Genomic DNA, 57,671 nt, shown 5'->3' on the forward strand with positions numbered 1-57,671 from the left:
AAGCCCTTGAGGTCCTGTATCACCTTTAGGTCCCTTTGGTCCAGGCTCACCCTGAAGCCCTTGAGGTCCTGTGTCACCTTTAGGTCCCTTTGGTCCAGGCTCACCCTGAAGCCCTTGAGGTCCTGTGTCACCTTTAGGTCCCTTTGGTCCAGGCTCACCCTGAAGCCCTTGAGGTCCTGTGTCACCTTTAGGTCCTTTTGGTCCAGGCTCACCCTGAAGCCCTTGAGGTCCTGTATCACCTTTAGGTCCCTTTGGTCCAGGTTTACCAGGGAGCCCTTGAGGTCCTGTATCTCCCTTAGGTCCTTTTGGTCCAGGTTTACCAGGGAGTCCTTTTGGTCCAGGTTTACCAGGGAGTCCTTGAGGTCCTGTGTCGCCTTTAGGCCCTTTTGGTCCAGGCTCACCTGGAAGCCCTTGAGGCCCCGTATCACCTTTAGGACCTTGGGATGGTCCAGGCTTCCCTTGAGGTCCTGTATCACCTTTAGGTCCCTGAGGTCCAGGCTCCCCCTGAAGCCCTTGAGGCCCTGTATCACCTTTAGGTCCCTGAGGTCCGGGCTCCCCCTGAAGTCCTTGAGGCCCTGTATCACCTTTAGGTCCCTGAGGTCCGGGCTCCCCCTGAAGTCCTTGAGGCCCTGTATCACCTTTAGGTCCCTGAGGTCCAGGTTCCCCCTGAAGTCCTTGAGGCCCTATATCACCTTTAGGTCCCTGAGGTCCGGGCTCCCCCTGAAGTCCTTGAGGCCCTGTATCACCTTTAGGTCCCTGAGGTCCAGGTTCCCCCTGAAGCCCTTGAGGTCCCGTATCACCTTTAGGTCCTTGAGGCCCTGCATCTCCCTTAGGTCCCTGGGGTCCAAGTTCACCAGGGAGTCCTTGGGGTCCGGGCTCCCCCTGAAGTCCTTGAGGCCCTGTATCACCCTTAGGTCCTTGAGGTCCGGGTTCCCCCTGAAGCGTTTGAGACTCTGTATCTCCCACAGGCCCATAAGATTTAGCTTTCTCTGAAAGTACTTGTGCTTCAGTATCTTCCTTAGCCTCCTGTTTTCTTTGTTCCGCATTTAATTGCTGAAGTTTCTGTTTCAAACTGACCTTATCTTCCATAGTTGGATCCTGTGCTATGTTCGGCTTTTGATTCGTTAATTCATCAAAAGCTTCTTGATAATCTTCCTGTATCTTGTGAGATTCAAGTTTTCTGGAAGAATTCAATTTCTCTTTGAATCCTAATTCTTCAGTAAAAGGAAGTGAACGTGGATTTGATTTTTTCCCCCTTTTGGGTAAGGGTTTCCTCATGATTGATTCCCTTTTCTGACTACTATCCTCTGTTTCCATTTGTGAATCTGTTAACGCCCTATTAGCCTTATTTATGTTATCAAATTTGTCCCTTTTTTGTTGACGATACTTTCTTGAACGGTATCTTGACATCATATCTTCCCCCTTTATTCTCACTATAAGAAAACATATTTTCCTAGATAGGTTATTTGACTAAAAAATATGTTAATCTTTATAAATTTAAAATTTATATGGTAATGCTAGTATAATCAATGAAGGGAAAGTTTGTGCAGCGTCGTGGGCTCCATTTTTACTAAATTAATTTTTTATTCTTTCCTGGCAAAGTTCAGATAAAAAATATCGAATAAATCTCGTAGGTGTAATGCCTTCGTTTTTTGTGCTACAATAAAGTGAAACTTTATTCGACTGTTGCCACTATTAAGTAGTAATGGTGCAGATAGTCAAGAGGTTAATACACATAAAATTAAGTTTCTATTAAAGAACTTATTCATGAATGTTATGTTATCAAGTCTTAGGAACATAGAAGGAGGCTGGTGTATATGGGTACAATAGTACGAACACAAGACCTGCTAGACAATTTTAATCTTACCCTTGTTGCAGGGGAGGATGGAGTACATAGAGAAATAATAACAAGTGATATATCAAGACCAGGGATAGAAATGACTGGTTATTTTAAATATTATCCCAAAGAGCGCTTGCAACTGATTGGTAAAACAGAAATGACATATTTCTTGGATTTAACAGATGAACAAAAAAGAGATCGTGCAGAAAAATTATGTACTGACGTAACCCCAGGGATTGTTATTTCAAGGGGAATGGAGGTTCCAAAGGAATTAATTGATTCTGCTAATAAAGCTGGAGTCCCTATACTTTTATCACCAAGGAAGACTACACGAGTAACGAGCAGGCTAACAAATTACTTAGAAGCAAAATTTGCTCCTTTTACAGCAATCCATGGTGTTTTGGTAGATATTTATGGTGTTGGTGTGTTAATAACGGGGTCAAGTGGTGTTGGTAAAAGTGAGACAGCTTTGGAATTAGTGAAACGAGGTCATCGTCTTGTTGCAGATGACAGTGTTGAAATTAGACAAGAGGATTATGATACACTCATAGGAAGCTCCCCACCGTTAATTGAACATCTGCTTGAAATTCGTGGACTCGGAATTATTAATGTTATGACATTATTTGGTGCGGGTGCTGTTCGTAGCTTTAAGAAGATTGCGATGGTTGTCAACTTGGAGATTTGGGATGAGAAGAAGCAATATGATCGCCTTGGATTGGATGAAGATCAAATGAAGATTATGGATGTTTCTTTGCCAAAGGCAACGATCCCTGTACGACCAGGTAGAAACCTTGCCGTAATTATTGAAGTGGCAGCTATGAATTTCCGTTTGAAGCGAATGGGTGTAAATGCTGCAGAAGAATTTTCAGAGCGATTAAGCAATATGATTGAAAATGAAAAAGATATACTAGAATAAGAGAGGTTTAATAAAATGTTACTTACTGCACCATTAGACAGGGTCTTTTTGGAAATTGGCCCACTTACCATTTACTGGTATGGAGTTATAATCGCAACAGGTGCTGCAATTGGTCTTTGGCTAGCTACAAAAGAAGCAGATCGATTGGGCTTGAAAAAGGATCTTCTAATTGATTTTATTGTTTTTGCGGTACCAATAGCTATACTCTGTGCAAGAATCTATTATGTTACCTTTGAGTGGGAACGATATGCTAGTGGTCCATTTTGGAAAGTTTTTGCTGTTTGGGAAGGCGGAATTGCGATTCACGGAGCAGTGATTGGTGGTATCCTTACAGCTATTGTATTTTCCAAAGTGAGAAATATTTCTTTTTGGCAACTAGCGGATATTGTAGCACCGAGTCTTATTTTAGCTCAGGCGATTGGGCGTTGGGGAAACTTTATGAACCAAGAGGCACATGGTGGGCCACTTTCGAGTGATTCCATTGTTTTTGATATTGTTCCAACATTTATTATGAATCAAATGACAATCGATGGGATCACCTATCATCCAACATTTTTATACGAATCTTTATGGAATATATTAATTTTTGTACTACTTATCGTAATGGTTAGATTTAACCCATTGCGTGGGGAAGTCTTTTTAACCTATGCAATCGGATACTCCATAGGACGTTATTTTATTGAAGGAATGAGAACGGATAGTTTATATGTGTTTGGAGATTTTCTACGTACTGCACAATTGGTATCCGTGCTATCGATTATTGTGGCAGTTATTCTCATTATCTACCGCCGTAAAACAACTTCCATAAGATATAATGATGTCCCCGAACAAAAAGGGAAAAAAGGGAACAAGAAAAAATCAACGAATAAAAAGAAGAAAAAATAGACAATCATTATTTCTGATAAACAGGGAGGATTTCTTGATATAGGAATATATCATGGAGGAGAATATAGATATGACTGGGATTTTGCAACGTGGCTTTAAACAAGGTTTATCCACTACTTGGACACTAGGGAAAGTTATATTTCCAATCACACTAATTGTAACCATTTTACAATTCACACCCGTGATGCCATGGGTGATTCGTTTATTAGAGCCCTTCATGGCCTTGTTAGGACTTTCAGGGGAAGCGGCAGTGCCATTGGTTTTAGGGAATGCTTTAAATTTGTATGCTGGGATTGCGGCAATTATATCTTTTGATTTTACTGTAAAAGAAGTTTTTATAATGGCTGTAATGCTTTCATTTTCCCATAACTTATTCATTGAATCCGCGGTTGCTTCTAAAGTTGGAGTGAAATGGTGGATTATTGTCGGAGTTCGTGTTGGATTAGCATTATTTTCGGCTGTTTTGATAAACCTATTATGGAATGGGGGAAATCAAGCCGCAAATTATGGTTTTATTTCGGCTGAGGAAACGGTACCATCTGGATGGTTTGAAATCGCCTTTCACGGTGTCGAAACAGCCGTAATTGCGATTCTTCAATTGGCATTAATTGTTATTCCGTTGATGGTTATTATGCAAATATTGAGAGAAAAAGGATGGTTGGATTCCTTTTCCAATATGCTTGCTCCATTCATGAAATTTTTAGGTATGGATAAGAACACTTCTATGACCATGGTAGCTGGATTAACGATTGGTCTTGCTTTTGGTGCAGGGCTCATGATTCAAGCTGTTAAAGAAGATGGTGTATCAAGGAAAGATATGTATTTGGCATTAATTTTCCTTGTGTCCTGTCATGCGGTTGTAGAGGATACACTAATCTTCATTCCACTTGGGATTCCAGTATGGCCTTTATTACTCATCCGTCTAACCACAGCTATCGTCTTAACGGTGGTCATTGCTTTCATCATGAATAAAGTAACATTAAAGAGAAAGGAAAAAACAACAAATGAGCATACGTACAATACTGTTTGATTTAGATGGAACATTAATTGATACCAATGAACTTATTATCGCATCTTTTACCCATACATTAAATAACCACTACAATCTGGATTATACTAGGGAACAGATTATTGAATTTAATGGTCCTCCATTGATTGATACATTTAAAAATATTGATCCAGATCGTGTGGATGAAATGATTGAAGTCTATCGAAAACATAACTTAAGTGAGCACGATAATTATGTGAAAGTATTTCCAAATGTTAAGGAAACGTTGGATATTCTTAAAGAACGTGGGTTTAAGATAGGAATTGTAACAACAAAAATGACGGAAAGTGTTAATCGAGGGTTGAAGGTAACGGGACTTCAAGATTATTTTGATACAATAGTGACTCTTGACGATGTAGCACATCCAAAGCCAAATCCTGAACCAGTGATTAAAGCAATGAAGGACCTTGATGCTGTTGCTAATTCTACGCTAATGGTAGGGGATAATTCCCATGATATTGAATCAGGACAATGCGCTGGTGTGAAAACAGCTGGTGTTGCCTGGTCATTTAAAGGAAAAGAACGGTTACTAAGATTAAATCCAACTTATATGCTTGATGATATGCGTGATTTATTGCAAATCGTAGGAGTGTAAAAAAATGCGGAGAACCAAGCGATATCCTGTTAGAAATGGAAATTCCCTATGGCAGATTTATCAAACGGTACCATTTTGGAAGGTGTTTAAAAATACAATCATTATCTTAATTGCTAGGTACACCCCTTTTATGGGGATGAAAAATTGGCTGTATCGAATATTTTTAAAGATGAAAATTGGAGAAAAGACAGCCTTTGCTTTTATGGTTGTACCAGACATTATGTATCCAGAAAAAATATCGGTTGGACGAAATAGTATTATTGGTTATAACACAACGATATTAGCGCATGAATATTTAATTGAGGAGTATCGACTTGGTGAGGTTGTTATTGGGGATGAGGTGATGATTGGAGCCAATACCACCATTCTTCCTGGAGTTGAAATTGGGAATCGAGCAACAGTCTCAGCGGGAACACTCGTACATAAGGATGTACCACCAGGGGCACTAGTAGGTGGAAATCCAATGCAAATTATTTATACTAAAGAGGAAATGGATCAACGGCAAAATTCCATTCTTAAATAGTATGAAGTTGACTGCAAATAACTGTAGAAGGGTTGTTTGCAGTTTTTTTGGGTGGAACGTTAAATGGATAAGTATTTGGACAGACGAAAAAGAAAAATAACAATGATTTCACTTTGAAATGGCCTGTTAATAGAGAGCTTGTATAAATAAGGAATTTACGGTAGTTATATAATTAAAATAAAAAATATGATATACTCTTTTCGTATGTACGAAAAATAGGAGGATATACATGCCACAGGTAAAAAACAAAATAAAAAGCAAAGGAAATAATATAATTCCTTACATTCCTGATGGTGATTTTTATTTCACAAAAGGTGTTGAGGCTTTTCGTAAGCGAAAATTTGATATTGCCTTGAAGTGGATGAAAAAAGCAATCGAACAAAAGCCCAGTGATCCTTTATACCAATGTCAGATGTCCGTTATATATACTGAGATTGGTGCTTATCATGCTGCCAATCAATTATTAACTAATGTTATGAATGAAAGTGAGTATATAGATTGTTACTATTTAATTGCAAATAACTATGCACATTTAGGTTTATTAAATGATGCAAAAAAATATGCGACTTCCTATCTTGAAAAAGAACCTGATGGCGACTTTAGTAAAGATGCTGAGCAGCTATTAGAGCTCTTAGAAATAGACGATGACGATATAGAAGACTTTGACCTTGAAGATGAGGATGAATTGCTGATTTATCAGGAAACGGCATTTTATCACATGGAAAAGCTAGAATGGGAAAAAGCTCTACCAATTATTGAAGAAATGATGACCATGTTTCCGGAATATCAACATCCTAAACACGATTATAATCAGGCATTATTCTTTTCAGGTAATCGGGATGAGGCGGTTCAAAAGGAACTTGAGCTATTAAAGGAAAATTCCAATTCACTATATAGCCTTACCAATTTATCTGTATTCTATTATGAACTAGGGAGTAAGAACCAAAGTGAAAGGTATATACAGGCTTTAGAAAATGTATATCCTATTCACGAACAGCAAAAGCTAAGGCTAGCTGTTACATTGGCAAGAACAGCTCATTACGAAGAAGCCTATCATCGTTTCCGTTCCATTTCGAAGGGAAAGGTAAAGAATCATTCTTCGTATTATCGCTGGTATAGTATATCTGCATTTCATTTAGGTGAGCCCGCAAAAGCTTTAAAATTTTGGAAAGAAGGCTGTAATCTTCATCCTCATTTAGCAAATGAATTGGGACCATGGAATGCTTGAACTTAAGTGCCGGATGGTAAAGCTTTTCATACAATAATTAAAAGGGCTTATTTGAGCAGAATAATAGACGAACAACGTCCATTCTTATAAGCTAGAGATGATATAAATAAATAGGAACTAAAAGGGGCGAATAAAATGTCCGAAGAACGTATTTATGACGTAATTATTGCTGGTGCTGGTCCTGCTGGAATGACCGCAGCAGTTTATACATCTCGTGCAAATTTAGATACGCTAATGCTTGAACGGGGAATCCCTGGTGGGCAAATGGCAAATACGGAAGATGTAGAAAACTATCCCGGCTATGATCATATATTAGGACCAGATCTATCCAATAAGATGTTTGATCACTCTAAAAAGTTCGGAGCAGAATATGCCTATGGTGATATTCAAGCTGTTGAAGACCATGGGGACCATAAAGTCATTAAAGCAGGAAATAAAGAGTATAAGACAAGGGCAATTATTGTTGCAACAGGCGCCGAGTATAAAAAACTAGGTATTGAAGGCGAAGATGAGCTTGGTGGCAGAGGTGTCTCCTATTGTGCCGTTTGTGACGGTGCTTTCTTCAAAGAGAGGGAACTTGTAGTTGTTGGTGGTGGTGACTCTGCAGTAGAAGAGGGAGTATACCTTACTCGTTTTGCAAAGAAAGTAACCATCATTCACCGAAGAGATGAGTTAAGAGCGCAAAAAATTCTTCAACAACGTGCATTTGATAACGAAAAAATTGCATTTATTTGGGATACGGTTGTGAAAAAGATAAACAGTGAAAATAATAAAGTGGGTAGTGTCACTTTAGAAAATACAAAAACCGGGGAAACATCCGAATTCCCAACAGATGGTGTGTTCATTTATATAGGAATGGTACCATTAAGTGAGCCATTTACGTCCTTGGGTATAACAAATGAGGAAGGGTATATCCCAACAAATGAAAATATGGAAACCAGGATACCTGGAATCTATGCAGCTGGAGATATTCGAGACAAACAACTTCGACAAATTGTGACAGCAACTGGTGACGGTAGTATTGCCGCGGAATCAGCTATAAAATATGTCGAAGAATTGGCAGAAAAAGAAAAAGCAACGAATTCTTAATAAAAGTGTGTGTGATTTATAAAGAAAAAGTCTTATTCTTAATGAAGTCTTAACTCTGTTGTAATACGCACGCAATAAAAAAAGGGTATACTATAAATAACTAATTAACCCCCCTTTTAATAAATAGATTAGTTCTTGGCACAGGTGATAATCACTTGTGTCTTTTTTTTTGACCAAAAATGTCATATATTACATATAGATGAACCACATGAATCTACAGTTTTTGACAATCGATGAAGGTTGGGAGAATATTGTCTTTATTGAAAGTATAATATATTCCCTTGTATCTTTATATAAATTGGAAATAACTTAATGGCCCCCTTCCATGGAAGTTTATTATTATTCATAGTATAATAAAATAAGAAATCATTTTCGAATCTAATCTGAAATCAATTTTAAATGATGATAAAATTTATCCTTCCGATATAGAGGTATGTTAAAGGGGAGAGATTTGTTGAGTAACGAAAATAAAGAAACAAAGTTAGTTATAATTACTGGCATGTCAGGTGCTGGAAAAACGGTTGCTGTCCAAAGCTTTGAAGATCTTGGGTACTACTGTGTCGATAATTTACCCCCTACATTGCTACCAAAATTTTTAGAATTAATGAAGGACTCCACGAATACAATACAGAAAGTCGCACTTGTTATGGACCTTAGAGGTCGAGAATTTTTTGATTCTTTATTTGATGCTCTTGATACATTAGGGAAAGAAGAATGGTTGGATGAGCATATTCTATTCCTAGATGCTAAGGATGAGAAGCTAGTAAGTAGATATAAAGAAACGAGACGTTCCCATCCCCTTGATCATGGTGGATTACCTCTAAAAGGAATTAGACAGGAGCGGGAAATTCTAGATATATTAAGAGGCAGAGCCCAGCGTATTATTGATACAACGAACTTAAAACCAAGAGAATTGCGTGAAAAAATTGTGAAAATGTATTCAGAAGAGAATCAAGAAATTTTCTCCGTACATATGGTTTCTTTTGGGTTTAAATATGGAATTCCTATTGATGCTGATACGGTCTTTGATGTTAGGTTCTTGCCAAATCCACATTATGTTGGGCAGCTTCAGCCATTAACTGGATTAAATCAGGATGTCTCTTCCTATGTTTTTAAATGGTCAGAAACCCAGATGTTTATTCAAAAAGTATTAGATTTATTGCGGTTTATGCTACCACAGTATAAGAAAGAAGGAAAATCTCAATTTGTAATTGGAATTGGTTGTACAGGTGGACAGCATCGATCTGTAGCTTTAGCGGAGTATTTCGCTAAGGAGTTATCCTCCAATTATATTACTCATGTGAGTCATCGTGACATTGATAAAAGAAAGGGACGGTAGAAATGAAGAAAGAAAAACAGCCAAAAGTGGTTGTGATAGGTGGGGGTACTGGTATGCCTGTACTCTTAAGAGGTCTAAAGAATTTACCCATTGATTTAACGGCCCTTGTTACGGTGGCCGATGATGGTGGTAGTACGGGAAGAATACGTAATGAAATGTCGATTCCGGCACCTGGTGATATACGAAATGTAATTGCAGCATTATCTGATGCAGAACCTATGCTATTAGAGCTTTTTCAGCATCGATTTTCAGTTGGTAATGGATTATCTGGTCATTCACTAGGTAATTTACTTTTAGCGGCAATGACCTCTATAACTGGAGATTTTTACGATGGGATTAAAGAAATTTCTCGCGTACTAAATGTAAAAGGTAGTATATATCCGATTTCTAATCAAAATATGTCTCTTCATGCAAAGTATAAGGACGGTACCTATGTTTCTGGGGAATCCAATATTCCACGTGCAAACAAACAGATAGAACGTGTGTTCTTAAAGCCACAACCTATCCAGCCGCTCCCTAATGCTGTTCGAGCTATAGAAAATGCCGATTTAGTTATTATTTCTCCAGGCAGCTTATTTACAAGCATCATGCCCAATTTAATTATTCCGGAAATTGATATTGCTTTAAGAGAAACACAAGGAAAAGTTGTCTATATTTGTAATGTGATGACACAGGCTGGTGAAACAACTGGATTTACAGCTTCTGATCATGTTCTTGCCATACAAAATCATATTGGTAATGGCTGTGTAGATGCAGTTGTTGTTCACAATGAACCTATTGAGAAGTCTATTCAAGCAATTTATGCAGAGGAGAATGCTGAACCTGTCGTATATGATATTGAAAAATTAGTGGATATGGGACTAGAAATTATCGAGGGCGATATTATCAATCATTCTAGTGCTACGGTTAGACATGATAAAGATAAAATTGCTAAATTAATGTATTCCATTATAAAGAAATAAATATAACGGTTAGTAAGGAAGAAAGGAGGGAATAGGATGTCCTTTGCTTCAGAAATAAAAAAGGAATTAACTGCAGTGGAAGTGGACGAATGTTGTAAAATGGCTGAATTGGCAGCCTTAATTAGAATGAATGGAGCGATTTCGGTTAACCGAATGAAATACTCCTTAGACATTCAAACTGAAAATGCAGCGATAGCGAGAAGAATATATACATTAATTAAATCTAAATATGATCTTCCTCTGGAAATATTAGTAAGAAAAAAAATGAAATTAAAGAAAAACAATGTATATATTGTCCGATTAAAAGAAAACGTTCGTGAAATACTTTCTGAATTAGGCATTCTAAAAGATGCTTTTACGGTCGTACGAACTATTTCTGATAAATATCTATCCAAGCCTTGTTGTAAACGGGCTTATTTACGTGGAGCATTTTTAGCAGGTGGCTCTATTAATAATCCTGAAACATCCTCCTATCATTTAGAAATTTATAACCTTCATAGTGAACATAATGAAGCATTACTTGAATTACTAAATTCTTTTGGTCTGCACGCCCGGACGCTTGAAAGAAAAAAAGGATTTATTGTGTATATGAAAGAAGCTGAGAAAATTACGGAGTTTTTAAATATTATTGGTGCCCATAATGCATTATTTAAATTTGAAGACGTTCGTATTGTACGAGATATGCGCAATTCAGTAAATCGATTAGTGAATTGTGAAACAGCCAATCTGAATAAAACGATAGGAGCAGCATTTCGTCAGATTGAAAATATAAAACTTATAGAAAACACAGTTGGCTTGGATAAACTTCCAGAAAAACTTCAAGAGGTGGCCAGATTAAGAGTTCAGCACCAAGATGTTTCATTAAAAGAACTTGGAGAACTTATAACCAGCGGAAAAATTTCTAAATCAGGTGTTAATCATCGCTTGAAGAAAATTGATGAGTTTGCTGAAAAAATTAAACAAGGCGAATCTATCCTGTAAAATTTTGGATAAATTAATTACTTATTATTCTTTATTCGTGATATAATTATTATAATTTACTAGAATGGGAGTTTGTAAGTTAATCCTTCAGGTCTTTATGAGGCTGGAATAACCAAAGTGTTTAACTCAAAAGACGAATAATGAACTACTTAGAGAAGTACATATTTGTGTGCGTTTTTTATGCATCAATCATGTTCGTGTTTTGCTATGAAAATACTTTATGCCCCCAGCCTCCAAAAACATATTTATTTTATTATAATAGTGTTGATGATAAACTGTTATAAAGCTAAAAAAATAGAATGGTTTTATCATTGTTGTACAAACATGTTAGCGTTTTCAAGTAGGGAGGATGAAAGAGATTGATTGAGAAATCTGTAAAAGTAGAGTTAGAATCAGGTTTACAAGCAAGGCCTGCAGCGCAATTTGTCCAAGAGGCAAATCGCTACTCATCTCATTTATTTTTGGAAAAGGATGGAAAAAAGGTAAATGCCAAGAGTATTATGGGATTGATGAGCTTGGCAATAGCAAGTGGGGAAGATGTCGTGTTGATTGCAGATGGTCCTGATGAAGAGGATGCGATTAATCATTTATCAGATTTTGTAAAGCTAAAGTAATCAAGAAAAAATCCCTTTCACTAATTGTTTAGGAAAGGGATTTTTGTCTGTTTTTTATTGTTGTTCTTTACGCTCTAGAATTTTGTCAATCAAGCCATATTCAACGGACTGATCAGCAGTCATAAAGTTGTCACGTTCTGTATCACGTTCAATTACTTCTAGTGGTTGACCAGTTTTTTCGGATAGAATAGTGTTCATTCGTTTCTTAATATCGATAATTCGTTTAGCATGAATTTCAATATCAGTTGCTTGACCTTGTGCACCACCAAGTGGTTGGTGAATCATAATTTCACTGTTAGGTAATGCGAAACGTTTACCTTTTTCCCCAGCTGCTAGTAGGAACGATCCCATAGAAGCTGCCATACCGATACAAATTGTTGAGACGTCTGGCTTAATAAAATTCATTGTATCATAAATGGCCATTCCAGCTGTGATAGATCCACCTGGTGAATTAATATATAGTGAAATATCTTTCTCCGGATCTTCAGCTTCTAAGAAAAGCAACTGAGCAACAATTGAGTTTGCTACATTGTCATCAATTCCACTACCTAGTAAAATAATACGGTCTTTTAATAAACGTGAATAAATGTCATACGCACGCTCGCCACGATTTGTTTGTTCAATGACTGTTGGTACTAAATTCATATAAAAATCCTCCTTCAATTACAATACTAATATCACCTTGTTGTTGCTAATTCCATCATATCTGAAAGGTCAATGAAGGTCAAACAAAAACGTTCGACAAATGGCTGCAAACAATCTACTTTTCATCATTCCCAATTATTAGGTGATTAAACATCTTAGTATATGGTAATATACGTTTTTTATTCAAAAAGTGGAATGTTTCAAGAGGATTACATGAGATTTAAACTTTCTACTTGTAACTACTTAGAATCCGCGTTATACTATATAAGTATTGATTTTAGAATATATTATGCGCCCATAGCTCAGCTGGATAGAGCACTGGTTTCCGGTACCAGGTTTGTCGGGGGTTCGAATCCCTCTGGGCGCGTCCAACAAAATTAATTAGAGCAAGGGTTAGAAATTATTTTCTTCCCTTGCTATTTTTTTGTTTTTAGTCCTATTCAAACAACTTTAGCCTTTACTCCCTTTTTCAGTGCGGGATAAAAGAACTCCGTTCGTTTATTTCATTCAACAAAAGGATACAATGAAAGAAAATAACGGAATAGAGGTGTTCGGCTTATGGATATGGTAGATAAGGATATTAACAGATTGCAAAAGAAGGATGTAAGTCGTAATTTATGGTCAGGCATTCTTTTTGGTATTGGTCTTGCTGCTTTCATAGATGAAGTGATTTTTCATCAGCTTCTGGGATGGCATTATTTTTATGATCAATCAACAACCCGAATCGGTATTCTATCTGACGGGCTGTTTCATGCTTTCAGTTGGTTTTCTACTGTCGGATCACTGTTCATTGTTGCTGATCTTAGGCGCAGGAGTGTATGGTGGGCAACAAGATGGATTGGTGGGGTTTTGATTGGTTTGGGTGGATTCAATCTCTACGACGGTATTATTCAGCACAAAATGATGCGGATACATCAAATACGGAATGATACCGATAACTTGCTGATGTATGACATCGTATGGAATTTGGCCGCATTTATAATCTTAACTGCTGGAATCATTGTTTTGTTTCAGACACGAAAAAGGATAAGCTAATATGCAAAATGATCATCTAATCGTATTGGTTGAATGGGTACTTGCCTTCCCATTTCTTGCAGTTTTGTTTATTTATATCAGAGCTTTGTTCATGTCCAGCAAAAAAGGTAGGTATTGGCCTGTGTTCCGTTCGCTTTTTTGGTTTACCGGTGTATTTCTTTGCCTTATTTCTGTTGCAGGTCCAATGGTACATCTGGCACATGAAGACTTTCGGATACATATGATAGGGCATCTCTTTCTTGGTATGCTTGGTCCGTTATTGATGGCGCTTGGTGCTCCCATGAAACTGCTGCTGCGATCTCTTTCTATCCAACAGGCAAAAAGAATTACTCGGATTTTGCGCAGCCGACTACTTGGATTTCTAAGTAATCCTATTGTTACGGCAACCTTTAATATAGGTGGTCTGTGGATTCTTTATACAACTGATTTATTTAGAATGATGCATGAGAGCGCACCTCTGTATATCCTAGTCCATCTTCATATATTCCTATCGGGATATCTGTTTACCGTATCGCTGATTTATGTTGAACCGATTCCGCACAGAACCAGCTACCTATACCGCAGTATTATATTGGTGTTAGCGCTCGCCACTCACGGCATTCTATCGAAATATATTTATGCTCGACCACCGGAAGGCGTTCCCGCGGATAAAGCAGAAGCGGGTGGAATGCTGATGTATTATGGCGGTGATGCCATAGAACTGATGATTATAATTATACTTTGTTATCATTGGTACCGTGCCACATCCCCTAAGGAAAGGTTAAATGACAAAGGGTTTCCTATATCAGAATAGTAATTTCACCCCGGACTAATGCGTACATTTTCAATTTTGCAGTTCATTGAGGGCATAAAAACAACAGAGCTGCTCTATATCGATATTCGCTCAACTAGTAAAATAAAAAATGAGAATTTCTATAAAACTCTCTTATTAAAGTTTTGAAAACGAATTTCCTCATCCGGTTGCTATCTCCGAATAGGTAAGCGTCAAAAAAGTCCCACCAGCTTTAGTAGGTGGGACTTTTTGACGCTTTTGTTTTTGTCTGATTCGGATAAAACCCATACCTTTTCGAGTTAATAATAAATCAAAATATCCGAAAATTATTGACAAAATAATGGTAAGCGTTTACCATACAGATAGAAGTTAAATATGTTAACTGTTAATTGTTAACATATTTAACTTATCAGACAATTTCATTTGGAAGGGGGCCTGTTACTGGTGATGGGCATAAAGAAAAGTCATGTAAGTGATCAGGTTCTCGCGTATTTACGTAAGAAAATTATGCTGCAAGAGCTAAAAGAAGGTGATCATCTAAAGGAAACGGAATTGTCAAAGGAACTTAATGTTAGCCGAGGTCCTGTACGTGAGGCAATTGCGAAATTAGAGACGGAAGGTTTAGTTGATACACCGTCCAATGGTAGGACTGTTGTTGTTCATTTTTCTACTAGAGATATTAAAAATTTATATGATAGTAGAATTTTGTTAGAAAAGCAGGCACTAAACCAAATTGAATCAAGTGTATTAGAAGAAAGAAAAGACCAGTTATTTGCTTATGTTAAGCAAATGCAGAATTCCTTCAATAAAGGTGTTAGGGATATTCATACAGATTTAGCTTTTCACGGTTTACTTGTAGAAATGGCGAATAATAAAACATTAGTTCAATTATGGAATTCATTACAAGGAATCATACACACATTAATTGATGTTACTTCAGAATATGTGCAAATGCGCCAACAGGAAATAATCAATCAGCATAGTAAGATTCTCAATGCATTGGTTAATAGAGATGTTGAGAACGCCCAAGAATTATTAAGGCAGCATCTAGAAGAAGCCTCTAACTATTATACGAGTGCAGTTGAGAGTATAAATAAAGGAGGAGAAATATAACATGGTACAAGAGAAAGTGAAATGTGCAATTATTGGTTCAGGGAATATTGGAACAGACTTAATGTATAAGCTTTTTAGAAGTGACCAACTTGAGCCGTCAGTTATGATTGGAATTGATCCGAAATCAAAGGGATTAGCTAAAGCAAGAGAATTGGGATTACTTACTATCGATAATGGAATTGATGGATTTTTAGATCATGCAGATAAAGCGGAAATCGTGTTTGAAGCTACTTCTGCAAAAGCTCACGCGGCCAATGCACCTATTTTAAAGGAACTTGGAAAAAAAGCGATAGATTTAACTCCAGCAGCTGTTGGGCCGTTTATGGTACCTTCTGTAAGCCTAGATATGCATAACGTCGAAGAATTAGATAATGTAAATATGGTAACTTGTGGTGGCCAAGCAACTGTACCAATTGTTAAAGCTATTTCTGACGTTGTTCATGTTGAGTATGCAGAGATTGTAGCATCTATTTCAAGTAAGAGTGCTGGACCTGGTACAAGACAAAATATTGATGAATTTACGGAAACAACGGCAAAAGCATTAAAAGATGTAGGTGGTGCAGATGATTCAAAAGCTATCATTATCCTAAATCCTGCAGAACCTCCTATTTTAATGAGAAATACAATCTATGCAAAAATAGCTGAATCTTCAGCCGAAATAAATGAAGAAATTTTGGAAAGCTTAAATAAGATGCAAGCTGTTGTTCAAAGTTACGTGAAAGGATATCGCTTCAAGACTGACCCGGTAATTAAGGATAACGTTGTAACAGTAGCAGTCGAAGTGGAAGGTAATGGCGACTTCTTACCAAAATACTCTGGTAATCTGGATATTATCACATCTGCAGCTGTTAAAACCGGAGAAGTTATTGCGGATTCATTAGTTACGAAAGGGGTATCACAATGAGTGAGAAAAAAATTGTAATCAATGATGTAACGTTACGTGATGGAATGCATGCTATATCTCACCAATATTCTGTAGACCAAATTGCCGAATTAACTCAAGTATTAGACGAGGCTGGTGTGGATATTATTGAAGCTACACATGGGGATGGCTTAGGAGGAAGTTCCCTTCAATACGGTATGGCAAAAGAATCCGAGAAGGATATTATTACAACTGCTGTAAAGAATGCCAAACAAGCAAAAGTTGGTGTGTTGCTACTTCCTGGTATAGGTACAATTCAACATTTAAATAATGCTAGGGAATGGGGAGCATCTGTTGCACGTGTTGCAACACATTGTACGGAAGCAGATGTCTCCGAACAACATATTAAAGCTGCGGTAGATCTTGGAATGGACACTGTTGGATTTTTGATGATGTCTCATCGTGTTGAGCCTGAACAACTTTTAGAAGAAGCGAAAAAAATGGAGTCTTATGGTGCGGGAACTATCTATGTTGTTGACTCTGCCGGTGCATTAACTATGGATCAGGTAAAAAGTAGAGTAGCGTTATTTAAAGAAAATTTAAATACGAAGGTTGGGTTCCATGCACATAATAACCTGTCCTTAGGTATAGCTAATTCAATTGTTGCTATTGAAGAAGGTGCAGATAGAATTGATGCGAGCTTAGCTGGAATGGGAGCAGGAGCAGGCAATGCATCCTTAGAACAGCTAGTTGCTGTAATGAATAAGTTAGATATGTCTCATTCTGTAGATTTATATAAAGCGATGGATGCTGCAGAGAATATCATGAAGCCAATGATGAAACGTCCTGTACAGATTGACTCTTTAAGTTTAACACTAGGATATACTGGGGTTTATTCCAGCTTCCTTATGTTTGCTGAAAGAGCAGGTAAGGAATATGATGTGGACCCACGCGATATTCTAACTAGACTAGCAGAAATGGGAGCAGTTGGTGGTCAGGAAGATTGGATTATTGGGGTGGCACAGGAATTAGCGAAAGAAAAAGAAGCAGTATCTGTAAAATAAAAAGGTCATGAAGGAATACGCCTAAAACAAAACAAGGAATCTTATAGATTCCTTGTTTTTTTGATTAAAGTATAATAGTAGGATATTTATACTAGTTTGGATAAATCATTAATTATTTTATAAGCTGATTCATCCACATTTAGATCATCTGTATTAACCTTTAAATGATGATCTTGATAAATTGGTTGTCGTTCAATAAAAAGATCATGTATTTCGTTTATGGATTTCCCTTGTAAGTTAGGTCTTGTTCGAGTAAGATAGACAATCCTTTCTTTCCAGATATCCCAGGAAATATCTAGGAAAACAACAATTGATCTAGATAGGCATACATCTTTAACTTCTTTTTGAAGAAAAGCACCTCCGCCTATAGATATTACCAGATGTTTTTCTTTTGTATAATATTCAATCATTTCTCTTTCTTTTGCACGGAATGTTTTTTCACCATAGATTTTAAAAATCTCAGTTGTTGGCATATTAAATTCCTTTTCTATGACACTATCAATATCAATAAACTTACGGTTTAGCTTTTTTGCAAGTTCACGACCAATCGTAGTCTTTCCTACGCCCATGAAACCAATTAAAACAATACTTTTTTCATCCATACTAACAAGCCTCTCTATTTTATAGTATTAAGTGTAGTATAATCGAAATTTTAATTTTTGTAAAAACAGATAGAAAAAAATAACTTTAATCCGTATGGAAATAAAATATAGAAAGTATTGACTATTCCGTCATTCGAGAATAACATGAATGTAAACGTATACTCAATCACATGAACTAGGCGAAACGTTGTAGTTGAAAACGTATTAAATCATAAGAGGTGATGTTCATGAAATTAGCGAACTATATTTTTAAGGGAAAACCAGGGAGGAGTCGTATTGGATTCATACATAATGATAGGATAGTAGATATTCAAGAATCCTATCAGCGTTATTTAGTCAACAGTGGTGAGAATAATCTGGCCAATGATGTAGAATATATTCTTCCTTCCAATCCAGAGGTATTCTTTTCCAGAGGATTAAATATTTTGGATGAAGTAGAGAAAGCCTATAATTATGCTCAAGAGGGAGAAGTAGATTCCTATAGCTTGGATGAAGTAAGGTTGGAAACACCTAATCCTAATCCATCGAAAATTATATGTGTTGGGAAAAATTATGAAGAACATGTTGCAGAAGTGGATAGTGACTTACCGGATCATCCGGTACTCTTTGCTAAGTTTAATAATGCTTTAATTGGTCCGGAAGATGACATTGAAAAACCAAAGGACACGAAACAATATGATTATGAAGTGGAATTAGGTATTGTAATAGGAAAAGAAGCAACAAAAGTGAGTCGAGTAAATGCTTATGAGTATATATCAGGATATACCATTGGTAATGATATCTCAGCCCGTGATTTGCAATTTAGAACACAGGAATGGCTTCAAGGAAAAACATTGGATAATAGTACCCCGGTTGGTCCATGGGTCGTTACTAAGGATGAAATAGGGGATCCAACTAATTTATCCATCCGTGCGTTAGTCAATGGTGAAGAGCGGCAATCATCTAACACGAAATTTATGATTTTTGATATTCCATATTTGATGGAGTACATAACGAACCTTATTACATTAAAGCCGGGTGATATCATTCTAACAGGTACACCAGAAGGCGTTGGTTTAGGTATGAATCCACCAGGGTTTATTAATGATGGAGATATGGTGACTTTGGAAATTGAAAATATTGGTAAAATGGAGAATAGAGTTATAGAAAAATAAAAATATGTCGTACCAATGACTTAAAAGGATTAGGATGATTTCCTAATCCTTTTTTTCCATGAGAAGGTTTGTTTTGACGAATAATCAGAAAAAGTAACAATACCTATATTATAAAGATAAGCGATGATATTTAATATAAATGCTGGTATTCTTTTTGGGAAACATCTCTTTATATAAAATTTATCATACGCTTTTTTTAAATCCTCCCATTGTTTACACCCATTGGATTGTTTAAATCTCGCTACATCAATTAATTTAATGTTTCCATTTTTGGTTAAGATAATATTTCGAATGTGGACATCGGAAGGGGTTAATCCAACTTTTCTTGCTTTGGCAAGAGCGTTGTCAGTTTCTTTAATATATAATGGTTTAATCTCTATCCCTTTTGTTAGGCATTCAAATAAAGTATAGCCATCGATGTAATCAATAACTAGATAGTTTTGTCCATAATCATGTAAAGTAGGATAATAAATTATCCCTTTCAGCTTTTTATAAATATTAGCTTCTTCTACTGCGACCTTTTCATAGGCAGGGAAGAAGATTTTTATAGCTTTATTCGTTCCTTGAATTTTAAACACTACAGCACTTCTTCCTGTCCCAATATGCTTGAGTGAGGAATCCTGATGTAGGATAGAAATACGATTTCTCTTAACTTTTAGTTTTACACTGTTTGCTAAATCTTGGTATTGGTTCAAAAGGGATCTCCCTTCCTTACTGGTTTAAAATGTAAAGTGAATATTTAATTACTAGGGACTTACTTTATCCCTACTCAAAAGTTTTCAGTAGCATATGCCTTCATTAGAGGAGTATTAATAGTCGTTAATTTAGTTGTAAAAAGGTTGCTTATATCATTTTATTATATAAACCCGATTTGTATGAACTAATTTGTTTTGATGTAAACTTTTGCGATGATTTGAATTACTGGTATTTATTGAAAGGTGAGAAAGTATCAACCTTTATGGTTATTCCATTCGTAATCGGGAATAGCAGGAACCTGCCCCAGCACTTTTGTTCCCACAATATCATTGTAATCCTTTTCATATAGGTTAGTGACTTTTATTAGAAATAGTGGCAAAATAAAAACAAAGCCTTCATTGGGGGTGTGAAAGATGAAACACAGCTTGATTCAGCAACAGGTATTACAGTGGAAAATGAATCAATCGTTAATGCAATCGATAAATATATTGCAGTATACTAGTACAGAGCTAACAGAATATATTAACCAGCTGTCTAAGGAAAATCCTCTTATTGAGGAGGTAAATTATGATTATGAGATGGAAGACTATCGTCAGTCACATTCTTCTCAGCCGTCAATTGGCGAAATAAACAAAGCAGAATTAACGATGTATGAGCAATTAAAAAACCAGCTTGTTTCTTTGGATTATCCAAAAGCATTGAAACCAATCATTGAATATGGAATCGATTCAATAAATGATGATGGCTATTTGGCTGTTGAGTTAGAAGTATGGGCAGAAGATTGCGGAACATCGCTAGAAACGGTTGAAAAAGCATTACTTGTCATCCAAACATTAGAACCAGTGGGCATTGGGGCACGAACACTTACAGAATGTATTCTACTTCAATTGAAGCAAATGAAAACGTTTCATCCCTTTGTAGAGGATTTATTGGAATCCCATTTGGAATGGATTGCTGAAGAAGATGTCGATGCTATTGTAGAATTCTATAATACTACACGTTCTATCGCAGAAGAAGTAATTGATAACATTAAGCTCTGCCATCCGAAGCCTGGGTTGCTATTAGATACGAAGACCCCTGAGTACATCATTCCAGAAGCTGCTATCTATAAAGAAGATGGCGTATGGAAAATAAAGTTTTATAAATGGGCCACCCCATCCATTCAAATAAATCCAGAATATAAAAATATGATGGGATTAGAGAAAGAAGCAGAAAAATACCTTAAGGAAAAATACAAGCAAATAGAATGGCTAAAACAAGCTATTGGTTTTCGGACAAATACACTAGAAGGTATTATTCAAGATATCGTTCAGAAGCAGTACGCATTCTTTGAAGAGGGTACAATAAGACTTCAACCATTAACATTAAGGGAAATTGCTAAAGATGTAGGTATTCATATATCCACGGTCAGTAGGGCAATTAATCAAAAATATGTTCAAACACCTCATGGTGTGCTGCCAATAAAGTTTTTTTTCCAGTCCGGAGTTCGGCAAAGCAATGGAAAAAGTACGGCAGCAACAGCCATAAAACACCTTATATTTCAATTAATACACGAAGAAGATAAGAAAAAACCACTATCTGATCAATCTTTAAAAAATAAACTGGATGAAGAATATGGAATAAAAATTGCAAGAAGGACGGTTATGAAATATCGTGAACAATTACATATTCCATCATCAATGAAAAGGAGAAAAACGTAATGTTACATGTTATTTTTTACACGAAGGAAATCTGTTCTCTATGTGACGATGCCGAGGCATTGCTATCTTTATTTCAAAGGGATTATCCTTATGAGTTGGAGAGAAGGGATATTTATAAGAAGGATGAATGGCTAGAAAAATATCAGTTACAAATTCCTGTTGTTGAAGTAAATGGGAAACAGTTAAACTGTGAAGAAATAAATTATGATTCCTTAGAAAAATTATTAAAAGAGGAATACGAAATGCAGACCGGTAATTAATCGGTCTTTTTTTATTTTCATAGAGATTTTTTAATACATTAATTTCTGCACTCATTGATTTCCTCTCCAAACAGTTTCGCACCTTAGCGCATTGCTTCAGAATCAGTAGCGGTAAAAACGCATTAACTATATATGGCGGTTATTTTTAAATGCAAAGACAAAAAGAATCCTTGTTTATTTGAAATGATTTATGGAATGCTAAGGTCGTGTACTATCTATAAGTGTTATTCTGAACAGTTGATCATTCCTTCCAAGCATATTTTCACAAAAATATAAGGTTATATTATTTGTCAATTATTAAAACTATGCTATAATAAAAATTGACTGGGACATAATTCAACCGTACGGGACGTATTATGACCAGTGAGGAAGGGATTTTATATGAGAACTTTAACCGAATTGCAGAAAAAGCTTATACCCGATGTACTCGAGATTATGCAACGACGCTATTTTATTTTGCAAAGTGTTGAAAGCTTTCAACCGATAGGAAGAAGAGGTCTTGCAGGTAAAATGAATATAACGGAAAGAAATGTCCGAGCTGAGATTGATTTATTACATAAGCAAGGGCTAATCGATATAACATCAAAGGGTATGTATATTTCAAAAGAGGGTAAATTAATTCTTGAACAATTATCTGAAATGATGAAGGAAATTGTCGGATTATCTCATTTAGAAAAACAAATTCGGGAAAAGTTAAATGTGAAAAAAGTCATTATTGTACCTGGTGATAGTGATGAACATGGATGGGTTAAGCAAGAAATGGGAAAAGCTTGTGTATCTTTTCTTAAGACGATTATTCATACTCATTCAACCATTGCTGTGACTGGTGGAACAACAATGGCTGCTATTGCTGAGGTCATGTCTCCGTTAAGTAATGATGCGGAATGTTTGTTTGTTCCAGCTCGAGGTGGAGTTGGTGAAAAAGCAGCAGAAAGTCAAGCTAGTAGAATTGTAGCAGAGATGGCTAAGAAAGCAAATGGCGATTATCGTCTGCTATATGCTCCGGATCCAATAAGTGAATCTTCCTATCAAAACTTGATTAATGAACCGGTGATTCGAGAGATTTTGGAGCAAATCCGACATGCAAATATTGTTATTCATGGTATTGGAGATGCTAAAACGATGGCTAAGCGCCGTAAGACATCGGAAAAAGTTATGGATAAATTAACAGCCAATCATGCGGCAAGTGAGGCATTTGGTTATTACTTCGACCAGGAAGGAAATATAGTCCATAAGGTTCGTACTATAGGTCTTCAATTAGAGGATTTAGCATCTATTGAAAATGTGATAGCTGTCGCCGGTGGAAAGTCGAAGGCAGAAGCAATTGTTTCTTATTTTAAACAAGGAAAAAGTGATTTGCTTATCACAGATGAAGCAGTAGCAGAGGAGATTTTAAGAGGTTAAACCTCTTTTAATTCATATATAAATATATTCAAAAATTAGGAGGAATTTCTAATGGCAGTAAAAGTAGGTATAAATGGTTTTGGAAGAATTGGACGTAATGTGTTTCGTCAAGCAATGAAAAATGATGAAGTAGAAATTGTTGCAGTTAATGACTTAACTGATGCAAATATGTTAGCACATCTTTTAAAATATGATTCTGTTCATGGAGCACTAGAGGAAGAAGTTACTGTAAATGGTTCAAATATTGCAGTAGGTGGAAAAGAATTTCAAGTACTTTCCGAGCGTGATCCTGCACAATTAGGTTGGGGAGATCTCGGTGTAGATATCGTTATCGAATCTACTGGACGCTTTACAAATGGAGAAGATGCTAAAAAACATATCGAAGCTGGGGCGAAGAAAGTAATTATTTCAGCACCTGCAAAAAATGAAGATTTAACAATTGTAATGGGTGTTAACCAAGATAAATATGATCCAAGTCAACACAATGTTGTATCTAATGCATCTTGTACAACAAACTGTCTAGCACCATTTGCTAAAGTACTTAATGATACATTCGGAATTAAACGTGGATTAATGACGACTATCCACTCTTATACAAATGACCAACAAATACTTGATTTACCACATAAAGACTATCGTCGTGCTCGTGCAGCTGCGGAGAATATTATCCCAACAACTACTGGTGCTGCAAAAGCGGTAAGTTTAGTATTACCTGAATTAGAAGGTAAATTAAATGGTATGGCAGTACGTGTACCAACTCCAGATGGTTCTTTAACAGACCTTGTAGCAGAGCTTGATAAAACAGCAACAGTTGAAGACATTAACAATGCATTTAGAGAAGCTGCTGAAGGTCCATTAAAAGGTGTTCTAGAATATAGTGAAGCTCCACTTGTATCTAGAGACATCGTAGGAAACACACACTCTTCCATTGTTGATGGCTTATCTACAATGGTAATGGAAGATAACATGGTAAAAGTTGTTTCTTGGTATGATAACGAAATGGGTTATTCTACTCGCTGTGTAGACTTAGCAGCTTTTATTGCAAAACAAGGACTATAGGAAATAAGGGGAAGGCGGATTTTAAAGCTGAAGCCTCGTTTCTAAAATATACCTAAAAGGGGAGGAGGGAGCTCCTCTCCTTTTTACATTTTTGTAATGAAGTAATACCTCTATTTGTTATATAATGGATAATGAGATAAAATTTGGTAGAACCTAACGACAGTAGATATCGTACATATTAAGTTAGGAAATAGGAGGCTGTAAATTGAATAAGAAAACACTTAAAGACCTTGATGTAAAAGGAAAAAAAGTTTTTTGTCGTGTTGATTTTAATGTTCCTATGAAGGATGGACAGGTAACAGATGATACACGAATTAAAGCAGCATTACCTACGATTAAGCATTTATCAGATGCTGGCGCAAAAGTCATATTAGCAAGTCACCTCGGGCGTCCTAAGGGTGAGGTTGTTGAAGAATTACGCTTAGATCCAGTAGCTAAACGATTGAGTGATTTAACTGGAAAAGATGTAGTAAAAACAGATGCTGTTTATGGAAATGAAGTTAATGAAGCGATTTCTGGACTTAGTGATGGCGACTTATTACTTATTGAGAATGTCCGTTTTGAAACTGGTGAGGAAAAAAATGATCCCGAATTAGCACAAAGTTTTGCAGATATGGCAGATCTATATGTGAACGATGCATTTGGTGCGGCCCATCGTGCACATGCATCCACTACAGGAGTTGCAGAAAAATTACCTGCTGCAGCTGGTTTCTTAATGGAAAAAGAAATTAGTGTACTAGGAAAGGCATTAGAGAATCCTGAACGTCCATTTACGGCAATCATTGGTGGTGCAAAGGTAAAAGATAAAATAAATGTTATCGATAATCTATTAGATAAAGTAGATAATTTGATTATCGGTGGTGGACTAGCTTATACCTTTGTTAAAGCTCAAGGTCATGAAATTGGAAAATCTCTATTAGAAGAGGATAAAATCGATTTGGCTAAAGAGTTTATGCAAAAGGCCGAAGAAAAAGGTGTCAATTTTGTTTTACCCATGGACGTCATTGTAGCTGACGATTTTTCTGAAGAGGCTAATACACAAGAAGTTCCAATTGATCAGATTCCAAGTGATTGGGAAGCACTTGATATTGGACCAAAAACCCGTGAGAAATACAGTCAAATCGTTGCAGATTCCAAGCTTGTCATTTGGAACGGACCAATGGGAGTATTTGAAATAAATGTCTTTGCAAATGGTACGAAAGCCGTTGCTGAAGCATTAGCCAGTACAAATGGCTATACTATTATTGGTGGTGGTGATTCCGCAGCAGCCGTTGAGAAATTTGACTTAGCTGAACAAATGGATCATGTATCAACTGGTGGAGGTGCTTCCTTAGAATTTATGGAAGGAAAAGTACTACCAGGAGTAGCAGCACTTAACGAGAAGTAATCAAACTAAACTATATTTCTTCTAGAGGTGAGATAATGCGCAATAAAGTAATAGCTGGTAACTGGAAAATGAACAAAGTGTTATCAGAGGCAAATGGTTTTGTAGATGAAGTAACAAGCAAGGTACCAAATAGCGACCAAGTGGAAGCAATTATTTGTGCACCATTCCCGTTTTTAGCTTCACTCGTAGAGAAGACAAACGGTTCTAAGGTGAAAATTGCTGCACAAAATATGCACTATGAGGAAAGTGGTGCATTTACTGGTGAGGTTAGTCCAGTTATGTTGAAAGACTTAGGTGTTACACATGTTGTTCTTGGACATTCCGAACGCCGTGAGTATTTCGCAGAGACGGACGAAACAGTAAACAAAAAGACACATGCTGCTTTTCAACATGGTTTAACTCCAATTGTTTGTGTTGGGGAAACATTGGAGCAACGAGAAGCAAATGAAACAAAAACGCTTGTTGAGGGACAGGTTAAGAAAGCTCTTGACGGCCTATCTGAAGAACAGGTAGCTAAAACAATTATTGCTTATGAGCCAATTTGGGCAATTGGAACAGGCAAAACGGCTTCAAGTGAGGATGCGAATGAAGTATGTGCCCATATCCGAAATGTGGTTAAAGAAGTGACTTCTCAAGAAATTGCGGAAAAAATGGTTATTCAGTATGGGGGAAGTGTCAAACCGGCAAATGTTGATGAACTCTTAGCACAATCTGATATTGATGGTGCACTAGTTGGTGGTGCAAGCCTTGAGGCTGATTCCTTCTTACAGCTTGTGGAGGCAGGTACAAAATGAGTGACAATAAGTTAGCTGCATTGATTATTTTAGATGGATTCGCATTTCGTGACGAGCAGTTTGGTAATGCAGTAGCACAAGCGAAAAAGCCTAATTTTGATCGGTACTGGAACCAATATGCTCATAACCAATTACAAGCAAGTGGTGAGGCAGTTGGTTTACCAGATGGTCAAATGGGGAACTCAGAGGTTGGTCATTTGAACATTGGAGCAGGTAGAATCGTTTACCAAAGCTTGACACGTGTGAATTTATCGATAAAAGAAGGCGAATTTTTCCAAAAAGGAGCCTTTCTAAAATCCATTCAACATGCGAAGGATAATAATCGTGCCCTCCATTTATTTGGTTTATTATCAGATGGTGGTGTACATAGTCACATTAATCATTTATTCGCTTTATTAAAACTTGCAAGTGATCAAGGGTTAGATAAGGTTTATGTACATGCCTTTTTAGATGGACGTGATGTAGGACCACAAACGGCAGAAAAATATATTAAAGAAACAGAAGAAAAAATGAAGGAATTAGGTGTGGGGCAATTTGCAACTATTTCTGGTCGTTATTATTCGATGGATCGGGACAAACGTTGGGATCGTGTGAAAAAATCATATGATGCCATGGTTTACGGTGAAGGTCCAACCTATCGTACACCAATGGAAGTCATTGAAGATTCGTATAAAAACGGAATCCATGATGAGTTTGTTATTCCATCCGTAATGTTGGATGAAAACGGGGAACCGGTTGGAAAAGTTGAAGATAATGATTCTATTATTTTCTACAACTTCCGTCCAGACCGTGCCATTCAGATTTCACGTACATTTGCAAACGATGATTTCCATGATTTTGATCGAGGAGAAGGTGTACCGAAAAATCTAGACTTTACGATGTTAACTGAGTTTAGTGAATCAGTGGATGGTTATGTAGCGTACAAGCCAGTTAACTTAGATAATACGGTTGGTGAGGTACTTTCTCAGAATAACTTAAAACAGCTACGAATTGCTGAAACGGAAAAATATCCACATGTAACCTTTTTCATGAGTGGTGGACGTGAACAGGAGTTTGATGGTGAAAAACGTATCCTTATTGATTCACCAAAGGTTGCAACATATGACTTGAAACCTGAGATGAGTGCATATGAAGTAACGGACGCGTTATTAAAAGAACTTGACTCAGAAAATAGACCAAATGCCATCATTTTAAACTTTGCAAACCCGGATATGGTAGGACATTCTGGAATGCTAGAGCCAACGATTAAAGCAATCGAAGCGGTGGATGAATGCCTCGGAAAAGTAGTTGATAAAATTAAAGAACTAGGTGGTAATGCAATTATTACTGCCGACCATGGTAATTCAGATGAAGTGGTGACAAAAGAAGGGAACCCTATGACAGCACATACGACAAACCCGGTTCCTGTTATTGTTACAAAAGAAGATATAGAATTACGTGATGGAGGAATCTTAGCTGATTTATCTCCAACATTACTTAATTTATTAGAAGTCGATAAACCTGAAGAAATGACTGGTAGTTCATTAATTAAGAAATAAATAGAATGATAAAGATCACTATAAAGATAATTAAACCATTATAGGTAATTAAATAATAACAATAAGGAGTGTCATGGATATGCCATACATTACAGACGTATATGCTCGCGAAGTTTTAGACTCTCGCGGTAATCCAACAGTTGAGGTAGAAATTTATACAGAATCAGGTGCTTTTGGTCGTGCATTGGTACCAAGTGGTGCTTCTACTGGTGAATATGAAGCAGTGGAATTACGTGATGGAGATAAAGACCGTTATCTTGGTAAAGGAGTACTTCAAGCAGTTAAAAATGTAAATGAAGTAATCGCTCCAGAACTTCTTGGAATGGATGTAACTCGTCAAAACATTATCGATTCCATCATGATTGAATTAGATGGTACAGATAACAAAGGAAAATTAGGTGCAAACGCAATCCTTGGTGTTTCCATGGCTTGTGCCCGAGCAGCAGCTAGTTTACTTGATATTCCTCTATATAACTATTTAGGTGGATTCAATGCGAAAACTCTACCGACACCAATGATGAACATTTTAAATGGTGGAGAGCATGCAGATAACAATGTTGACATACAAGAGTTTATGATTATGCCAGTTGGTGCGGAAACCTTTAAAGAAGCACTTCGCATGGGTGCAGAAATTTTCCATTCCTTGAAGAAAGTATTAGGATCAAAAGGTTATAATACAGCTGTTGGAGATGAAGGTGGATTTGCTCCGGACTTAGGGTCAAATGAAGAAGCATTACAAACTATCGTAGAGGCTATTGAAACTGCTGGTTATAAAGCAGGCGAAGAAGTGAAGCTCGCAATGGATGTTGCTTCCTCCGAAATTTATGAGAATGGCAAGTATAATCTTAAAGGTGAAGGCGTAGTTCGTACATCAGTAGAAATGGTTGACTGGTATGAAGAAATGGTCAATAAATATCCAATCATCTCTATTGAAGATGGTTTAGATGAAAATGATTGGGAAGGTCACAAGCTATTAACAGATCGAATCGGAGATCGTGTTCAATTAGTTGGGGATGACTTATTTGTAACGAATACGAAGAAGCTTGCACAAGGTATTGAACAAGGTGTAGGAAACTCCATCCTTATTAAAGTAAACCAAATTGGTTCATTAACCGAAACTTTTGAAGCAATTGAAATGGCAAAACGTGCTGGTTATACAGCAGTAATTTCACACCGTTCTGGTGAAACAGAAGATTCGACTATTGCTGATATTGCTGTTGCAACAAATGCAGGACAAATTAAAACAGGTGCACCGTCACGTACAGATCGTGTAGCAAAATACAACCAGTTACTGCGTATTGAAGATGAATTAGCTGGCATGGGTATCTATGGTGGATTAGATTCATTCTACAATTTAAAAAAATAAATTCGATAAATTTTATCGAAGTAATTAGAAAAAAAACGTTTAGATCACTCGGTGGTCTAAACGTTTTTTAAATGTTGTTATCTTTTTCAGTATATTTTCCCTCATTTATCACAGGTAGAGGTAAAAAGTTTCAGTTAGACTATCGTAAACTTTATGACAATAATAACTGGAAAGCGAATTCGATGAGGTAATCACAAAACAACACTCCTGCATCATATTAATGAGCATAGAAACTTATAACGGGAGAGGTTAAATGTGGCACAGAAGGTATTGCTTTTTGCAGATGTAGGAATCGATGATACGATTGCTATCATTTATTCATATTTAAATAGTGAAATAGATATTGTTGGGATAGTAGCTGATTATGGAAATATCCCAAGAGAAAATGCAGTAGATAATATTCTATACGTACAAAGCTTATTTGAATCACAAGAGGTTGAGGACATAAGCGTTTTTGCTGGGGCCGAAATACCGATGACCGCAGAAGTTCCTGAGTTTGTTCCTGAAATCCATGGAGAATATGGACTTGGACCTATTACACCACCGACAGCCGAACAAACGCAGTTGTTTGAGAATTTCTTTAGCATTGTAAATATTATTGAAGAATACCAAGATGATTTAATTATTGTTAATATAGGTCGATTAACTTCTCTTGCCACTTTATTTTTGCTGTATCGTGACTTAATGACTAATGTGAAAAGGTATTTTCTTATGGGGGGAGCTTTTTGGGTTCCGGGAAATGTAACAGCAGTTTCCGAAGCGAATTTTCATGGAGATCCAGTTGCAGCACAGATTCTTTTAACCTATGCCGATAGCGTTACCATTATCCCTTTAAATGTAACAGAGCGAGCTATAGCAACCCCTGAGATGGTAAATTATATTGATAGAGTCGGTCAAGTTCCACTTGTCAAAACGTTAATTGATTATTATTATGACTTTTATAAGGAGAGAAATCCAGATATTTTGGGAAGTCCATTACACGACGTTTTAACGGTGATGGCAGTTAATCATGAAGATATGTTTACCTTTCATAACTTACCTGTTCATGTTGTTCAAGCAACAGAAGGTACAGAACGTGGACAAAGCATAGCAGATATTAGACCATTTGGGAATTTAGAGGAAGAAGCGGAAATAGAAGTAAAGCATCATCGGATTGCATTTCAACTTGATTATCCCAAATTTTTTAATCGATTTATGACAGTAATGACAGGTCAACAGTTTATATAAAATAAATATTGTAAGTTCCTGGATGTTGTTAATTTTACTAAATTAAAGTAAGTCGAAACTAACAAGAAGAGTCTGTTTCCTCATCATAGAAAGGGGGGATTCAGGCTATTTCCTTTTAGAATAAACAGATTTTCAAATAAATAATTTTAAAAAATAACATCCAAATATACGAATTGTTCCCTATTTAAATAATCTTTGACAATTACCTTGAACACATTTAAAATATGAACATATACTAATATATGCATATAGCGAAAAGGAAATTTAAGATTAGATTTGTTTATAAAAGGGAGGGGATAATAATGGAAGACACTAATGAAAATGGGAAATTAGATCAAAATGATTTAGATGAAGAAACTTTATTTGTTGTATCACAAACGTTTAAAGCATTAGGAGATCCAACTAGAATTCGAATTTTAAATTTACTTTTTCAAAATGAATTCTCGGTAAATAATATAGCGGAAACGTTACATCTAAGACAATCGACTGTTTCCCATCAGTTGCGTTTTTTGAAAAATTTACGCTTGGTAAAATATCGTAGAGAAGGTACATCATTGTATTATTCTCATGATGACGAACATGTTATGAACATACTGAAACAAACGATAGATCATGCTAGACATTAGTTAATTCAGATTTCGAGTAAAAAAACTTGCTTTTGTTAGATCTAGTGAGGAGTGCTTAAAAATGGGACATGAGCATAATCATTCACATGGAGCGAATAAGAAGGCATTAATGATTAGTTTTATTATTATTACTACATTCATGATTGTGGAAGCAATTGGTGGTTTCCTTACCAACAGTCTTGCATTGTTATCTGATGCGGGGCATATGCTAAGTGACGCTGTTTCGCTAGGGGTTGGATTCTTAGCCTTTACTCTTGGGGAAAGAGTTGCAAACCATAACAAAACGTATGGATATAAAAGGTTTGAAATACTAGCAGCTGTTTTTAATGGGGTAACCTTAATACTAATTTCCATTTATATATTTTATGAAGCATATAAGCGTTTTGCGGCTCCCCCTGAAATTGCCTCGATGGGTATGTTAATTATTGCATCACTAGGTTTATTAGTAAATGTCATCGTTGCATGGATTTTAATGAGAGGGGACACAGAAGAGAATTTAAATCTAAGAGCAGCATTTCTTCATGTAATTGGTGATTTACTTGGCTCAGTTGGTGCAGTAACTGCAGCGTTATTAATAATGTTTTTCGGTTGGAGTTGGGCTGACCCAGTGGCTAGTATAGTAGTAGCGATTCTTGTCTTGGTTAGTGGTTGGAGGGTAAGTAAGGATGCTGTCCATGTTTTAATGGAGGGGACCCCAAAAAATGTGGATTTGCAAGATATAATAAAAACAATAGAGGATGTTAAAGGGGTAATAAGTATTCATGATTTACATGTCTGGAGTATTACGAGTGGACAAAATGCTCTTTCCTGTCACGCTGTAGTGAACGGAGATTTATCAATTATTGAAACTCAAAAGATATTGAGAGCAATAGAGCATGAATTGGAATATAAAGGCATCGGTCATGTAACCATTCAATTAGAAAATAAAGATCATCCACATGAAGACTCATTTATGTGTCAAAATGAATTTGACATCTCAGCACATAGCCATGAACATTAAAACCTCCTTTTTAGGAAGAAGGAGGTTTTTTAATTTATTGAGAAGCCCCCCACAATATCATAAAATTAGAGAAAAAGAAGGGGATGGAGAATATGTTACAAACAATAAAAGAACGTCGATCCATACATAGTTTTAAAGATGAGGAAGTTGATACAGATATTTTAAAAGAAATTTTTACTTATGGATCATATGCGCCAACTCATTATATGAAAGAGCCTTGGAATATAAAATTGTATCAGGGAAGAGGTCGAGATGGGTTTATTGATTCCATCCTTAAAAGTTATCAACGGATTGGAATGATAAAAAAGGATAATGCTCCAAAAACGTTGAAAATGATGGATTCGATGAAACAGTTTTTATTAGAAATACCCCATCATGCAGTCATTTATCTTGAAAAAGAAGCTAATGCTATAAGGAACGAAGAAAATTATGCCGCAGTTTGTGCTTTTATTCAAAATGCTCAATTAGCAGCATGGGAATATGGGGTTGGTATGCTATGGACGATTACTCCTTACATGCATGATCCGGAATTTTTACAGGAAATTGATTTGGAAGATGAACAGGTTAAAATCGCTGCAGTCATGCAAATTGGCTATCCGAAGAAAGTAAAACAGGATAGAGGTAGAACACCTATCGATGAGAAATTAGAAATCATTGAGTAGGTTTATTAAAAAACACCATACTCTATAAATTAGAGTACGGTGTTTTTTATATGATTACACTGTCTTTTCCTTTATAAATTCCACAACTTCTTCGGCTGTTCCCATGGATAATATTTTATCCTTATAGGAGGATATGGTCTTCTTGGATAACTCACGTATTTGTGTACGTGCAGGCAAGATGGATGTTGCACTCATACTAAACTCATCTAATCCAAGTCCAAGCAGGATAGGAATGGCTATTGGATCTCCTGCCATTTCACCGCACATCCCAGTCCATTTACCTTCTTTGTGTGCTGCTTCAATGACATTATTTACTAGGCGAAGTATAGCAGGGTGGTAAGGCTGATAAAGATAAGATACTTGTTCATTCATTCTATCGGCAGCCATGGTATATTGAATTAAATCGTTCGTACCAATGCTGAAGAAATCCACTTCTTTTGCAAACTGATCAGCCATAACGGCTGTGGAAGGAATCTCAACCATTATTCCAACTTCAATGTCATCTGATACGTTCACATTATCGTTTACCAAGTTTTCTTTTTCATCTAATAAAATGTCCTTTGCTTGACGGAATTCCTCAAGGGTCGCGATCATTGGAAACATAATTTTTAAGTTTCCATATGCACTTGCGCGTAATAATGCACGAAGTTGTGGCCGGAAGACATCTTCATTTTCCAAACAAAAGCGGATGGCACGAAAACCCAAGAATGGATTTAATTCTTTCGGCATATTAAGATAATTTAATTCCTTATCCCCACCAACATCAAGTGTCCTTACAACAACTGGCTTACCATCCATTCTTTCTAATACAGATTTATAGGCTTTAAACTGCTCTTCTTCAGACGGTAATTCGTTTTTCCCCATGTATAAAAATTCAGTGCGATAAAGACCGACGCCTTCTCCACCATTTTTCAGTACTCCTTCAACATCTTCAGGAGTTCCGATGTTTGCAGCTAATTCCACTTGTTCGCCATCATTTGAAAAGGTTGGTTCATCCTTGAGTTTGGCCCACTCTTCTTTCTGTTTTGCAAATTTTTCTTGTTTCGTGTGGTAAGTGTCCAATTCCTCATCTGATGGGTTTATAATCACTTTGCCATCTATACCATCTACTATTATCATATCATTTTGCTTTACAGTAGTAGTGATTTCCTTAGTACCTACAATGGCTGGAATCTCCAATGACCGAGCCATAATAGCTGAATGTGACGTCCGACCTCCAATATCCGTCACAAATCCCTGAACATATTGGCGATTTAATTGAGCTGTATCAGAAGGTGTTAAATCATGGGCAATAACAATTACTTCCTCATCGATTAATGCGGGATTAGGGAAAGTCACACCGAGCAAATGAGCCATGACCCGTTTGGAAACATCTTTAATATCTGCCGCACGCTCACGCATGTATTCATTATCCATATTTTGAAACATCTCGACAAACATTTTAGAAACCTCATCTAAAGCTGCTTCTGCATTAACCTTGTCATTTGAAATCTTTTCTTTCATCGGATTTATAAGTTCTGGATCATTTATAATAAGTAAATGGGCGGAAAAAATCTCAGCATGTTCTTCTCCCATCGACTTTTTAGTATGTTCCTTTATTTTTTCTAGTTCGGAAATGGAAAGTTCTAAAGCATTTTTTAAACGATCTATTTCTTTTTCTGGATTATCTATTTTAACTTTTTCAACTGATAAATCAGGAGACACTAACTGATAAGCCTTGCCTATCGCGATTCCTGATGATGCAGCAATCCCTTGTATTGATGTCATATCTCATTCGTCAACCTTTCGCATTAAGTTTTAATAAAGTTACAATGTTGTATATACAAGTAATATACAAGTAATAATAAATTTAATCTATCATAATTATAATACTGAATCAATTTAGAAGGATTTTCTATCATTTTTAAAATGGTAAAGTAACGAAACAACAAAATAATACAAAAGATCATGAATTATATGAAAGTTGATTTGCAATCCATTTATAGATAACAGACTGAATCTCTCTTTTATTCACTTCATTTAGTACTTCATGTCGTGCTCCTGGGAAAAGAGAAACCGTTATGTTCTCTATTCCAGCTTTATCAAATAAATGAGCTGATTTCCAAACCCCTTTTTCAAAATCTCCGACAGGATCCTCATCCCCGCTAATAATTAAAACCGGTAGATTTTTTCTAATTAATTGAACGTTGGATGGATCCTGAATTTCATGGATACCAGTCATAAGATCAACGAAAAATCTTGCTGTTGGAACGAAACCAGAGAGAGGATCATCGATATATTGTTGTACTACTTGTTCATCTCCGGATAACCAATCAAAATCAGTTTCATGATGTTGGACTTTCTTATTATAGTTCCCAAATGTTAAATGATTCATGAGTTTTGATTGCTTTTTAGCCGGGAGCATAGAACTAAGGATTTTTGCTGACTTAATAGCTATAGCTGAATAATAACCAGTACCAGATAAAATAAGTCCATCAATAGAGTGACTATATCTAGTTACATATAGTCTTGCTAAAAAGGAGCCCATACTATGTCCTAAAAGAATAATAGGTATATTAGGATACTCCTTTTTAATTTTTTCGTTGATTACATTCAAGTCTTCCATTGTTTTATAAAATCCATGATTGTCTGCAAAATAGCCCAATAGACCTTGCTTTAATCCGGTTTGCCCGTGACCACGGTGATCATTTCCATAGACAAAGATCTTATTTTTTAGTAATTCTTCAGCAAATGCCTCATATCGGCCGACATGCTCTGCCATTCCATGCGCTAATTGAATAATGGCCTTAGGCTGTACTTTGCGGTTGTACCATTTCTTAACAAAAATAGCGGTTTGGTCTTCTGTTTGAATCCAAAGTTTCTCTTCCATTTCATATTCTCCTTTGGAATTGATATAATTTTTGCAATCTTAATGGGGTTTTTCATAAAGAATGTGAAAAATCTTGCTATCCCATTTGTTTTTATGCTAAAGTAAATATTAGTTATTGTCCGTATTAGGAGGTGTCATGGGAACATGGCTGGTTTAGTTAATATCTTATTAATTATAGATGCAATTATCTTAATTACATTTGTTCTACTTCAGTCTGGTAAAAGTGCTGGACTCTCTGGAGCAATCTCAGGTGGTGCGGAACAATTATTTGGCAAGCAAAAGGCTCGAGGGATGGATCTTTTCCTACATCGTGGAACAGTAATTACAGGTACATTGTTTTTTGTTTTAGCGTTTATAAGTGGATATTTAGTATAATTATAGTTAACCCTTATCACAATTAAAAGTGATAAGGGTTTCCTTTGTTTCGATAAAACCAATAGAAAGCGTTGCCCATATTTATGTAGTAGAATAACGAAATAAAGGGTATAGTAAAATTAGATAGGAGATGCATTCATTATGAAAGTAGTACGACCAAAACCATTTACATTTGAAGCAGGACCACGCGCTGTACTATTATTGCATGGCTTTACCGGTCATTCGGCAGATGTTCGTATGCTTGGACGATTTTTAGAGAAAAAAGGATATACTAGTCATGCGCCTATTTATCGAGGGCATGGTGCACCACCAGAGGAATTACTTGAAAGTAATCCAAAAGAATGGTGGGAGGATGTAACCTTTGCTATCCAACATTTAAAAGATCTTGGTTATGATGAAATTGCGGTTGCCGGATTATCACTTGGCGGAGTCATGTCATTGAAATTAGCATATTCTACACAAATTAAAGGTGTCATACCAATGTGTGCACCAATGTTTTTTGATAATGAATCTCAACTTTCTAAAGGATTTAAACTTTTTTCAAAAGAGTATAAGCAATTAGAAGGAAAAGATGATTCAACGATAGAAAGGGAAGTTAATCAATTAATGGAGGATGCTAAGGACCTTATTCACGAGCTAGGAAATACCATTACAGAAGTGAAGAAAAATATAGATACCATCTATACACCTACATTTGTTATACAAGCTAAAAAGGATGAAATGATTAATACGGATAGTGCAACCTATATTTATGAAAGTGTTGAAACCGATAAGAAGGATATTAAATGGTATGAGGAATCTGGTCATGTCATTACTTTAGATGATGAAAAAGATCAGCTGCATGAGGATATATATCAATTTTTGGAACAGCTTGATTGGAAAGAATGACTGAAATGAACTTTGAAGAGATACAATAATAAGGAAAGAAGGTGATTTTGTGAAAGACAGAATACTAACGTTTTTTCATGAATCAGGGACAAAGCCTTTAGCTGTAGATGAAATTGAACATGAACTCGGTATTCAGGAAGCTGTTGACTTTAAAGAGCTTGTGATCGCATTGAATGAACTAGAGGAAGCTGGGGAATTAGTTCGTACGAGAAAAAATCGCTTTGGGCTTCCTGAAAAAATGAATTTGATTCGAGGCAAGGTTCAAATGCATCAAAAGGGATTTGCCTTTTTGATCCCTGATGAAGAGGGGCAAGGCGATGTTTACATTCATGCTTCTGATTTGGCATCAGCGATGAATAATGATAAAGTACTTGTTCGAATCGAGAAGTATGGAAACGATGGGAATCGTCCAGAAGGGCAAGTCATTAGAATACTAGAACGTGCTGTCCATCAGGTAGTTGGTACGTTTGAAGATAATAAGTCTTTTGGTTTTGTTATTGCAGATGATAAGCGGATTCCAAATGATATTTTTATACCTAAAGGAAGTACTAATGGAGCGGTTGATGGACATAAAGTAGTCGTACGAATTACCAAGTATCCTGAAGGAAGAAAAAGTGCAGAAGGAGAAGTAGTAGAAATTCTTGGTCATAAAAATGACCCGGGAATTGATATTATATCCATCATTTATAAGCACGGAATAACCGTCGATTTTCCAGATGAGGTGTTGGAGCAAGCTACTAATACGCCTGAAACCATTGATGAAAGTGAATTACAAGGGCGTCGCGATTTACGTGATGAAATGATTGTAACGATTGATGGGGCGGATGCCAAAGACTTGGATGACGCTGTGTCTGTTAAAAGACTTGATAATGGCAATTTTAAACTAGGTGTTTATATTGCAGATGTTAGTTATTATGTGGAGGAAGGAACACCTATTGATATAGAAGCATTTGAAAGAGGTACAAGTGTTTATTTAGTAGACCGAGTTATTCCTATGATTCCCCACAGACTTTCAAACGGAATTTGTTCCCTAAACCCACAGGTGGATAGATTGACACTTGGCTGTGAGATGGAGATTACATCAAATGGTGAAGTGGTAAATCATGAAATTTTCCAAAGTGTCATTAAGACTTCGGAACGAATGACTTATAGTGATGTTAACAAGATTCTGGTAAATAAGGATGAAGAATTACGAAAACGATATGAGACTCTTGTTCCCATGTTTGAAGACATGGAAAAGCTTGCGTCTATACTAAGAGGTAAGCGAATGGGGCGTGGAGCAATTGATTTCGACTTTAAAGAAGCTCAAGTATTAGTCGATGATGAAGGAAAAGCAGTAGATGTTGTCCTTCGTGAACGGTCAGTTGGTGAGCGTCTTATTGAAGAGTTCATGCTTGCAGCAAATGAAACAGTTGCAGAGCATTTTCATTGGATGGATGTCCCATTTATACACCGAATTCATGAGGATCCTGATGATGGAAAACTGCAGAGTTTCTTTGAGTTTTTAGGTGGTTTAGGTATTTCCGTAAAAGGTACCGCTAATGAAATCCATCCTCAAGCATTACAAAAGGTACTCGAGGAAATAAAAGGTGAACCTGAGGAAATGATTGTGTCTAAGCTTATGCTTCGTTCAATGAAACAAGCCAAATATAATCCTCAAGGAATTGGACACTTTGGTTTAGCAACGGAATTCTATACCCATTTCACATCTCCGATTCGTAGATATCCTGACTTAATCGTTCATCGTTTAATTCGAACCTATTTAATTAATAAGGATTTGAATAGTAAAACCATTAATTATTGGAAAGAAAAAATGCCTGAAATTGCTAAGCATACATCCGAGCGGGAACGCCGTGCGGTAGATGCTGAACGAGATACGGATGAATTGAAAAAGGCAGAGTATATGCTGGATAAGGTTGGTGAAGAGTTTACTGGAGTAATTAGCTCCGTGACTAATTTTGGAATGTTTGTGGAGCTACCTAACACAGTAGAAGGGCTCATTCATGTAAGCTTTTTAACGGATGATTATTATCATTACGATGAAAGAAGCCATGCTTTAATTGGAGAGCGTACTGCAAATATTTACCGAGTTGGGGATGAGGTTAAGGTTAGGGTTGCCGAAGTGAATATGGAAGAACATGCGGTTGACTTTGAATTAGTTGGTGCCGAACCTAGAAAAAGAAAAGCCCCAAATAGAGAGAAAGAAACGAAAGGTAATGGTAAAAAGGAAAATAGAGCGAAGAATAATCGTAATAAGAAACAAAAACAACACAAGAAAAAGAAGAAAAAGAAAAAAAAATGAGCCTACGCTACGCGTCGGCTCATTTTTTGTTTTATAATATAGAGGAAATGGCTTCTAATAAGGGTAAAAAATATGAACACGGGATAATAGTCTAGCATATACTTTCATTGATAACAGAAGCAAAGTTCGTGCTATAGTAAGGTTGTTGTTGACACTTAAAATATTGTTCCCGTATACTACTTGTGATTACTGTACGATTATTTTTGTATATAATTTTAAAAAATTAAATGTACACCATGAGAGGAGTAACAACGTATGAATGACGTGTTGCTTGCGTTTTTATTTACACTTTTTGCTGGTCTAGCTACTGGGGTCGGTAGTTTACTTGCCTTTTTCGCTAAGACAACAAACACGAAATTTTTGTCATTCGCACTAGGCCTATCAGCTGGTGTAATGATATATGTATCCATGATTGAAATTTTTTTCAAAGCTAAGGATTCCTTAACAGTAGCATTAGGAGAAACAGAAGGGTATTGGTTTACGGTACTTGGTTTTTTTGCCGGAATGATTCTCATAGGTTTAATTGATAAATTTATACCGAAGTACTCCAATCCACATGAAGTTAAAAAAGTGGAGGATATGGAAAAATCAAGCACCCCTATTAAAAATCCGGACTTAATGAAAATGGGAATTTTTACCGCACTGGCACTTGCTATTCATAATTTTCCTGAGGGAATCGCTACTTTTGTCTCGGCTATTCAGGATCCTACTATAGGTTTTGCCATCGCTATAGCTGTCGCAATACACAATATACCAGAGGGGATTGCTGTATCTGTTCCTATTTATTATGCAACAGGGGATAAGAAAAAGGCATTTAAGCTGTCGTTTCTATCTGGTTTAGCTGAACCTATAGGTGCAGTAGTTGCGTTCTTACTATTAATGCCATTTTTAAGTGATGTCATGTTTGGTATTATATTTTCTATGGTAGCGGGTATTATGGTTTTTATTTCCCTGGATGAATTATTGCCAGCTGCCCAAAAGTATGATGAAGCACATTTATCCATTTATGGTGTGATGACCGGGATGGCGGTTATGGCTATAAGCTTGCTTCTCCTTGCTTAAATAATTGGAATGGGGATTAATTTTTGTTAAAATAGATGGTATGTAAGCAGTAGGAGGAAGTGCCTTATGCCAAAAGGAAATGGAAATACAATTGCACAAAATAAAAAAGCAAGACATGATTATAAGATAGAAGATACATTTGAAGCAGGAATTGTACTACGTGGTACTGAAATTAAGTCACTTCGGAATGGTCGTGTGAACATAAAAGACTCCCATGCAAGAATTGATCGCAATGGGGAAGTACAGCTTGTTAACATGCATATACCAGAATATGAACAAGGCAATCAGTTTAATCACGATCCAACTCGTTCACGTAAATTACTTTTACATCGGAAAGAAATTGATAAATTAATTGGATTAACACAGCAACAGGGATATGCAATTGTTCCACTTAAAATTTATATTAAAAATGGGTATGCCAAGGTTCTCATTGGTCTCGGTAAAGGGAAGAAGAAATATGATAAGCGTGAAGATCTGAAGAGAAAGCAGATGAAACGTGATGTGGACCGGGCAATGAAAGAGCATTTGAATCGTTAATATGTAATTTCTACCAGTCCTTGATTTTTATACGACGTTTGTTATAATGAATATACAAGTTAATAATGATGCTCATCTTCCTGAGTAATTAATTTGTAACAACCTCTTTTATATGGGGACGTTACGGATTCGACAGGGGTAGATCGAGCTTGGGTTGCACGTCGAGGTTACGACTCGTTAAACGTTATCGCCTAAATATAACTGGCAAAACTAACAATCAAACTGCTTTAGCAGCTGCGTAAGTAGCCTAAAGCGATCCTTCCTACCATCGCCCGTGTGGTAGTATTGAAGGGTCTCAAATCGAGCGGGCTATTGCGACAATCCGCCGTCTGAGGATGGTCGCTGAATATAATCAGACTAGCTATCCTAAAGGCCTGTCGGTAGGCTGCAGGAATAGCGAAGCATAATATATCGACTACGCGTGTAGAAGCCTAAGTGGCGATATCTCTGGACGTGGGTTCGATTCCCACCGTCTCCACCAATACATATGTTGGTGGTTTTTTGTTGTTGTGACGTAAAGCATAAAATTTCCGTTTGGAAGCTTTATGCTTTATTTTATTTTAGGAAATTTTATGCTTGATTCTTTGAGTACCTAGCTTGTTTTTACAAATTGACTATGTTATCTCTTTTCCCATGATGGTGCTGGCCATATGACCTTTGTTTCGGCAACAGATAATGGCCAAATAATTTTATATTGTTGATTGATAATTTGAGCCAATAATGCATCAGCTAGTATGTTTTGCCCATTTGAATCAAAGCGGACGCCTTGCCATGGCATTATTAAATGGTTTCCAGGAATGTTGGTATGACGAAGGGCTCTTCTTATTTTATCTCTGTTTATACTCCCTGCTCGATTAATCGCATCTGCTAGGACAAGCAAGCCTGTAAAGCTTCGTGCATTGGTTTCATTCATATCTTCATTATATCTTGAGCGGTAAAGTTCATTGATTTTTGTTACAATTGGTTTAACTCTTCCCAAACCGAGTGCCCAAGCAACGCGACTAATAATGTAATTGCTATCTTCTCCTACCACTTCCAAAAATTTAGGTATGGTGTAACCAGCATCTTGGACAACGAATCCTTCTGGAAACCAATTTAACGTTTTTAGATTTTGAACTACTTGTATAGCATCAGAAAGGAATTGATGCCCAAAAACGACTTGTGCATTACTATTTCGGATACTTATCAGTTCATCCATTAGTGATGTAGTGGGTGGAGTATACATTTCAAGGTCAACAAGTTCACCTGAAAACTTTCGAATCAAATTATTTTCAATTGCAGCCGCTTCTAATCCAAAAATTGAATCCTCTGTCAAAATAGCATAATTGGTAATATCTATGCCCTTGTATCTTAGAAAGTGAAATAATTCTAAGAAAAGATTGGTATATAAATGATCATTGGGTGCTGTTCTAAAAAAATACTGAAAATTTCTTTCTGTAAGTGAAGGTGCAGATGCTTCCGGGGTTAAGAATGGAACTTTTTTCGCTTCAGCTATTGAGGAAGCTTGTAAAGTTACACTACTTTGATAAGAACCAATTAATGCTACAACTTTCTCTTTTCCAATTAATCGTTCAGCCTCTTCCCGACCAATTGCCGGTATTCCTTTAGAATCCTTATAAATCACTTTAATTTTTTGATTTTTTAATAAAGGAAGTCCGATAGTACGAGCTAAAGGTAGAGGTAAATCGTATTGATTATTTACTATATCAACAGCCAAATTAATAGCCTGGCGAATATCCTCTCCAACATTTGCTAGAGGGCCTGTAAAAGGATAAACGGCTCCAATTTTTATTTCTGTTTCCTCTCTCATATCATTTTTCCTCCTACATTTAAATAAAAAGGTCAGCTAATTATTTTATATTCAATAAATATAAGATGGTGTATTCAGGTTAGACAGTTTTAATATTCGTATTCTGTTAACTATTAGTAAAAGAGGTATGTGCAAATGAATCAAACTGTCAGGATATATACATCAAGCTTTTGCCCTGTCTATGGAAAGATAAAAAGTTTTCTAGACTCCTTTAATTATGAAGAAGTAATTGTAGACCCTGAATCCTATAGCAAGGATTAGTTTCAAAACTCCGCATATGTGGCACAATTTATCTGCAATAATCACTAGAGAAAAACATTCGCCACAATCAGTCACTAAAAATGTATGTAAGTTAAATATGAGATGAATCATAGTGATAGTAAATGTAAAAAAGAGGTAAACTATAACATAATGTTTATAGGCCCCTTTCGTATAAATTGTTGTAATTTAAGCTAAGAGTGATTATACAAAAGATTGTTACATAATGACGTATCACTAGAAGGTTAGGGGGATTTATTCACATAGATGTCAATTATCTTTTATAGAAATGTCATATGCCTCCCACTTTGTAAGGCAAATAAAGGTTACAATGGATATATCCTACATTTACAACATGAACATAGGGAAAACTAGACTGTATACAATGATGTACTCACTACGAGTAAAGGAGGAGAACCGTAATTGTTATTTGATGACCCTGTATTCGCTAGTCGAATGCTGACATTACTCACCCTTTCCTTCCACATTATTTACGCAACCATAGGGGTTGGGGTCCCACTCATGATTATGATTGCGCAGTGGATTGGAATCAGAAAAAACGACAATCATTATATTTTAATGGCAAGACGGTGGGCAAGAGGGTTTGTTGTTACCGTAGCAGTTGGAGTTGTGACAGGCACTATAATTGGTCTTCAACTATCCCTTCTTTGGCCGAATTTTATGGAACTTGCTGGAAATATTATTGCATTACCACTCTTTATGGAAGTATTTGCGTTCTTTTTTGAAGCCATCTTCTTGGGGATTTATGTGTATACGTGGGATCGATTTGATGACCAACGAAAACACTTTTTGCTTTTAATACCGGTTGCAATCGGAGCAACAGCTTCCGCATATTTTATTACGGTTGTAAACTCGTTCATGAATGCACCAGCAGGATTTGATATGGTTAATGGCGAATTGGTTAATGCCAATCCAATAGCAGCAATGTTTACTGCCGCTATGCCTACAAAGGTATCACATGTTATTGTCACTGCATATATGACAGCAGCATTTATGCTTGCAGCAATTGCTGCGTTTAAACTAATTAAAGGATCAGACAACATGTATCATAAGAAGTCTCTTCATTTGACCATGAAAATTGGACTAGTTTTTTCCATTGCGACAGCTTTAATTGGAGATTTCTCAGGTAAATATTTAGCTGAATACCAACCAGAAAAATTAGCGGCATTTGAATGGCATTTTGAAACAGAAGAAGCATCTCCATTACTTCTATACGGTATCTTGGATGAAAACCATGAAACAAAATACGCCATTCGAATTCCATTTGCCTTAAGTATTTTAGCATACGGGGACCCAATGGCTGAAGTAATCGGGTTAAATGAGTTTCCAAAAGAAGAAACACCACCACTTGTTGTACACTACTTTTTCGATACAATGGTTACAATTGGTGTATTTATGATTGGATTATCTCTCCTCTATTGGTTGGGAATGAGACGAGGATGGAAATTTGTTAAAGCAAAATGGTATCTGTGGCTCATTGTACTTGGAGGACCACTTTCCTTCCTTGCAATAGAAGCAGGTTGGTGGGCTACAGAAGTCGGGCGGCAGCCATGGATACTACGAGGAATCATGACGGTTGATCAAGCTGCAACAACGAGTGATTATGTTGGGCTCATGTTCGTTATGTTCGCGGGCCTGTATTTCATTTTAGGAGTCGGTACAGTCATCGTACTTCGCCGAATTTTTAAGAACAATCCAGTTGAAAAAGACCTAGCAAAATACAACCAAGGCGGTGATCCATTATGAGTTTGGAAATTCTAGGGATTACGGTACTTTGGACATTTTTATTCGGCTATATCATTGTTGGTTCCGTTGATTATGGTGCTGGATTCTTTAACGCATACAGTATCATCACAAAGAAAGAACATATATTATCAAGAATTATCCAACGATATTTATCTCCTGTATGGGAGGTAACCAATGTATTTTTTGTATTTTTCTTTGTAGGGATAGTCGGATTTTTCCCACAAACTGCATATTTCTTTGGAACAATCTTCCTTATTCCAGGTAGTATCGCACTAATACTATTGGCTTTACGGGGTTCCTATTATGCATTTGAAACGTATGGTTCTAGGGGGCATAAGGGATATGCCCTTATGTACGGAGCAACGGGGCTACTAATTCCTGCATCATTATCTATTGTACTTACTATCTCTGAAGGTGGATTTGTTTCGATAGTGGATGGAAATCCTGTCTTAGATTATTGGGCTTTGTTTACAAGTCCATTGACATGGTCCATCGTTATTTTGAGTATTGTTGCCGTTCTTTATATTTCTGCTGTGTTTCTTACTTGGTATGCAAGTAAAACAGAAGATAAAGAGGCAACAGAGCTCATGCGAAAATATACACTCATATGGTCTGTTCCATTAATTATTACAGCTGGTGGAATTGTTTACGAGTTAAGTTTCCACAATCAAGAACATTTTAACCGGATTATAGATGTGTGGTGGTTATTTGGATTGTCTTCCTTATTGTGGCTCGCCACAGCAGGACTCATTTGGTTACGGAAAAGTTATGGAATGGCTGTTTGGTTAATGATAGGGCAATTTGCACTTGCTTTTTATGGATACGGTGTTACTCATTATCCATATTTGTTGTATCCCCATTTAACGATTTACGAAGGATTCACAAATGAAGCAATGGCAATCTCACTTGTTGTTGTGTTTATTTTGGGTTTTGCACTGCTTATTCCTTCTCTTTATCTTTTAGTAAAATTATTTTTGTTTGATAAAGAATATGTAAAAGGAAATAAAAAATAGGGGGGAAATGCATGAATGATTTTCTAATCTTTGTTGCCCCATTTATTATATTAGTTATTTCTATAGCACTTGTGTTCTGGGGAGCATTAGAGGATGATTCCGTATCCTGAGAATGAATAAAAATAGCTAACAAACTTATCAAGTCAGCTACATGGGTGGCTCCTTATCGTTATGTAAATTACGATAAGGAGCCATATCTTTTCTTTATTCTGATAGAAAAACACTTTTCTCAATTTGTTTCATTTCATAAAAATATCCTTTTTTATCCATTAATTCATTGAACGTACCTTTTTCAACTACTACGCCCTTTTCCATCACGATGATTTGATCCATCCTTTCAAGCCCTGTTAAACGATGGCTTATAAGAATGAACGTGTCATTTTTCGCTTGTTGGAAGAGGTGATGGTTTATAACAGACTCAGTCAAAGCATCCATGGATGATGTTGGTTCATCTAATAACCAAATGGGAGCATTTTTTAGCATAGCCCTGGCAATTGCTAGACGTTGCTTTTGGCCACCAGAAAGATTTTCCCCTTTTTCTAGTACTTGATGATCTAATGAGAAATGTTGTAGCTTAACTTTTTCCAACACTTTTAACATTTCTTCATCTGCCAAGTTATCTTTTGCAATGCACAAATTATCTCTTATCGTCCCGTAAAAAAAGTGATTAGCTTGTAGAATGACATTCGTATTTTCCCAGATACTTTCCTCTGCTAATCTTCTAACGGGTTTCCCGTTAAAGCAAATCTCACCCTGGTCTGGCAGATAAATCCTTAATAATAGCTGCATGATTGTCGATTTACCTGAGCCACTTGGTCCTACAATAGCTGTTTTAGAACCTTTTGGAAATAGTGCGGAGATATTTTTTAGCGTACTGTCAGATTCACCAGGAAACGTAAAAGTTATATTTTTTATTTCAATGGAAGGAGCATCATGAAGCGATAGCTGTTCCATTTGATGCTTCTTCCCTTTTTCAAGCGACTCTTTACCAACGACTGATTCAAGTCTCGTTGCTGCTTGGCGACTATCTTCTAAATGACTGGAAAAAGCAGCCATGGAAGATGTATTTTCAAAAACAGTTAATGAAATCATGACAAGCATCGCAAGGAAAATACCATCTAATTGGCCATCTGACACTAGATAAGCGCCGACCAATAACACAACCCATGAAACAAAAAGGGATACAAATGTATTCACAGCTTCGCTAAACAACTGATGAATCCCATCTTTTTCTTGCTCTTGTATATACCTATCAGAGGATTGATAAAGTTCTTCTTCCTTCCTTTTTAGCTGCTGATACATTTTTAAATCGCGAAAACCATAGAGAAATTCAGTGGCGTCTGTAGATAATTTTCCACGCATCAGTCTCACATTACGGTTGATGTTTCTTTGTTTTAAAGCGAATAGGGTAGGTACGATAAAAACAGTTAGAATCAATCCGATGATTAAAATCATTGCGATATAGATAGAATAGTATGCCGTAAATAGAAACGTACATAAGCAAACAAGGATTATTACGATGGGGGGATAAAAAACACGTAAAAAGAAGTTTTGCAGTGTTTCTACATCCCCAACAATACGTGCTAAAAGATCCCCGCTTCGATACTTTTGGAAGATTCTCGGTGCTTTTGGCTCAAGCCTTTCATAAAAAGAAACCCTCAAATAGCTAAGCATCGTAAACGTCGCGCGATGAGAGAAGTAGCGTTCCCCGTAGCGACTTATAGCCGAGATGATTCCCAAAAGTTTCACCACCGATACAAGTATGATTAATGTATAAATAGGAGGTGCCAATGCCGATTTAGATATTAAATAACCACTGGATGAGAATAATCCAACAGCAGTTATTCCTGCAATAAATCCAAAGAGGATAGATAGTAAGATATCTTTCTTTTCCATGAGCAACACTCTCATTACGATGGCTAAATCTCTCATTCTCAGAAACCTCCTTGTTGTGCTATGACCATACTTTGATAAGCTTCTACTGTCTGCATAAGGTCTTGATGGGTTCCAGAGGCTAATAGTTTTCCATTTTCCATAATCAGAATGTTATCTGCATTTTGGATGGTATGGAGTCTATGAGCAACGGTGATAACGGTGGAATGCGTCGATAGTTCTTTGATAGAAGACTGCAAAATACGCTCTGTCTGCAAGTCTAGTCCAGTTGTAGGTTCATCAAAAAGAATGATAGATGGTTTTTTAAGAAATGCTCTAGCTAATGCAATTCGTTGCTTCTCTCCACCAGAAAGCCCTCTGCCGGCCTCTCCTATCGGTGTATCATAGCCTTTTTCAAGGGTTTCAACAAGTTCAGAGATACCTGCTTTCTTAGCAGCTTGTTCAATTTCTTCTCTGGGGGCTACCCTTTGTCTACCAATCGCTATATTTTCAGAAATCGTTCCTGAAAAGAGATAGGGATTTTGTGAGATATAGCTTAATTGATCAAACCAATCTTTCTCTTTATAGTTTGATAGTGATCTTCCATCTACTTCTATTTTACCTTCTGATAACGGTACTAGCCCTGCAATTACATGTAATAGCGTAGTTTTTCCTGCACCTGTCTTACCCACAATAGCAACCTGTTCATAGGGATGTATTTCGGTTTCAATATGTTGTAATGCAAAGGAGTTTTCTCTGTAACGAAAGCCGACATCTTTTAGAGTGATAATGGGTGGTGTCGCCATTTTCAAGTTCTCATTTCCCCATGAAACCATTGGAACATTTTCTTCTAATTCATGTTCTAGCTTCTTAGCGGCCCCCATACTACCTCTACCTGTATGAAATGCACTACCTAAATCTTTTAACTTGGTATAAAATTCTGGGGCTAGTACTAACATCAAAAATGCTGTAAAGAAGGAAATATCTTGAAAAATAATTAAACGAATGGCTACTTCTAAAGCAATGATTCCAATACTTAGCATGGAGATAAACTCCAATGCTAATGAGTTAGTAAAAGCGATTTTTAGTACCTCCATCGTAGCATCACGAAAATCAAGACTGCTTTTCAGAATGGCCTTTTTTTGTTCATTGGAACGTCCAAATAGTTTTAGTGTCGTAAGTCCTTGTAATGTATCAAGAAATTTCCCCGAAAAAGCTGCCATTTTATCCATTTGTTCCTCTGATTTATCTTTTGTATTGAAACCAATGATTGCCATGAAAATGGGGATAAAGGGTGCTGTAATGACCATAATCAGACCAGTCGCAAAATGCTGTGTAAAAATAAAGACGACAATCATGATTGGAATAACAGAAGCTTGAATGACTTGTGGAATATAACTACTAAAATAACTGTCAATCTCGTCAATTGTATCCATTAATACGCTTACTTTTTGACCCGATTGTCCTTGTAGTGATGCTTGCATAGGGTCATTCGAAAATTTATGTAATAGAGTCTTTCTCAAATCATGTTTTACCATCGAAGCTATTTTGATTCCAGTTCTACCACTTAAGTAATGAAAGAAGGTTCGTAAAAAGAGTATGGCCAGTAATCCGATTAGTATAGAGACGATATTAGAAAAACTGCCCTGTTTTAAAAAAATACGATCCACAACCATAACGAATAAATAAGCTTGTGTAATAACGGTTAGACCTGATAAAAATGCAAGAATAACTAAAGAAACGAGTCTATTTTTTTGTTCATAAGCCAATTCCTTTAGCTTCGCCATCTATATTTTCCTCCTCGGCATTTTTTTAACATGCTTTATATAAAAATTCCATTTTCCTAAGTGAAGTTGTTCACATAATTATACATCATGAGGAAAGGAGAGTAAATGAAATGGGGCTGTGTTAACATAACTGTCATTTTCCTTCTATTGTAAGCTGAATTTTCTTATTTGGTTAGAAAATAAATATAATAGACCGCGTTATTTAAAAGCAACATGGGAACGAAAATTACTAAATTTTAAGTCGTATCAAGAAACATTTTTTACTTACATTCGTATAAAAGACAAGGAGGAATAAAAATGGTGAATAGAAAGAATGAAAAGCTTATTGAAGTAAAAGGTAAAGTACGGAAGAAACATAAATGGCAAGGTCAGTTGATGGATTATGAGAATGAACGAATCGAAATAAAGAAAACGATTCAGGATTTATCTGTTCAACTTGATGAAGAAAGTAAGGATGTAGAAAAATTAAAGGGAATTAGTGTGACCAATCTGATACAGACGTTAATCGGTCAGAAGGAAGAAAAACTGGAAAAAGAAAAACAAGAAGTTATCACTGCTCAGTTACGATTAGAAGAAGCGAAGAAGGCAAAAATGGAAGTCGAACTAGAGATAGAAGTACTTCAAAATAAGATAGGAATAATAGGAAATGTAGAAAAAGACTATCAGCAAATATTGTTGGAAAAAGAAAATATCATGAAACAAAGTAAGAAGTATGAGATCTATTCAAAAAGAGTTATTGGATGTACAGGAAGAACTAGATGTGCATATTGATATCTCCGGATTGTTAAAATTTGCAGATTTCTTCCCAGATGGATTCTTTTCGGATTACTTAGTTCAGGAGAGAATAAACGATTCACTAGCAGAGGTACGTTCGAAGCAGACTGAAGTGAATGATATTATATCTGGTTTGAGAGCGCGTCTAGAAAAAGGGAAAATAGAATTGGAAAATATGGAAATAGAACGTATTCAATTAATTGAACAGTATGGAAATCTATGAGGCAATAAAAGTGTTCCATCATGATAAGAGATAAGAGGCTGGGATAACTCAAAGTGACATTCGAAACATGGTTGGTGCATTTTTGTCCTTTAAACTATATACTTTGGTTATATACCAACCTCTTATGGTAAGTTATAAAACATATCCGTAAATACATATAAAGTGAAACAGGCTTCCAAACATAATGAAAATATGGAAAATCTCGTGGAAGCCCCAGTTGCGAAATTGAAGAAATGTTGGTTTAAATCCGTAAATAATTCCCCCAATGGTGTAGAAGGCACCGCCTAATATGAGGAAGGTCATGCCGCCAACTCCAAGTGCTGGTACAAGTTGACCGGTAAAGAAAATAACAAGCCATCCCATGCCAAGATAAATAGAAGTAGAAATCCAACGTGGGGAATGGAACCATGTTAATTTAAAGATCACACCAAGTAAAGCAAGTCCATTTACTACAAAAAATAGTACCCATCCTAATGTGGTTCCTTTTAAGGAAATCAAACAAAAAGGTGTATAGGTTCCTGCTATGAGAACGAAAATCATAGAGTGATCAATTTTGCGTAAATAAGAAATGACACGCTCTTTAGCAATCACCATATGATAAGTAGCTGATGCTGAGTATAACAAAATCATGCTGACGCCAAAAATAACAACCGCCGTAATAACTAGTGCAGAATTGGTTGTCGTTGCAGCTTTCACAATTAAGGCAACTAGTCCGAATAATGCTAAAATCGCTCCAATTAAGTGTGTTAAAGCATTAATAGGCTCCCGAATATAAGTGTTCAAAAATTATCAACCTTTCAGTTTTGTATGTAGTTTCAAAAACTATATGATAATCATACATACATTTTAATATGTAGTCAAGGTTTACTTTGATGAATACAATAAAGTATAATTAAAGAAAAATTAGTGTAATTGGAGTTCTATATAAATGGAAAATCTACGAGAATTAATGAAGGAACTAAATCTTGATACCCATTTAACAGTGGATGAAATACCAGATTTAGATTTATACATGGATCAAGTGATTCAGCTATTTGAAAATAAATATGCTACAACTAAACGGAATGAAAATGAAAAAATTTTAACGAAAACAATGATTAACAACTACGCAAAGGGTAAGTTATTTTTTCCCGTAAAGAATAAAAAATATGCCAAAGAACACATCATGCTAATTAGTATGATTTATCAAATGAAGAGTACATTATCCATTAATGATATTAAACAAACATTAGCAAGACTAAATCTAAAAATAACGGAACAAGGATTCGAACTTGAAGATCTTTATAAAAGCTACGTTGCTATGAATGAGCGAAATGTTAATCGATTTTATAAAGATAGTAATCAAATGGATCAGGAAATAAATGATGAAATACCAGATGAAAAGGATAGCCAATATATCAAGCAGTTACTATTAGTAGCGTCATTTGCGCATATGAGTAATGTTTACAGAAAAGCTGCCGAAAAAATAGTAGATGACATAGAGATACACGAGCAAGAAGAGAAAGGAAAATAAATCAGTTAAATGCGGCGGTAATACCCTCTACTTTAAAAATGGTGATGAATTTGAGAATATTAAGTGAGGACACTGCTGCTAAATACATCTTTGTTTAAGTAAAAGTTAGTGGTGGTAGAAAAAATTTCGCTGATTAATCTTTATTTTATTAGTTATGGATAAAAGCGATACACTAAGAATGGAATTCGAAGGGAGCAGGAATATTGAGTACATATCCTAATGTGACTGAAACAAAGGAACTGATAAAACAACTAGTATCCATACCAAGCCCTTCTGGGTATACGTCAAGAGCAATTCAATTTGTAGAAGACTTTTTAAAAGATTTACATGTTGAAACCAAGAGAAATAACAAGGGTGGATTAATCGCTACTTTACCAGGGGAGAATGATAAAAAGCATCGTCTTTTAACAGCCCATGTTGATACATTGGGTGCGATGGTTAAAGAGGTTAAGAAAAATGGTCGATTACGCCTAGATCTTATTGGAGGATTTCGTTACAATTCGATTGAAGGAGAATATTGCGAAATACATACATCGAATGGGAAAACATATACGGGTACCATTTTGATGCATCAGACTTCTGTCCATGTATATAAAAATGCAGGAGATGCGAAACGGAATCAGGAAAATATGGAGGTACGCTTGGATGCAAAAGTAAAAAATGCAGATGATATAAGGGAATTGGGAATCGAAGTTGGTGATTTTGTTTCCTTTGATCCACGTGTACAATTAACTGATAATGGTTTTATTAAATCGCGTCATTTGGATGATAAAGCGAGTGTGGGCATCATATTGCAATTAATTAAACGTTTAAAAGAGGAAAACATTACGCTTCCACATACAACTCACTTTCTAATTTCCAATAATGAAGAAATTGGCTATGGTGGAAATTCTAATATTACACCAGAAACCATTGAGTATCTTGCGGTAGATATGGGTGCTATTGGTGATGGTCAATCAACAGATGAATATACGGTTTCGATTTGTGTAAAAGATGCTAGTGGCCCTTATCATTATGAATTAAGAAAACATCTAGTAGAATTGGCCAAGCAGCATAATGTTGAATACAAATTGGATATTTATCCATATTACGGATCCGATGCTTCTGCAGCTATTCGTGCAGGGCATGATATCGTTCATGGATTAATCGGTCCTGGAATTGACTCTTCTCATGCATTTGAACGAACACATGAGGATTCGCTAAAAGCTACAGAGAATTTGCTTTATTATTATGTGCAATCTGAAATGCTTTCTATATAATGCGAACTTAGTAGTTTTGGTAGGTTCTTTTTCTTGAATTTTGTTAAGAAAAAGAACCTGATTTTATTAAAAGGAAGTGGAGCTTTGGTGAAACTTAGTATTTTAGATCAATCACCAATTTCAAAAGGAGGAACAGCAAAAGAAGCGTTGGAAGCTACGATTGAACTTGCTAAAATGGCGGATAAACTTGGTTTTAGCAGGTATTGGGTAGCCGAACACCATAACTTATCTGGATTAGCTTCCCCAGCACCCGATATTTTACTTGGAATTATCGGTTCACAAACAAATCGTATTCGTATAGGTTCTGGGGCAGTATTGCTTCCAAACTATAGTTCTTTTCACATAGCAGAAAGGTACAATGAATTAGCAACACTGTATCCTAAACGAGTTGATTTGGGAATTGGGCGTGCACCAGGTGGAACCGCTGAAACTTCGATTGCACTTGCGGGTAATTTTTTGGAACAGGTACGAAAATATCCAGAATTAGTCGATGAGTTGTTGAACTTTTTATATGATAATTTTCCTGAGGATCATATGTACTCGAAAATAGCCCCAAGCCCTGTACCCGAAATACCTCCAGTTCCATGGATATTAGGGACAAGTAAAAAAAGTGCCCGCCTTGCAGTTGAAAAAGGACTAGCCTATGTATTTGGACATTTCATGAGCGATAAGAATGGTCCTGAAATTGTAAAAAGTTATTATGAACAATTTTCAAGTGGAATTCCACATGCTTTGGTTGCGGTATCTGTGGTTTGTGCAGAAACCACGGAGAAAGCAGAGGAACTTGCGAAGAGTAATCAGCTTTGGAAGGTTTTACAGGATAAGGGGGAAGCGGAACTTGGTATTCCCTCCATTGAAGAAGCAGAGGCATATCATTATTCTGATGAAGATATGGAAAAAATGGAGAAAATAAAACAGAATCAAATTATTGGAAGTCCAAAGGAAGTACGAGCAGAACTGGAGAACTTACAGAAGGCTTATCAAGTTGATGAATTTATGATTGTTACCATTACGTATAGTTATGAAGCAAGAAAAAAATCGTATGAATTACTTGCAAAAGAATTTGGATTATAGAAAAATGCTTGGGTAATATTTATCCCAAGCATTTTTGGTATATTCTTTTCTCTACCTACTAGACACTTAATTTATCATCTTGTTTTCTCTCATTCTTCTTTTTCTGTTCTTGACCAAACTGTGTCGTTAACATGACACCGAAAATAACAAAGGCGGAACCGATGATTTGTAATAGGGTAATCGTTTCTCCTAACCAAAGAAATGCACCTATAATAGTTACAACGGGTAAGAAATTCAAAAATACAGAAGCATGAGAAGGGCCTAATAAAGTAACCGCTCGATTATAGAATACAAGTGCAATAAAGGATGGAAAAATGCCTAGGAACAATAGCCCTAAAATATGACTTGGAATTTGAAATGTTGGTATTCCATATGTAATCCATTCAATTGCGACAAATGGTAATAATGCAAGGACGGAAATGCCTGTCATTATGAAAGGAGCTCCAAAAGATGGAAATAATTGCATATATTGTTTTACGTAAATGGAATAGATAGACCAGCATACGATTGCTCCAATCATAATTCCATCCCCGATGTTCCAAGCGGTGGATGCAAGTAGCAACAATTTTCCATCCAAAATAACCCAAATTGCACCAAGAAAGGAAAGAACAACACCAATCCACTGTACTTTAAGAAGTTTTTCCTTTAAAATAATCGCACTTAAAATGACGGTAAGAACTGGTATGGATGATTCTAATACGGAAACATTCGTTGCGCTAGTAAATTGTAATGCCCCGTAGATGAATGTATTAAAAAAGGTTACCCCCGTTAAGGACATGATTAAGATAGGCTTCTTATATTCTGGAAATAATGACCATTTTTCTTGTGCTTGTTTCAAACCAAATGGCAGTAACGCAATAAAAGCAACTAATAAACGGAAAAAGGCAATCGTAAAGGGGGGCAAATCATTGATTGCTTTACCTACTAAAATATTCCCTGCATAGATGATAACAACAAGAACCATTAATATATAAGGATACATATAGATTTCCCCCTTTAAATAACCATCTACTCCCACTTTAACATCTTTCCTCGAAAAGAGTAATAGTTGTTTTGTAGGGACAGTTCTCGTTGGTGAGAGGAAATGTCAATTTGTTGCTAATAAGCAGCGTGAATGTGTTTGACCATACGCCCATAGAACTGTCCAATCCTCCTCCAGATAATCACCTGTTTTTCTTCCAGGCTTATCTGTTTATACGCCTCAAGTCTTATATCAAAATATCTCTCAGGCTCATTATAAGAAGCTCATTTTCTCGGTATGATGGAATCAAGATAAAGAAAGGAGGCAAATACATGAGAAAGTTTATGTTATTTGTTGGAGGTTTAGTAGCTCTTATCATTTTATTAGCTAACCTCGGTCCAATGGTAATACTTGGGCTAAGCTTATGGTTGCTATATATCATTTTTAAGAAATTTGTGAGGAGTGATTCTACAGTAGGAAAAATTGGCTGGATCATTCTTGGGTTGATTGTTGCGAGCATTGCTTTTTCAAATATATATGCTGTCATTGGTGTGGCCGCTGCATATGCACTATATCTCATCTGGAAGAATTGGAAGAAAGATGATGATATCGTGGTATCTGATATGAAAGATGATGACCCATTTACTAATTTCGAACGTCAGTGGGCAGAGTTAAATAAATAATTTATTAAAGGAGCAGGATTTAAATGGCAAATCTTTTTACTAGAATTAAGGAATCTATTGAAGCGGACTTACATGATGTATTAGATAAAAAGGAACAAAAACATCCGATTAAAGCGTTGAACCAATACTTAAGGCAGGCAGAGCAGGAAAAAGAAAAAGTGCGCAGACTAATTGAGCGTCAATATAAATTAAAAGATGAGTTTACAAAAGAATATTATCATGCAAAAGAAATGGCTGATAAGCGTCAAAAACAGGCTCAAATTGCAGAGAAGTCCGAAGAAGAGGACTTATATCAATTTGCTATTAAGGAGCATGAGGAATACCAAACGCGTGCTAATCGAATGGATGCTTCTCGAATAGATGCACAAGAACAGTTAGAAAATCTTGAACAAAAATATGAAGAAATGAAGCACCGCTTAAAGGATATGCATTTAAGAAGAATGGAATTAATGGGTAGAGAAAATATTGCTCATGCAAGCTCGCAAATCAATAAGGTACTGGAGGATGTGGCAGAAAAACCTTTTTCCAAGTTTGCGGAATTAGAACGTTATATTGATGGATTAGAGTATAAAGTAAATAGTTCCTATTATAGGAGTACATTTGATAGCAAGATTGCAAACTTAGAGAAGGAACTAAATAAAAAAGAAACTGTGAATGAATAATTCACTACACCATGCAGCGCAATTATGAAACATGATATACTTATACAGGCGTAAATTGCGCCTGTATTTCATTTGTTGATGGAGGAGGATAATAAGATGTTTAAACGATTTCAAACCGATACATTTAATTGGATTTTAATCATTGGCGTTATCCTTCTTATTTTTGAAATAATTTTCTTTTATGGTGGGTCGTTAATTAATGTCATTATTTCGGCTGTTTTCGTGTTTATCGGCTGGAAAAAATTTCGTAAACTTTGGGGAAAAATAGTATTTTGGGTTTTTCTGGTAAGTTTCGTATTTTCGGTATTAAATCTATTAGCTGTAAGATTTCTAATTGCAGCTGTACTTGTATTATTTATTATTGATTATTCCAAGAAGAAAAAGGGAGAGGAGTATATCTCGCCAACTCTTTCAGGGTCCGAGATAAATCAAGGAACAATTATGCAAATGGAACCACTGTTTGATCATAAATGGTTTGGTGATCAAGCTACAACAGATACAGCATATGGATGGCGAGATATTAATATTCACAGTGTTTTTGGTGATAAAGTTATTGATTTAAGTAATACCGTTTTACCAAATGACACAGCAGTAATCTCGATTAGACATATCATGGGAAAAATTGAAGTTTTTGTTCCATATGAAGTGGAGGTAAGTATTCATCACAGCTCTGTGTTTGGAAGAGCGCATATATTTGGAAAACATCATTGGAAGCTATTGAATAATTCTTTGTTATACCAAACGGAAAATTATGATTCAGCCTATCCGCGTGTCAAAATAATCACCTCTATATTTTCTGGGGATATTGAGGTGAAACGGATATGAATATTATTTTACGACACGTCCTGACGTCAATCTGGTTTACGCTCATATGGACATTCATTTTACTTGGACTTACCTTTTTATTTTTTCCATTGGAAGACTGGTCATTATTGTTGGAACAAAGGTTAGGAAATGTTTCTTTTCTCGTTTGGTTGTTAGGGTCTATTGCAGTGA

Annotated in this window: 59 protein-coding genes, 1 tRNA gene and 1 other RNA gene (1 of these 61 cut by a window edge); 49 read left to right on the forward strand and 12 right to left on the reverse strand. The window is 36.2% G+C overall.

What is annotated here, in order from left to right:
* Together CAO17_RS21300 and CAO17_RS21305 are read right to left on the reverse strand one after the other, a co-directional pair.
* Positions 1–638 (reverse strand): hypothetical protein (locus CAO17_RS21300; RefSeq protein WP_218775527.1); only part of this gene is annotated, 638 nt, incomplete at its 3' end.
* A 45-nt stretch (positions 639–683) separates the two neighbouring features.
* Positions 684–1,046 carry a hypothetical protein gene (locus CAO17_RS21305; RefSeq protein WP_218775528.1) on the reverse strand — a complete coding sequence of 121 codons (363 nt, stop codon included), beginning with the start codon at positions 1,044–1,046 and terminating at the stop codon, positions 684–686.
* A 771-nt stretch (positions 1,047–1,817) separates the two neighbouring features.
* On the opposite strand from CAO17_RS21305, the gene hprK reads away from it, so the two are divergent.
* From hprK to CAO17_RS03185, 11 genes are all read left to right on the forward strand, one after another.
* The gene (gene hprK, locus CAO17_RS03135; RefSeq protein ID WP_085991368.1) at positions 1,818–2,756 is read left to right on the forward strand and encodes an HPr(Ser) kinase/phosphatase; all 939 of its coding nucleotides are present in this window, start codon (positions 1,818–1,820) and stop codon (positions 2,754–2,756) included.
* A gap of 15 nt (positions 2,757–2,771) precedes the next feature.
* Entirely contained in the window at positions 2,772–3,641 is an 870-nt protein-coding gene (gene lgt / locus CAO17_RS03140) for a prolipoprotein diacylglyceryl transferase (RefSeq protein WP_085991369.1), read from the forward strand.
* Positions 3,642–3,711: 70 nt separating this feature from the next.
* Positions 3,712–4,671, forward strand: a complete 960-nt coding sequence (locus CAO17_RS03145) for a nucleoside recognition domain-containing protein (protein ID WP_085991370.1) — start codon at positions 3,712–3,714, stop codon at positions 4,669–4,671.
* Complete coding sequence (gene ppaX / locus CAO17_RS03150) at positions 4,646–5,284, forward strand: pyrophosphatase PpaX (protein ID WP_085991371.1); 639 nt, start codon at positions 4,646–4,648, stop codon at positions 5,282–5,284. Before CAO17_RS03145 ends, ppaX begins: the two co-directional genes overlap by 26 nt.
* A 4-nt stretch (positions 5,285–5,288) precedes the next feature.
* Positions 5,289–5,807: an acyltransferase gene (locus CAO17_RS03155; protein WP_085991372.1), complete on the forward strand. Its 519-nt coding sequence runs from the start codon at positions 5,289–5,291 to the stop codon at positions 5,805–5,807.
* A gap of 229 nt (positions 5,808–6,036) precedes the next feature.
* Positions 6,037–7,035 (forward strand): tetratricopeptide repeat protein, encoded by a 999-nt coding sequence (locus CAO17_RS03160; protein WP_085991373.1) that lies wholly within the window; start codon positions 6,037–6,039, stop codon positions 7,033–7,035.
* A 135-nt stretch (positions 7,036–7,170) separates the two neighbouring features.
* Positions 7,171–8,124, forward strand: a complete 954-nt coding sequence (gene trxB, locus CAO17_RS03165) for a thioredoxin-disulfide reductase (RefSeq protein WP_085991374.1) — start codon at positions 7,171–7,173, stop codon at positions 8,122–8,124.
* Positions 8,125–8,578: 454 nt separating this feature from the next.
* Entirely contained in the window at positions 8,579–9,463 is an 885-nt protein-coding gene (rapZ, locus tag CAO17_RS03170; RefSeq protein WP_425435862.1) for an RNase adapter RapZ, read from the forward strand.
* Between the two features lie 2 nt (positions 9,464–9,465).
* Positions 9,466–10,425 (forward strand): gluconeogenesis factor YvcK family protein, encoded by a 960-nt coding sequence (locus CAO17_RS03175; protein WP_085991376.1) that lies wholly within the window; start codon positions 9,466–9,468, stop codon positions 10,423–10,425.
* 36 nt (positions 10,426–10,461) lie between these two features.
* Positions 10,462–11,406, forward strand: a complete 945-nt coding sequence (gene whiA, locus CAO17_RS03180) for a DNA-binding protein WhiA (protein WP_085991377.1) — start codon at positions 10,462–10,464, stop codon at positions 11,404–11,406.
* 359 nt (positions 11,407–11,765) lie between these two features.
* A complete protein-coding gene (locus CAO17_RS03185) occupies positions 11,766–12,020 on the forward strand; it encodes an HPr family phosphocarrier protein (RefSeq protein ID WP_085991378.1) in 255 nt (84 codons plus the stop codon).
* Positions 12,021–12,074: 54 nt separating this feature from the next.
* Here the strand turns inward: CAO17_RS03185 and clpP are convergent, their stop codons facing one another.
* Complete coding sequence (gene clpP / locus CAO17_RS03190) at positions 12,075–12,665, reverse strand: ATP-dependent Clp endopeptidase proteolytic subunit ClpP (protein ID WP_085991379.1); 591 nt, start codon at positions 12,663–12,665, stop codon at positions 12,075–12,077.
* A 291-nt stretch (positions 12,666–12,956) separates the two neighbouring features.
* On the opposite strand from clpP, the gene CAO17_RS03195 reads away from it, so the two are divergent.
* The 6 genes from CAO17_RS03195 to dmpG all read left to right on the forward strand — a co-directional run bounded on the left by CAO17_RS03195 (position 12,957) and on the right by dmpG (position 17,511).
* A tRNA-Arg gene (locus CAO17_RS03195) sits at positions 12,957–13,032 on the forward strand.
* Between the two features lie 191 nt (positions 13,033–13,223).
* The gene (locus CAO17_RS03200) at positions 13,224–13,700 is read left to right on the forward strand and encodes a DUF2243 domain-containing protein (RefSeq protein ID WP_085991380.1); all 477 of its coding nucleotides are present in this window, start codon (positions 13,224–13,226) and stop codon (positions 13,698–13,700) included.
* A 1-nt stretch (position 13,701) separates the two neighbouring features.
* Positions 13,702–14,493: a cytochrome c oxidase assembly protein gene (locus tag CAO17_RS03205; protein ID WP_085991381.1), complete on the forward strand. Its 792-nt coding sequence runs from the start codon at positions 13,702–13,704 to the stop codon at positions 14,491–14,493.
* A gap of 426 nt (positions 14,494–14,919) precedes the next feature.
* A complete protein-coding gene (locus CAO17_RS03210; protein ID WP_085991382.1) occupies positions 14,920–15,585 on the forward strand; it encodes a GntR family transcriptional regulator in 666 nt (221 codons plus the stop codon).
* 1 nt (position 15,586) lies between these two features.
* Positions 15,587–16,489: an acetaldehyde dehydrogenase (acetylating) gene (locus CAO17_RS03215; RefSeq protein WP_085991383.1), complete on the forward strand. Its 903-nt coding sequence runs from the start codon at positions 15,587–15,589 to the stop codon at positions 16,487–16,489.
* A complete protein-coding gene (gene dmpG, locus CAO17_RS03220; protein ID WP_085991384.1) occupies positions 16,486–17,511 on the forward strand; it encodes a 4-hydroxy-2-oxovalerate aldolase in 1,026 nt (341 codons plus the stop codon). The genes CAO17_RS03215 and dmpG overlap by 4 nt, the downstream gene beginning before the upstream one ends.
* Before the next feature lie 86 nt (positions 17,512–17,597).
* Here the strand turns inward: dmpG and CAO17_RS03225 are convergent, their stop codons facing one another.
* Entirely contained in the window at positions 17,598–18,113 is a 516-nt protein-coding gene (locus CAO17_RS03225) for a shikimate kinase (RefSeq protein WP_085991385.1), read from the reverse strand.
* Between the two features lie 227 nt (positions 18,114–18,340).
* On the opposite strand from CAO17_RS03225, the gene CAO17_RS03230 reads away from it, so the two are divergent.
* Positions 18,341–19,267: a fumarylacetoacetate hydrolase family protein gene (locus CAO17_RS03230; RefSeq protein WP_085991386.1), complete on the forward strand. Its 927-nt coding sequence runs from the start codon at positions 18,341–18,343 to the stop codon at positions 19,265–19,267.
* Between the two features lie 29 nt (positions 19,268–19,296).
* Here CAO17_RS03230 and CAO17_RS03235 read toward each other — a convergent pair whose 3' ends face one another.
* A complete protein-coding gene (locus CAO17_RS03235) occupies positions 19,297–19,962 on the reverse strand; it encodes a serine/threonine protein kinase (RefSeq protein WP_085991387.1) in 666 nt (221 codons plus the stop codon).
* A gap of 414 nt (positions 19,963–20,376) precedes the next feature.
* On the opposite strand from CAO17_RS03235, the gene rpoN reads away from it, so the two are divergent.
* From rpoN to CAO17_RS03295, 12 genes are all read left to right on the forward strand, one after another.
* Complete coding sequence (gene rpoN, locus CAO17_RS03240) at positions 20,377–21,663, forward strand: RNA polymerase factor sigma-54 (RefSeq protein ID WP_085991388.1); 1,287 nt, start codon at positions 20,377–20,379, stop codon at positions 21,661–21,663.
* Positions 21,663–21,923 carry a glutaredoxin family protein gene (locus CAO17_RS03245; RefSeq protein ID WP_085991389.1) on the forward strand — a complete coding sequence of 87 codons (261 nt, stop codon included), beginning with the start codon at positions 21,663–21,665 and terminating at the stop codon, positions 21,921–21,923. Before rpoN ends, CAO17_RS03245 begins: the two co-directional genes overlap by 1 nt.
* 381 nt (positions 21,924–22,304) lie before the next feature.
* Positions 22,305–23,327 carry a sugar-binding transcriptional regulator gene (locus tag CAO17_RS03250; protein WP_085991390.1) on the forward strand — a complete coding sequence of 341 codons (1,023 nt, stop codon included), beginning with the start codon at positions 22,305–22,307 and terminating at the stop codon, positions 23,325–23,327.
* 51 nt (positions 23,328–23,378) lie between these two features.
* Positions 23,379–24,386, forward strand: a complete 1,008-nt coding sequence (gene gap, locus CAO17_RS03255; RefSeq protein WP_085991391.1) for a type I glyceraldehyde-3-phosphate dehydrogenase — start codon at positions 23,379–23,381, stop codon at positions 24,384–24,386.
* 205 nt (positions 24,387–24,591) lie between these two features.
* Positions 24,592–25,773, forward strand: coding sequence for a phosphoglycerate kinase (locus CAO17_RS03260; RefSeq protein WP_085991392.1), 1,182 nt, complete (start codon positions 24,592–24,594; stop codon positions 25,771–25,773).
* 35 nt (positions 25,774–25,808) lie between these two features.
* The gene (gene tpiA / locus CAO17_RS03265; RefSeq protein ID WP_085991393.1) at positions 25,809–26,567 is read left to right on the forward strand and encodes a triose-phosphate isomerase; all 759 of its coding nucleotides are present in this window, start codon (positions 25,809–25,811) and stop codon (positions 26,565–26,567) included.
* A complete protein-coding gene (gene gpmI, locus CAO17_RS03270) occupies positions 26,564–28,105 on the forward strand; it encodes a 2,3-bisphosphoglycerate-independent phosphoglycerate mutase (RefSeq protein ID WP_085991394.1) in 1,542 nt (513 codons plus the stop codon). Before tpiA ends, gpmI begins: the two co-directional genes overlap by 4 nt.
* A 79-nt stretch (positions 28,106–28,184) precedes the next feature.
* Positions 28,185–29,471, forward strand: a complete 1,287-nt coding sequence (eno, locus tag CAO17_RS03275) for a phosphopyruvate hydratase (protein ID WP_085991395.1) — start codon at positions 28,185–28,187, stop codon at positions 29,469–29,471.
* Positions 29,472–29,726: 255 nt separating this feature from the next.
* Positions 29,727–30,698, forward strand: coding sequence for a nucleoside hydrolase (locus tag CAO17_RS03280; protein WP_085991396.1), 972 nt, complete (start codon positions 29,727–29,729; stop codon positions 30,696–30,698).
* Between the two features lie 302 nt (positions 30,699–31,000).
* Entirely contained in the window at positions 31,001–31,324 is a 324-nt protein-coding gene (locus tag CAO17_RS03285; RefSeq protein ID WP_085991397.1) for an ArsR/SmtB family transcription factor, read from the forward strand.
* Positions 31,325–31,385: 61 nt separating this feature from the next.
* Complete coding sequence (locus CAO17_RS03290) at positions 31,386–32,324, forward strand: cation diffusion facilitator family transporter (RefSeq protein ID WP_085991398.1); 939 nt, start codon at positions 31,386–31,388, stop codon at positions 32,322–32,324.
* Positions 32,325–32,416: 92 nt separating this feature from the next.
* Positions 32,417–32,986 carry a nitroreductase family protein gene (locus CAO17_RS03295; RefSeq protein WP_085991399.1) on the forward strand — a complete coding sequence of 190 codons (570 nt, stop codon included), beginning with the start codon at positions 32,417–32,419 and terminating at the stop codon, positions 32,984–32,986.
* A gap of 54 nt (positions 32,987–33,040) precedes the next feature.
* Here CAO17_RS03295 and ptsP read toward each other — a convergent pair whose 3' ends face one another.
* Both ptsP and CAO17_RS03305 read right to left on the reverse strand, forming a co-directional pair.
* Positions 33,041–34,753 (reverse strand): phosphoenolpyruvate--protein phosphotransferase, encoded by a 1,713-nt coding sequence (ptsP, locus tag CAO17_RS03300; protein WP_085991400.1) that lies wholly within the window; start codon positions 34,751–34,753, stop codon positions 33,041–33,043.
* A 178-nt stretch (positions 34,754–34,931) separates the two neighbouring features.
* Positions 34,932–35,855: an alpha/beta hydrolase gene (locus CAO17_RS03305; protein ID WP_085991401.1), complete on the reverse strand. Its 924-nt coding sequence runs from the start codon at positions 35,853–35,855 to the stop codon at positions 34,932–34,934.
* Between the two features lie 144 nt (positions 35,856–35,999).
* Between CAO17_RS03305 and secG the strand changes: the two genes are divergently transcribed.
* The 6 genes from secG to ssrA all read left to right on the forward strand — a co-directional run bounded on the left by secG (position 36,000) and on the right by ssrA (position 41,500).
* The gene (gene secG, locus CAO17_RS03310) at positions 36,000–36,230 is read left to right on the forward strand and encodes a preprotein translocase subunit SecG (RefSeq protein ID WP_085991402.1); all 231 of its coding nucleotides are present in this window, start codon (positions 36,000–36,002) and stop codon (positions 36,228–36,230) included.
* A gap of 141 nt (positions 36,231–36,371) precedes the next feature.
* Positions 36,372–37,118 (forward strand): alpha/beta hydrolase, encoded by a 747-nt coding sequence (locus tag CAO17_RS03315; protein WP_085991403.1) that lies wholly within the window; start codon positions 36,372–36,374, stop codon positions 37,116–37,118.
* Between the two features lie 49 nt (positions 37,119–37,167).
* Positions 37,168–39,420 (forward strand): ribonuclease R, encoded by a 2,253-nt coding sequence (rnr, locus tag CAO17_RS03320; protein ID WP_085991404.1) that lies wholly within the window; start codon positions 37,168–37,170, stop codon positions 39,418–39,420.
* A gap of 255 nt (positions 39,421–39,675) precedes the next feature.
* A complete protein-coding gene (gene zupT, locus CAO17_RS03325) occupies positions 39,676–40,482 on the forward strand; it encodes a zinc transporter ZupT (RefSeq protein ID WP_085991405.1) in 807 nt (268 codons plus the stop codon).
* A 66-nt stretch (positions 40,483–40,548) separates the two neighbouring features.
* Positions 40,549–41,019 (forward strand): SsrA-binding protein SmpB, encoded by a 471-nt coding sequence (gene smpB, locus CAO17_RS03330; protein ID WP_085991406.1) that lies wholly within the window; start codon positions 40,549–40,551, stop codon positions 41,017–41,019.
* A 114-nt stretch (positions 41,020–41,133) separates the two neighbouring features.
* Positions 41,134–41,500: a transfer-messenger RNA gene (gene ssrA, locus CAO17_RS03335) on the forward strand.
* Between the two features lie 138 nt (positions 41,501–41,638).
* On the opposite strand, the gene CAO17_RS03340 is transcribed toward ssrA, so the two are convergent.
* Positions 41,639–42,829, reverse strand: coding sequence for an ABC transporter substrate-binding protein (locus CAO17_RS03340; protein ID WP_085991407.1), 1,191 nt, complete (start codon positions 42,827–42,829; stop codon positions 41,639–41,641).
* Between the two features lie 135 nt (positions 42,830–42,964).
* Here CAO17_RS03340 and CAO17_RS21845 point away from each other — a divergent pair, with 135 nt between their 5' ends.
* From CAO17_RS21845 to cydS, 4 genes are all read left to right on the forward strand, one after another.
* Positions 42,965–43,090 (forward strand): thioredoxin domain-containing protein, encoded by a 126-nt coding sequence (locus tag CAO17_RS21845; protein ID WP_281252909.1) that lies wholly within the window; start codon positions 42,965–42,967, stop codon positions 43,088–43,090.
* Positions 43,091–43,510: 420 nt separating this feature from the next.
* Positions 43,511–44,854, forward strand: coding sequence for a cytochrome ubiquinol oxidase subunit I (locus tag CAO17_RS03345; RefSeq protein WP_085991408.1), 1,344 nt, complete (start codon positions 43,511–43,513; stop codon positions 44,852–44,854).
* On the forward strand, positions 44,851–45,867 hold the full coding sequence (locus CAO17_RS03350; protein ID WP_085991409.1) for a cytochrome d ubiquinol oxidase subunit II: 1,017 nt from the start codon (positions 44,851–44,853) through the stop codon (positions 45,865–45,867). The genes CAO17_RS03345 and CAO17_RS03350 overlap by 4 nt, the downstream gene beginning before the upstream one ends.
* Before the next feature lie 11 nt (positions 45,868–45,878).
* Positions 45,879–45,977: a cytochrome bd oxidase small subunit CydS family protein gene (cydS, locus tag CAO17_RS22070; protein ID WP_425435863.1), complete on the forward strand. Its 99-nt coding sequence runs from the start codon at positions 45,879–45,881 to the stop codon at positions 45,975–45,977.
* Positions 45,978–46,071: 94 nt separating this feature from the next.
* Here the strand turns inward: cydS and cydC are convergent, their stop codons facing one another.
* Both cydC and cydD read right to left on the reverse strand, forming a co-directional pair.
* Positions 46,072–47,799: a thiol reductant ABC exporter subunit CydC gene (cydC, locus tag CAO17_RS03355; protein WP_085991410.1), complete on the reverse strand. Its 1,728-nt coding sequence runs from the start codon at positions 47,797–47,799 to the stop codon at positions 46,072–46,074.
* A gap of 2 nt (positions 47,800–47,801) precedes the next feature.
* Positions 47,802–49,526: a thiol reductant ABC exporter subunit CydD gene (gene cydD, locus CAO17_RS03360; RefSeq protein WP_085991411.1), complete on the reverse strand. Its 1,725-nt coding sequence runs from the start codon at positions 49,524–49,526 to the stop codon at positions 47,802–47,804.
* 297 nt (positions 49,527–49,823) lie between these two features.
* On the opposite strand from cydD, the gene CAO17_RS03365 reads away from it, so the two are divergent.
* Entirely contained in the window at positions 49,824–50,297 is a 474-nt protein-coding gene (locus CAO17_RS03365; RefSeq protein WP_085991412.1) for a hypothetical protein, read from the forward strand.
* Positions 50,287–50,523, forward strand: coding sequence for a hypothetical protein (locus CAO17_RS03370; protein WP_085991413.1), 237 nt, complete (start codon positions 50,287–50,289; stop codon positions 50,521–50,523). Before CAO17_RS03365 ends, CAO17_RS03370 begins: the two co-directional genes overlap by 11 nt.
* A gap of 132 nt (positions 50,524–50,655) precedes the next feature.
* Here the strand turns inward: CAO17_RS03370 and trhA are convergent, their stop codons facing one another.
* Positions 50,656–51,306 carry a PAQR family membrane homeostasis protein TrhA gene (trhA, locus tag CAO17_RS03375; RefSeq protein ID WP_085991414.1) on the reverse strand — a complete coding sequence of 217 codons (651 nt, stop codon included), beginning with the start codon at positions 51,304–51,306 and terminating at the stop codon, positions 50,656–50,658.
* 145 nt (positions 51,307–51,451) lie between these two features.
* On the opposite strand from trhA, the gene CAO17_RS03380 reads away from it, so the two are divergent.
* The 3 genes from CAO17_RS03380 (at position 51,452) to CAO17_RS03390 (ending at position 54,369) form a co-directional block, all read left to right on the forward strand.
* A complete protein-coding gene (locus tag CAO17_RS03380) occupies positions 51,452–52,036 on the forward strand; it encodes a DUF1836 domain-containing protein (RefSeq protein WP_085991415.1) in 585 nt (194 codons plus the stop codon).
* Positions 52,037–52,239: 203 nt separating this feature from the next.
* A complete protein-coding gene (locus tag CAO17_RS03385; RefSeq protein ID WP_085991416.1) occupies positions 52,240–53,295 on the forward strand; it encodes a M42 family metallopeptidase in 1,056 nt (351 codons plus the stop codon).
* 87 nt (positions 53,296–53,382) lie between these two features.
* Entirely contained in the window at positions 53,383–54,369 is a 987-nt protein-coding gene (locus CAO17_RS03390; RefSeq protein WP_085994392.1) for an LLM class flavin-dependent oxidoreductase, read from the forward strand.
* A gap of 58 nt (positions 54,370–54,427) precedes the next feature.
* On the opposite strand, the gene CAO17_RS03395 is transcribed toward CAO17_RS03390, so the two are convergent.
* Positions 54,428–55,351: a DMT family transporter gene (locus tag CAO17_RS03395; protein ID WP_085991417.1), complete on the reverse strand. Its 924-nt coding sequence runs from the start codon at positions 55,349–55,351 to the stop codon at positions 54,428–54,430.
* Between the two features lie 311 nt (positions 55,352–55,662).
* Here CAO17_RS03395 and CAO17_RS03400 point away from each other — a divergent pair, with 311 nt between their 5' ends.
* From CAO17_RS03400 to CAO17_RS03415, 4 genes are all read left to right on the forward strand, one after another.
* On the forward strand, positions 55,663–56,013 hold the full coding sequence (locus CAO17_RS03400) for a lmo0954 family membrane protein (protein WP_085991418.1): 351 nt from the start codon (positions 55,663–55,665) through the stop codon (positions 56,011–56,013).
* A 23-nt stretch (positions 56,014–56,036) separates the two neighbouring features.
* Positions 56,037–56,675, forward strand: coding sequence for a PspA/IM30 family protein (locus CAO17_RS03405; RefSeq protein ID WP_085991419.1), 639 nt, complete (start codon positions 56,037–56,039; stop codon positions 56,673–56,675).
* Positions 56,676–56,771: 96 nt separating this feature from the next.
* Positions 56,772–57,500 (forward strand): cell wall-active antibiotics response protein LiaF, encoded by a 729-nt coding sequence (liaF, locus tag CAO17_RS03410; protein ID WP_085991420.1) that lies wholly within the window; start codon positions 56,772–56,774, stop codon positions 57,498–57,500.
* Positions 57,497–57,671, forward strand: the beginning of a protein-coding gene (locus tag CAO17_RS03415; protein ID WP_085991421.1) for a sensor histidine kinase. The gene runs 857 nt beyond the window's last position; 175 of the gene's 1,032 nt are visible here — the first part of the coding sequence; it begins with the start codon at positions 57,497–57,499; the stop codon falls past the right edge of the window. Before liaF ends, CAO17_RS03415 begins: the two co-directional genes overlap by 4 nt.

Origin of the sequence: Oceanobacillus senegalensis, assembly GCF_900176885.1 — a bacterium.
Lineage (GTDB): Bacteria > Bacillota > Bacilli > Bacillales > Amphibacillaceae > Oceanobacillus > Oceanobacillus senegalensis.

What these genes read in the sequence shown, in the direction of transcription:
- CAO17_RS21305 (WP_218775528.1), bottom strand. Translation starts at nt 1,046, where the DNA reads ATGCGGAACAAAGAAAACAGGAGGCTAAGGAAGATACTGAAGCACAAG.
- hprK (WP_085991368.1), top strand. Translation starts at nt 1,818, where the DNA reads ATGGGTACAATAGTACGAACACAAGACCTGCTAGACAATTTTAATCTT.
- lgt (WP_085991369.1), top strand. Translation starts at nt 2,772, where the DNA reads ATGTTACTTACTGCACCATTAGACAGGGTCTTTTTGGAAATTGGCCCA.
- CAO17_RS03145 (WP_085991370.1), top strand. Translation starts at nt 3,712, where the DNA reads ATGACTGGGATTTTGCAACGTGGCTTTAAACAAGGTTTATCCACTACT.
- ppaX (WP_085991371.1), top strand. Translation starts at nt 4,646, where the DNA reads ATGAGCATACGTACAATACTGTTTGATTTAGATGGAACATTAATTGAT.
- CAO17_RS03155 (WP_085991372.1), top strand. Translation starts at nt 5,289, where the DNA reads ATGCGGAGAACCAAGCGATATCCTGTTAGAAATGGAAATTCCCTATGG.
- CAO17_RS03160 (WP_085991373.1), top strand. Translation starts at nt 6,037, where the DNA reads ATGCCACAGGTAAAAAACAAAATAAAAAGCAAAGGAAATAATATAATT.
- trxB (WP_085991374.1), top strand. Translation starts at nt 7,171, where the DNA reads ATGTCCGAAGAACGTATTTATGACGTAATTATTGCTGGTGCTGGTCCT.
- CAO17_RS03175 (WP_085991376.1), top strand. Translation starts at nt 9,466, where the DNA reads ATGAAGAAAGAAAAACAGCCAAAAGTGGTTGTGATAGGTGGGGGTACT.
- whiA (WP_085991377.1), top strand. Translation starts at nt 10,462, where the DNA reads ATGTCCTTTGCTTCAGAAATAAAAAAGGAATTAACTGCAGTGGAAGTG.
- clpP (WP_085991379.1), bottom strand. Translation starts at nt 12,665, where the DNA reads ATGAATTTAGTACCAACAGTCATTGAACAAACAAATCGTGGCGAGCGT.
- CAO17_RS03200 (WP_085991380.1), top strand. Translation starts at nt 13,224, where the DNA reads ATGGATATGGTAGATAAGGATATTAACAGATTGCAAAAGAAGGATGTA.
- CAO17_RS03205 (WP_085991381.1), top strand. Translation starts at nt 13,702, where the DNA reads ATGCAAAATGATCATCTAATCGTATTGGTTGAATGGGTACTTGCCTTC.
- CAO17_RS03210 (WP_085991382.1), top strand. Translation starts at nt 14,920, where the DNA reads ATGGGCATAAAGAAAAGTCATGTAAGTGATCAGGTTCTCGCGTATTTA.
- CAO17_RS03215 (WP_085991383.1), top strand. Translation starts at nt 15,587, where the DNA reads ATGGTACAAGAGAAAGTGAAATGTGCAATTATTGGTTCAGGGAATATT.
- dmpG (WP_085991384.1), top strand. Translation starts at nt 16,486, where the DNA reads ATGAGTGAGAAAAAAATTGTAATCAATGATGTAACGTTACGTGATGGA.
- CAO17_RS03225 (WP_085991385.1), bottom strand. Translation starts at nt 18,113, where the DNA reads ATGGATGAAAAAAGTATTGTTTTAATTGGTTTCATGGGCGTAGGAAAG.
- CAO17_RS03230 (WP_085991386.1), top strand. Translation starts at nt 18,341, where the DNA reads ATGAAATTAGCGAACTATATTTTTAAGGGAAAACCAGGGAGGAGTCGT.
- rpoN (WP_085991388.1), top strand. Translation starts at nt 20,377, where the DNA reads ATGAAACACAGCTTGATTCAGCAACAGGTATTACAGTGGAAAATGAAT.
- CAO17_RS03245 (WP_085991389.1), top strand. Translation starts at nt 21,663, where the DNA reads ATGTTACATGTTATTTTTTACACGAAGGAAATCTGTTCTCTATGTGAC.
- CAO17_RS03250 (WP_085991390.1), top strand. Translation starts at nt 22,305, where the DNA reads ATGAGAACTTTAACCGAATTGCAGAAAAAGCTTATACCCGATGTACTC.
- gap (WP_085991391.1), top strand. Translation starts at nt 23,379, where the DNA reads ATGGCAGTAAAAGTAGGTATAAATGGTTTTGGAAGAATTGGACGTAAT.
- tpiA (WP_085991393.1), top strand. Translation starts at nt 25,809, where the DNA reads ATGCGCAATAAAGTAATAGCTGGTAACTGGAAAATGAACAAAGTGTTA.
- gpmI (WP_085991394.1), top strand. Translation starts at nt 26,564, where the DNA reads ATGAGTGACAATAAGTTAGCTGCATTGATTATTTTAGATGGATTCGCA.
- eno (WP_085991395.1), top strand. Translation starts at nt 28,185, where the DNA reads ATGCCATACATTACAGACGTATATGCTCGCGAAGTTTTAGACTCTCGC.
- CAO17_RS03285 (WP_085991397.1), top strand. Translation starts at nt 31,001, where the DNA reads ATGGAAGACACTAATGAAAATGGGAAATTAGATCAAAATGATTTAGAT.
- CAO17_RS03290 (WP_085991398.1), top strand. Translation starts at nt 31,386, where the DNA reads ATGGGACATGAGCATAATCATTCACATGGAGCGAATAAGAAGGCATTA.
- CAO17_RS03295 (WP_085991399.1), top strand. Translation starts at nt 32,417, where the DNA reads ATGTTACAAACAATAAAAGAACGTCGATCCATACATAGTTTTAAAGAT.
- ptsP (WP_085991400.1), bottom strand. Translation starts at nt 34,753, where the DNA reads ATGACATCAATACAAGGGATTGCTGCATCATCAGGAATCGCGATAGGC.
- CAO17_RS03305 (WP_085991401.1), bottom strand. Translation starts at nt 35,855, where the DNA reads ATGGAAGAGAAACTTTGGATTCAAACAGAAGACCAAACCGCTATTTTT.
- secG (WP_085991402.1), top strand. Translation starts at nt 36,000, where the DNA reads ATGGCTGGTTTAGTTAATATCTTATTAATTATAGATGCAATTATCTTA.
- CAO17_RS03315 (WP_085991403.1), top strand. Translation starts at nt 36,372, where the DNA reads ATGAAAGTAGTACGACCAAAACCATTTACATTTGAAGCAGGACCACGC.
- zupT (WP_085991405.1), top strand. Translation starts at nt 39,676, where the DNA reads ATGAATGACGTGTTGCTTGCGTTTTTATTTACACTTTTTGCTGGTCTA.
- smpB (WP_085991406.1), top strand. Translation starts at nt 40,549, where the DNA reads ATGCCAAAAGGAAATGGAAATACAATTGCACAAAATAAAAAAGCAAGA.
- CAO17_RS03340 (WP_085991407.1), bottom strand. Translation starts at nt 42,829, where the DNA reads ATGAGAGAGGAAACAGAAATAAAAATTGGAGCCGTTTATCCTTTTACA.
- CAO17_RS21845 (WP_281252909.1), top strand. Translation starts at nt 42,965, where the DNA reads ATGAATCAAACTGTCAGGATATATACATCAAGCTTTTGCCCTGTCTAT.
- CAO17_RS03350 (WP_085991409.1), top strand. Translation starts at nt 44,851, where the DNA reads ATGAGTTTGGAAATTCTAGGGATTACGGTACTTTGGACATTTTTATTC.
- cydS (WP_425435863.1), top strand. Translation starts at nt 45,879, where the DNA reads ATGAATGATTTTCTAATCTTTGTTGCCCCATTTATTATATTAGTTATT.
- cydC (WP_085991410.1), bottom strand. Translation starts at nt 47,799, where the DNA reads ATGAGAGATTTAGCCATCGTAATGAGAGTGTTGCTCATGGAAAAGAAA.
- cydD (WP_085991411.1), bottom strand. Translation starts at nt 49,526, where the DNA reads ATGGCGAAGCTAAAGGAATTGGCTTATGAACAAAAAAATAGACTCGTT.
- CAO17_RS03365 (WP_085991412.1), top strand. Translation starts at nt 49,824, where the DNA reads ATGGTGAATAGAAAGAATGAAAAGCTTATTGAAGTAAAAGGTAAAGTA.
- CAO17_RS03380 (WP_085991415.1), top strand. Translation starts at nt 51,452, where the DNA reads ATGGAAAATCTACGAGAATTAATGAAGGAACTAAATCTTGATACCCAT.
- CAO17_RS03395 (WP_085991417.1), bottom strand. Translation starts at nt 55,351, where the DNA reads ATGTATCCTTATATATTAATGGTTCTTGTTGTTATCATCTATGCAGGG.
- CAO17_RS03400 (WP_085991418.1), top strand. Translation starts at nt 55,663, where the DNA reads ATGAGAAAGTTTATGTTATTTGTTGGAGGTTTAGTAGCTCTTATCATT.
- CAO17_RS03405 (WP_085991419.1), top strand. Translation starts at nt 56,037, where the DNA reads ATGGCAAATCTTTTTACTAGAATTAAGGAATCTATTGAAGCGGACTTA.
- liaF (WP_085991420.1), top strand. Translation starts at nt 56,772, where the DNA reads ATGTTTAAACGATTTCAAACCGATACATTTAATTGGATTTTAATCATT.